Below are 56,230 nucleotides of genomic sequence, written 5' to 3'. Positions count from 1 at the left end.
CCCGCTCACCACCATCGCGCTCATCGACCTGCTCTCCGAGGCCGGGCTCCCCACCGGCGTCGCGGGCATCGTCACCGGACCCGGCCACGCCGTCGGCGCCCGGCTCGCCGAGCACCCCGACGTCGACCTGGTCTCCTTCACCGGCGGCCTGGTCAGCGGCACCAAGGTCGCGCAGGCCGCCGCCCCGAGCGTCAAGAAGGTCGCCCTGGAACTCGGCGGCAAGAACCCCAACGTCGTCTTCGCCGACGCCTGCGCGACGGACGAAGGGTTCGACACCGCCGTCGACCAGGCTCTGAACGCGGCCTTCATCCACAGCGGCCAGGTCTGCTCGGCCGGCTCCCGCCTCATCGTCGAGGAGTCCGTACGGGAGCGCTTCGTCGCCGAGCTCGCCCGCCGGGCCGCCCGGATCCGCCTGGGCCGCGGCACCGAGGACGGCGTCGAGTGCGGCCCCCTCGTCTCCGCGCAGCAGCGCGCCAAGGTCGAGGCGTACGTCGCCTCCGCGCTCGCCGAGGGTGCGGTGCTGCGGACCGGCGGCAAGCGCCCCGAGCCGTCGCCGGAACGCCCCGCGGACGGCTACTTCTACGAGCCGACCGTCCTCGACCAGTGCCATCGCGAGATGCGCGTCGTGCGGGAAGAGGTCTTCGGGCCTGTCCTCACCGTGGAGACCTTCCGCACCGAGGACGAGGCCGTCGCCCTCGCGAACGACACCGAGTACGGCCTTGCGGGCGCCGTCTGGACCGCCGACGCGGGGCGTGCCCGGCGAGTGGCCGGCCGGCTGCGGCACGGCACCGTCTGGATCAACGACTTCCATCCCTACCTTCCGCAGGCGGAGTGGGGTGGGTTCGGCAAGAGCGGGGTGGGGCGTGAGCTCGGCCCTGCGGGGCTCGCCGAGTACCGCGAGACGAAGCACGTCTACCAGAACCTCGCGCCGAAGGCGGTTCGCTGGTTCGCCGGTTAGTACCTGGGTCAACTGTTCGACTACGGATGTGCCGTGACGGTTGTCGGTCGTCTGCAGCGTCGTTGTGGCTGTTCGCGCAGTTCCCCGCGCCCCTTTGGGGCGTGTTCGATTCCCTCTGGAGTTACACCCACCATGTCCGAGAACACCCAGATCTACGACTACGTCGTCATCGGAGGCGGCACCGCCGGCTCCGTCATAGCGTCCCGGCTCACCGAGAACCCGGACGTCACCGTTGCCGTCATCGAGGGCGGGCCCAGTGACGTCGGGCGTGAGGACGTGCTGACGTTGCGCCGCTGGATGGGCCTTCTTGGCGGCGAGCTGGACTACGACTACCCCACCACCGAGCAGCCCCGCGGCAACTCGCACATCCGGCACAGCCGGGCCCGTGTGCTCGGCGGCTGCTCCTCGCACAACACGCTGATCGCCTTCAAGCCGCTGCCGTCCGACTGGGACGAGTGGGAGGAGGCCGGCGCCAAGGGCTGGGGCGCGGTACCGATGGAGGCGTACTACGCCCGGCTGAAGAACAACATCGTCCCGGTCGAGGAGAAGGACCGGAACGACATCGCACACGACTTCGTCGACGCAGCGCAGCACGCGGTCGGTGTCCCCCGGATCGAGGGCTTCAACCGCTCGCCGTTCACCGAGGGAGTCGGTTTCTTCGACCTCGCCTACCACCCCGAGAACAACAAGCGGTCCTCGGCTTCGGTGGCGTATCTGCACCCGGTGATGGACGAGCGCGAGAACCTGACGATCCTCCTGGAGACCTGGGCGTACCGGCTGGAGCTGAACGGCACCCGGGCGGAGGGCGTGCACGTCCGTACGAAGGACGGCGAGGAGATTCTCGTACGGGCGCGGAACGAGGTGCTGCTCTGTGCCGGTGCCGTCGACTCCCCGCGGCTGCTGCTGCACTCGGGCATCGGTCCTCGGCAGGACCTGGAGGCGCTCGGCATACCCGTGGCGCTCGACCTGCCGGGCGTCGGCGAGAACCTGCTCGACCACCCCGAGTCGGTGATCGTCTGGGAGACCCACGGCCCCCTCCCGGAGAACTCCGCGATGGACAGCGACGCCGGCCTGTTCGTGCGCCGCGACCCCGAACACCAGGGCCCGGACCTGATGTTCCACTTCTACCAGGTGCCGTTCACGGACAACCCGGAGCGGATCGGCTACGAACGGCCGAGGTACGGCGTGTCGATGACGCCCAACATCCCGAAGCCGAAGAGCCGCGGCCGGCTGTACCTCACCAGCGCCGACCCGTCGGACAAGCCCGCCCTCGACTTCCGCTATTTCACGGACGAGGACGACTACGACGGCCGCACCCTGGTCGACGGCATCCGCATCGCCCGTGAGATCGCCGCGACCGAGCCGCTGGCCGGCTGGCTCAAGCGCGAGGTGGCCCCCGGCCCGCACATCACGGGCGACGAGGAGCTGAGCGTGTACGCCCGCAGCGTCGCGCACACCGTGTACCACCCGGCGGGCACCTGCCGTATGGGTTCGAGCGACGACGAACTGGCCGTCGTCGACCCGCAGTTGAGGATCCGCGGTCTGGACGGCATCCGCATCGCGGACGCCTCCGTGTTCCCGACCATGACCGCCGTGAACCCGATGATCGGAGTGCTGATGGTCGGGGAGAAAGCCGTAGACCTGATCGGAAGTGGTGCGTGATGAGCGTGATGAATTCGCCGGTCTTTTCCGTCGAGGGACTGTGGAAGGTGTTCGGCCCGAAGGCCGACCGCGTCCCCGCCGATCCCGGACTGACCTCGCTGGAACCCGCCGAGCTCCGCGCCCGCACGGGCTGCACCGCCGCCGTGCGTGACGTCTCCTTCGACGTGCGCAAGGGCGAGGTGTTCGTGGTGATGGGCCTGTCCGGCTCCGGCAAGTCCACGCTGGTGCGCTGTCTGACCCGGCTGATCGAGCCGACGGCCGGCACGATCGCCATCGACGGCGAGGACGTCCGCGCCATGGACAAGTCCCGGCTGCGCGAACTGCGCCGCCACCGTGCCGCCATGGTCTTCCAGCACTTCGGTCTCCTGCCGCACCGCACGGTCCTCGACAACGTGGCGTACGGCCTGGAGATCCAGGGCGTGAACAAGTCCGAGCGGCGGGCACGCGCCCAGGAGGTCGTCGCCAAGGTCGGCCTGGACGGCATGGAGCAGCGCCGCCCGAGCCAGCTCTCCGGCGGTCAGCGGCAGCGCGTGGGTCTCGCCCGCGCCCTGGCCGTCGACCCCGAGGTCCTGCTCTTCGACGAGCCGTTCAGCGCCCTCGACCCGCTGATCCGGCGGGACATGCAGGAGGAGGTGGTCCGCCTGCACCGCGAGGAGGGCCGCACGATGGTCTTCATCACCCATGACCTGAGCGAGGCGCTGAAGCTCGGCGACCGCATCGCGCTGATGCGCGACGGCCGGGTCGTCCAGCTGGGAACCCCCGAGGAGATCGTGGGCAGCCCGGCCGACGACTACGTCCGCGAGTTCGTCCGGGACGTCTCCCGTGAGCAGGTCATGACCGTACGCACGGCCATGCGGCCCGGGGACTGCGGCGGCACGGAGCATCCCGGTGCACTCGCCCCCGACGAGCTCGTCGCCGACGCGATCAAGGTCGTGGCCGCAAGCGGCAAGCCGGCGTGTGTCGTCGACGACGGCCGCTGCCTGGGTGTCGTCGACCACGAAAGGCTCCTCGGCGTCGTCGCCGGAACGGAGCCGCAGAAGGAGGCGGCGTGATGGCAACCGTCACCGCATCCGCCCCGCGCGCACTGCCCGGTGGACTGCTGAAACACCGTGCGGTGCAGAAGCTGCTGCTTCTCGCGCTCGCCGCCGCGATCCTCGTCCCGCTCGCCAACGCACAGTGGGCCAGCGGCAGTTGGCCGGCCTCCCTCACCGTCGACCTCACCAAGCCGCTGACCAGCGCCAGCAACTGGATCATCGACAACCGGGACAGCAACCCCCTGTTCCTCTACTTCTTCGGCTACATCAGCAACGCGGTAGTGATCTCCGTACGCGCCGTGTACCTGGTGCTCCTCGCCGCGGGCTGGGCCGGCGTCACGGCGATAGGAGCCCTCGTCGCCTGGCGGGTCGCCGGCATCAGGCTCGCCCTGGGCACAGCGGCAGCGTTCCTCGCCTGCGGTCTTCTCGGCATGTGGGTGCCGACCATGCAGACGCTGGCGCTCATGGTGGTCGCCGTGCTCGTGTCGGTCGTCGTCGGAGTGGTCCTCGGGCTCGCCGCCGGGCTCTCCGACCGTCTCGACCGCGGCCTGCGTCCGGTCCTCGACACCATGCAGGTGCTGCCCGCCTACGCGTATCTGCTGCCCGTCGTCCTGGTCTTCGGCATGGGCGTGCCCGCCGCCGTCCTCGCCACCGTCGTCTACGCCGCCCCGCCGATGGCCCGCCTCACCGCCCTCGGTCTGCAGGGCGCCGACAAGGAGGTCCTGGAGGCCGTCGACTCGCTCGGTGCCACCGCGCCCCAGCGCCTGCTGACCGCCCGGATCCCGCTGGCCCGCAAGGAGCTCCTCCTCGGCCTCAACCAGACGATCATGATGGCGCTGTCGATGGCCGTCATCGCCTCCGTCATCGGCGCGGGCGGCCTCGGTGACCGCGTCTATCAGGCGCTGGCCTCCGTCGACGTGGGCGCGGCGCTCGCGGCCGGCATCCCGATCGTGCTGCTCGCCGTCGTACTGGACCGCGTGACCGGCGCCGCGGGCGAGCAGGCCGGCGAGGAGCCCGGAAGCCTGAGGCCGTGGCTCTACGCCGCTGCCGCCGCCGTGGCCGTCGCGCTCGCCGGACGGCTGGCGGGCCGCCTCGACTGGCCCGACTCCTGGACGTTCAACATCGCCGAGCCGGTCAACCGTGCCGTCGACTGGATGACCGCGCACCTGTACTCGGGCGTGCCCGTCGTGGGCGGCACCGCCGACTGGGCGGGCCACTTCACGACCTGGGTGCTGAACCCGGTCCGCAGTGGTCTGCAGAGCCTGCCCTGGTGGTCGGTCCTGCTCGTGGTCGCCGCTCTGGCCTGGCTGATCGGCACCTGGCGCACCGCGCTCACCGCGGTCCTGGCCATGGCCGCGATCGGCGTGCTCGGCGTGTGGCAGCCCTCCCTCGACACGCTCTCCCAGGTGCTGGCGGCCGTCGCCGTCACCCTGGTCCTGGGCTTCGCCATCGGTATCGCGGCGGCCCGCAGCGACCGTTTCGAACGGGCCCTGCGCCCCGTCCTGGACGTCTTCCAGACGATGCCGCAGTTCGTGTACCTGATCCCGGTGGTCGCGCTGTTCGGCGTGGGCCGCGCGCCCGCCGCGGCGGCCGCCGTCGTCTACGCGCTGCCCGCCGTCGTCCGCATCACCACACAGGGCCTGCGCCAGGTCGACCCGGCCGCCCTGGAGTCGGCCCGCTCGCTCGGCGCGACCCCCGCCCAGCAGCTGCGCCAGGTGCAACTCCCCCTCGCCCGCCCGGCGTTGCTGCTCGCCGTCAACCAGGGCGTGGTCCTCGTCCTCGCCGTCGTCGTCATCGGCGGCCTGGTCGGCGGCGGCGCACTCGGCTACGACACCGTCTTCGGCCTGGCACAGGGCGACCTGGCGACCGGCCTGGTGGCGGGTGCTGCGATCGTCTGCCTCGGCCTGATGCTCGACCGGGTGACCCAGCCGACCGAACGCCGCGCGAAGAAGGGAGCGTGACATGCGACGTCGTATGTGGATGAGTACGAGTGCGGGTACGACCGCCGTGGTGGGCTCTCTGGTGCTGCTCACCGGCTGCGGTGCCGCCGACATGACCAAGCAGGCGTCCCCGTTCGCCAACGCGCAGGGCGCCAAGAGCGTGACCCTGTCCGTCCAGTCGTGGGTGGGCGCGCAGTCCAACGTGGCCGTCGCCCAGTACCTCCTGGAGCACAAGCTGGGCTACCGGGTCGACACCGTCCAGGTGGACGAGGTCCCCGCCTGGGACGCGCTCAGCCAGGGCCGCGTCGACGCCATCCTGGAGGACTGGGGCCACCCCGACCAGGAGAAGCGCTACGTCGACGACAAGAAGACCATCGCGCGCGGCGGCGGCCTCGGGGTGACCGGCCACATCGGCTGGTACGTGCCGACGTACCTGGTCAAGCAGCACCCCGACATCACGAACTGGAAGAACCTCAACAAGTACTCGTCGCTGTTCCGCACCGCGGAGAGCGGCGGCAAGGGCCAGCTGATGGACGGCTCACCGTCCTACGTCACCAACGACAAGGCGCTGGTGAAGAACCTGAAGCTGGACTACCAGGTGGTGTTCGCCGGCTCGGAGGCCGCGCAGATCACGCAGATGAAACAGTTCGCCAAGGAGAAGAAGCCCTTCCTGACGTACTGGTACGCCCCGCAGTGGCTGTTCAAGAAGGTCCCCATGACCGAGGTGAAGCTGCCGCCGTACAAGGAGGGTTGCGACGCGGACCCGGCGAAGATCACCTGCGCCTACCCGCACACCCCGCTGCAGAAGTACCTCAACGCCGGCTTCGCGAAGAACGGCGGCAAGGCGGCGGCCTTCCTGAAGAAGTTCAAGTGGACGACCGAGGACCAGAACGAGGTGTCCCTGATGATCGCCGACCAGAAGCTGACCCCGGAGCAGGCGGCGAAGAAGTGGGTGGACAGCCACGCGTCGACGTGGAAGGCGTGGCTGTCCTGATCACTTCTGCTTCCTCAGCTGCCCGGCCATCCCCTGCAGCGCCAGCGCCGCCCAGCGCTGGAGTCCCGGCCCGAACGTGATGCGAGTGGCCCCGAGTTCACCGAGTTCGGTGGGCGAGGGGCCCTTGCCGTCCAGCAAGCCGTGCACATTGATCGGCCCCTGGATCCCGGACCGCAGCAGCGGCAGTACGTCCGTCGGGGCGCCGATCGGATAGATGCAGTCGGCGCCCGCGGCGACGTACAACGCGGCCCGCTCGATGGCCCGTTCGGGGTAGCCGTCCCCGTGGGAGAAGGTGTCGACGCGGGCGTTGACGAAGAGCCGGCCGCCCGCCGCGTACCGCACCTCGGCGAGCCACTCGGCATGCTCGTGCGGGTCCTTGAGGACACCCCCGTTCGAGTCCTCGAGGTTGCAGCCCACGACGCCCGCCTCCAGGAGCCGCTCCACCAGCTCCTTCGGCGCGAGCCCGTACCCGCCCTCGACATCGGCCGACACCGGCACGTCCACGGCCCGTGCGATGCGCGCCACCGCAGCGAACATCTCGTCGGCCGGAGTCGAGCCGTCCTCGTGTCCGAGGGAGGCGGCGATCCCCGCGCTGGGCGTCGCGAGCGCGGGGAAACCGGCCTCCACGAACACCCGGGCGCTCGCCGCGTCCCACGGTCCGGGGAGGACGAGGGGGTCGTCCGGGGTGCGGCCCCTGTGCAGTGCGCGGAAGGCATCCACCTTGCTCATGACGTGCGACCCCCAGGCAGGATCCGGCTCACCGGTGCTGTCCCGCCTCGTAGTGGCCCGGGACCATGCGGCACGTCACACCGAACCGGTTCCACGCGTTGATCACCGTGATCGCGGCGATCAGCTGCGCCAGCTCGGGCTCCTCGAAGTGCTTGGCGGCGTGCTCGTAGACCTCGTCCGTGACGAAGCCGTCGGTCAGCACGGTGACCGCCTCGGTCAGCGCCAGAGCGGCGAGCTCCTTCTCCGTGTAGAAGTGCTTCGACTCCTCCCACGCGCCGAGCTGGATGATCCGCTCGACGCTCTCACCGGCCGCGAGCGCGTCCTTGGTGTGCATGTCCAGGCAGAACGCGCAGTGGTTGAGCTGCGAGGCACGGATCTTCACCAGCTCAAGCAGCTTCGGGTCGAGGCCCTGCCGGGCGGCCGCGTCGAGGCGGACCATCGCCTTGTAGACCTCGGGGGCGTGCTGGGCCCAGAGCAGCCGGGCGGGCTGCTCGGGCGCGTATGCGGTGGCTTCCTCTGTCGTCATGCCCTCGACCCTAGAAGCGAGGCAGCCCAGAGGTATGGTCCATTCCCATGGCGAAACCTTGGGCCAGTTTGGGCGTCGACCTGCACCTGGAACCGACGGGACCCGGGGTCCGCAGGGGCCTGACGAACGCCCTGCGCGAGGCCGTCCGCACCGGCCGGCTGGCCCCCGGCACCCGGCTGCCCTCCTCCCGCACCCTCGCCGCCGACCTGGGCATCGCCCGCAACACGGTCGCCGACGCATACGCCGACCTGGTCGCGGAGGGCTGGCTGACGGCACGGCAGGGCTCGGGCACCCGGGTGGCCGACCGGGCGGTGAACCGGCCGGCCGCACCCGCACCACGCCCCCGCGCCATCGGCAGCCCCGCCCACAACCTGATCCCCGGCACACCCGACCTGGCCTTCTTCCCCCGCGCCCAGTGGCTCAAGGCCGCCCGCCGCGCCCTCACCGCGGCCCCCTACCAGGCCCTCGACTACGGCGACCCGCGCGGCCGCATCGAACTGCGCACCGCCCTCGCCGACTACCTCGCCCGCGCCCGGGGCGTGCGCACCGACCCCGAACGCATCCTGGTGTGCGCCGGCATCTCCCAGGGCCTGCGCATTCTCGGCGCGGTACTGCGGGCGCGCGGCGCGAGCACGGTCGCCGTGGAGTCCTACGGCCTGTACGTGCACTGGGACCTGCTGGCGGAGGCCGGTCTGCGGACGGTCCCGCTGCCCTTCGACGAACGGGGCACGAACCCGGGGGAGTTGACGGACGAGGACGCCGTCCTGCTCACCCCCGCCCACCAGTTCCCGATGGGCGGCACCCTGCACCGCGACCGTCGGGCCGCCGCCGTCGGCTGGGCACGCCGCACCGGCGGCCTGCTCGTCGAGGACGACTACGACGGCGAGTTCCGCTACGACCGCCAGCCCGTCGGCGCCCTCCAGGGCCTGGACCCGGACCACGTCGTCTACGCGGGCACGGCCAGCAAGTCCCTCGCCCCCGGCCTCAGACTGGCCTGGCTGGTCCTGCCGCCGGACGTCGCCCAGGAGGCGGCGAAGGCCAAGGGGCACATCGACTCCTGCGGGGTCCTGGACCAGCTGACGCTCGCCGAGTTCCTCACCTCCGGCGCGTACGACCGCCATGTACGCGCCGCCCGGCTGCGCTACCGCCGCCGCCGGGACGCGCTCGTCGCGGAACTCGCGCGAAGGGCCCCACAGGTCGGTGCCACGGGTATCGCGGCGGGCCTGCACGTGGTGCTGCGGCTGCCGCCGGGCACCGAGCAGGCGACGCTGCGGGCGGCGGCCTGGCAGGGCCTCGCCGTGCACGGGCTGCACCGCTACCGGCACCCGGAAGCGACCGTCGAGCCGCACGACGCACTGGTGGTGGGCTACGGGACGCCGCCGGACAGCGCATGGGCGGGGACGCTCGACGCGCTGTGCGCGGCCCTGCCGGAGTCGGCAGGGCCGTAATCGCCTGGTGAGCTGACGGTCATGGCGGTCCTGCATGCCGAGGTGGGTGAGGATGCGGCCGCGTGTACGCGCCTCGATCCGCCCGGGCGTCCCGGGTGCCGTCGTCCGTCCGGGCCGGTGACGCGGACCCGGGTCAAGCCCGGTATCCCGATCCCGACCCGCCGCCCGTCCGCGCGCGCCGCACTGCCGTTCTGGCGCCTTGAATCCGTGCGGAAAGAAATGGCCGCGCGGTCGATTTACCAGCGGACAAGCAGCCGGAGGAACATTCGCTCACGCTGCTTCAGCGGCCGAGGCCTCCGTCGTCGGCGCCTCCCCGAAACGGGCCAGCGCCAGCGCCCCCGCGACGGCGACCAGGAACCCCAGCACCGCAAGCCAGGCGAGCCCCTCCCGCGTACGGTCCCCGAGCCACACCACACCCACCACCGCCGGCCCGATCGTCTCGCCGATCACCAGCCCGGCGGTGGCGGTGGTCACCGAGCCACGCTGCAACGCCGAGGTCAGCAACAGGAAGGCAGCGCCCCCGCCGATCACGAGGGCGTATGTCGCCGGGTTGGTGAGAAGCTCCGACGGTGCGAGCGAGTCGATCAGCCGCACCGACACCTCCACCACCCCGAACCCGAACCCGGCCCCCAGCCCGAGCATCAGCGCCCGCCCCCGCCCGGACCACCGCCCCCCGAACAGCCCGAGCAGCAACACCACGAGGGCGATCGCGAGCATCGCGTACTTCAGCGCCGTCGAACCGTCGCGATCCCCCTCGGCCCCGGACGCCAGCCCCAGCATGGCGAGCCCGGCGCACACCACTCCGACGGCACCCCACTCCGTCCCGCTCAGCCGCACCTGCAGCAGCCGCGCCGCGACCACCCCGGTCACCGCCAGGCTGGACGCGAGCGCCGCGGCGACCGCGTAGATCGGGATCGACCGCAGGGCGGCGATCTGGAACAGGAACCCCAGCCCGTCCAGCGCCAGCCCGGCCAGATACCGCCACTGCCGCAGGGCCCGCAGCAGCAGCGCCGCCTCCCCGCCCCCACCCGTACCGGCCGACCGCGCGGCGACCGCCTGCAAGACCGTCGCGGTACCGAAGCAGACCGCCGCGCCCAGCGCGCACACCATCCCAAAGATCACAAAGTGACTGTAGGGGAGACGCACAGGAAGCGGCGATGCCCTGGCGTCCGCTCTCACCGATCTCTGGCTTTACACACCCGCGAAAGGTGCATGGGTACGGGGCGTTGCCCCTGCCTCTGCTGCCGCCCGGCTCGGCTCCCCCGAACCACCGTCCACGACCCGGGCGGCAGATTTCAACCATCGCCCCGACGCCCCTCGACCGGCTATCCGATTACGGCGGAAACGCCACCGTTTTGTGGATAGCGCCGGGCCCACGGACGGCCCGAGTCCCCCGCAACGTCTGTGACGGCGTCTCCCCGTACGTCTGCCGATAGTGCCCGGTGAACCGTCCCAGATGCACGAACCCCCAGCGCAGTGCCACCTCGGTGACCGTCCCCAGCGCCTGTCCGTCGGCGATGGCGAGCAGATCGCGCCGGGCCAGATCCAGCCGTACGCGCCGCAGATACGCCAGTGGAGTCGTGGCCAGATGGGCCCGGAATCCCTCCCGCAGGCTCCGCAGACTCACCCGAGCCGCCACCGCCATGTCGGCCACGGAGATGGGCTCGTGGGCATGCTCGGCGCAGAAGTCCGCGGCCCGCCGCACCGCATGGGGCAGCACCGCGGGCCCGCGCCCCGCCACCGCATCACTGAGCATGTGCGGCTGTGCGTCCAGCAGACCGTCCACCAGCAACTGCTCGAAGTGCCCCACCGCCAGCGGCGATCGCACCGCCAGCTCCGAGTCGGCGAACTCGGCGAACACCCGCACCACCCGCAACCACGCCCGGACCGCCCCCACCCGCGCATCCAGCACCGGCGCGAAGTGCAGTGGCACGGACGGCAGTTCACCCAGCCGCACGGCGAGCGCCCGGTCGACGGTCTGCCGGGGAATGATCAGCACCCGATTCAGTGTCTCCCCGCTCCACCGCATCGACAGCCGCTGCCCCGGATTGACGATGCTGAGCACCGACGCCAGGGCGGCCCCGTCCGCGGTGACGACGCCGTCCCCGGTAAGCGGCACATGGATGTTGTAGAACTCCGGCAACTCGCCCGGCGTGACGTCGACCTCCGCCCCGTACCCCAACTCGTACAGCGCCATGGCCCCTTCGTGCACACACCGGAACCGCCCGTCGACCGGATGGTCGTCCAGCACCGTCAGCCGGTGCGGCGCGAACCGCTCGCTCACCAGCGCATGCAACTCCTCGACGTCACGACCCCGAAAGAGCAGCCCCCGCCCCGCACCCGCCGGCACGGCATCCGACCCGCCTTCGCCCATGACGGACATGCCTCTCGCCACGTGTCCTGTGCGCCCGTACCGCGAGTCTCCCGACCTCCGCGGCCTGCGTCGAGGGCCGAAGGTCCCGGATGCCGAAATTGAAGCCGCACGGCAGCGCGCGGGACCCCCGCCGAGCGGCTCAGATCCCGAGCACGGCCCGCAACTGCGCGAGCCCCCAGTCCAGGTCCTCCTTCCCGATCACCAGCGGCGGTGCGATCCGCACCGTCGGCCCGTGCGTGTCCTTCACCAGCACCCCCCGTTCCATCAGCTTCTCGGACACCTCCCTGCCCGTGCCGTAGGGCGGCGCGATGTCGACGCCCGCCCACAGCCCCCGCCCGCGCACCGCCTTCACCCGCCCCGTGCCGGTCAACGCCCCCAGTTCCCGGTGCAGATGACCGCCCAGCTCCGCGGACCGCGCCTGGAACTCGCCCGTCCGCAGCATCGCGATCACCTCCAGCGCCACCGCACAGGCCAGCGGATTCCCACCGAACGTCGAACCGTGCTCACCGGGCCGGAACACTCCGAGCACATCGGCCGCCGACACCACCGCCGACACCGGCACGATCCCGCCGCCCAGCGCCTTGCCGAGCACATACACATCCGGCACCACGCCCTCGTGCTCGCACGCGAAGGTCTTTCCGGTCCGCCCCAGCCCGGACTGGATCTCGTCCGCCACGAACAGCACGTTCCGCTCACGCGTCAGCTCCCGCACCGCCGGCAGATATCCGGCCGGCGGCACCAGCACCCCCGCCTCGCCCTGGATCGGCTCCAGCAGCACGGCCACCGTGTTCTCCGTGACCGCCGACCGCATCGCCGTCAGGTCCCCGTACGGCACGATCTCGAAGCCCGGCGTGTACGGACCGAAGTCCGCCCGCGCCTCCGGGTCGGTGGAGAAGCTGACCAGGGTCGTCGTCCGGCCGTGGAAGTTGTTGCCCGCGACCACGATCTTGGCCATCTCCGCGGGCACGCCCTTGATCCGGTAGCCCCACTTGCGGGCCGTCTTCACCGCCGTCTCGACCGCTTCCGCGCCGGTGTTCATCGGCAGCACCAGCTCCATCCCGCACAGGTCGGCGAGCTCGGAGCAGAAGGCCGCGAACCGGTCGTGATGAAACGCCCTCGATGTCAGCGTCACCCGCTCCAGCTGCGCCTTCGCCGCCTCCACCAGCCGCCGGTTGCGATGGCCGAAGTTGAGTGCCGAGTAACCGGCCAGCAGGTCCAGATACCGCCTCCCCTCCACATCCGTCATCCACGCCCCGTCCGCGGAGGCGACGACCACGGGCAGCGGGTGGTAGTTGTGCGCGCTGTGCGCATCGGCGGCGGCGATGAGTGTCTCCGTAGCGGTCACGGGATCTCCCGAAGGTGCCAGGTGCGGTGAGGGTGCCCCTTTCTTATCCTCGCTCGCATGGTGGACGCGGGACCTCCGCGTTCCGGCGCGCCCGGTAGGCTGACATGCGGGCCGTGACTGGCGCGCTGGGATGGGACCGACCATCGGGGAGCGGCCTGGGAGTGACCGAGTGCCGTGCGCCTGGGCCGACCGTGAACCGTGAACGCTTCAAGCCACGCCACCCGGAGGCCGACGACATGTCAGAGCAGCAGCCCCTCTCCACCGAGTCCACCGCCTTCCGCGCCGCCCTCGACGTGATCCGCGCCGTCGAGCCGCGCGTCGCCGACGCCATCGGCCAGGAGGTTCACGACCAGCGCGAGATGCTCAAGCTGATCGCCTCGGAGAACTACGCCTCGCCGGCCACCCTCCTCGCGATGGGCAACTGGTTCAGCGACAAGTACGCCGAGGGCACCATCGGCCGCCGCTTCTACGCCGGCTGCCGCAACGTCGACACGGTCGAGTCCCTCGCCGCCGAGCACGCCAAGGAGCTCTTCGGCGCCCGCCACGCCTACGTCCAGCCGCACTCCGGCATCGACGCCAACCTCGTCGCCTTCTGGTCGGTCCTCGCCCAGCGCGTCGAGGCCCCCGCCCTGGAGAAGGCCGGTGTCCGCCAGGTCAACGACCTCACCGAGGCCGACTGGGCCGAACTCCGTCAGGCCTTCGGCAACCAGCGCATGCTCGGCATGTCCCTGGACGCCGGCGGTCACCTCACCCACGGCTTCCGCCCGAACATCTCCGGCAAGATGTTCGACCAGCGCTCCTACGGCACCGACCCCGCCACCGGCCTCATCGACTACGAAGCCCTGCGTGTCTCCGCCCGCGAGTTCAAGCCGCTGATCATCGTCGCCGGCTACTCCGCCTACCCCCGGCTCGTGAACTTCCGCATCATGCGTGAGATCGCCGACGAGGTCGGCGCGACCCTGATGGTGGACATGGCGCACTTCGCCGGTCTGGTCGCGGGCAAGGTGCTGACCGGCGACTTCGACCCGGTCCCGCACGCCCAGATCGTCACCACCACCACCCACAAGTCGCTGCGCGGCCCGCGCGGCGGCATGGTCCTGTGCGACGACTCCCTCAAGGACCAGGTCGACCGCGGCTGCCCGATGGTCCTCGGCGGCCCGCTCCCGCACGTCATGGCCGCCAAGGCCGTCGCCTTCGCCGAGGCGCGTCAGCCCTCCTTCCAGGACTACGCCCAGCGCATCGTCGACAACTCGCGGGCGCTGGCGGAGGGCCTGATGCGCCGGGGCGCCACCCTCGTCACCGGCGGCACCGACAACCACCTCAACCTCATCGACGTGGCCACGTCCTACGGACTCAGCGGCCGCCAGGCCGAGGCGGCCCTGCTCGACTCGGGCATCGTCACCAACCGCAACGCCATCCCCGCCGACCCCAACGGTGCCTGGTACACCTCCGGCATCCGCATCGGTACGCCCGCGCTGACCACGCGTGGCCTGGGCACCGCCGAGATGGACGAGGTCGCGGGCCTCATCGACCGCGTCCTCACCACCACCGAGCCGGGCACCACCAAGTCGGGCGCCCCCTCCAAGGCCCAGTACATCCTCGACCCGAAGATCGCGGACGAGATCTCCCGCCGCGCCACCGACCTCGTGGCCGGCTTCCCGCTGTACCCGGAGATCGACCTGGGCTGACGCCGATGACGCTGAGCCGTCGGCCTCACAGGTCGAGGGCGATCAACTCCTGACGTGGCCCCTCTCGCGGCGGTCCGGCTCCCTGCCGGGCCGCCGCGAGGCGTATCAGCAGCGCGCCGTCGACGCCCGCCGCGAACCCGACGGCTGGCCCCCACTTCCCAGTGCGTGTGCTCCCGGGCGCTGAGCGGCCATGTGGCCTGCCCAGCAGAGGCGAGTGATGCGTACGTGCGTGCCCATATTCGCTGAATGGGATGGTGCTGGCTGGGTGCGGGGGCAGATGTTCGGGTCTCATACGTATGGTCTGATCTTGGTAGTCAGGGATCCGCGCAGGCGAGCCAGCTGATCGTGAGGGCGGGGGGTGATGGCGATGCAGGAGTCCGATGAGGTGGGGCGGGTCCGGTACACGTACCGGTTGCGGGTCTCGTCCACCGCCACAGCAGCGCTGCTGGAAGAATGGGGGCGGTGCCGGTGGGTGTGGAACGAGTGTGTGGCCCGGTCGAAGAAGGCCCATGTGGAGGGGGAGGAGTGCGGTCCGGCACGCCTGGACCGGATGCTGACCCAGGCCCGCGCCGTCACGCCGTGGTTGGCGGAGGACGCCAGTGTGCCGCAGCAGCAGCTCATTCGTGACTTTGGCAAGTCCCGTGCGAAGGCACTGAAGGACATCAAGGACCGCCTGCCTGTCAAACTGCGAGCCGGGATGCCGAGCTACAAGAAGAAGCACGAGGCTGATCCGAGCCTGAACTACACCAAGCGTGGTTTCCGGCTGAAGGATGGGCGGCTGCATCTGGCGGGCAGGATCGTGCTGACGGTTGTTTGGTCGCGGGAGTTGCCCGCCGAGCCCTCGTCGGTACGGGTGTACCGGGAGAGTGTGGGCAACTGGTATGCCTCGTTCGTCGTCCCCGCCCGGGTCGAACCGATGCAGGAGACTGGCCGGGTGCTGGGGGTGGACTGGGGCGTGAAGGAGATCGCGACCACCACTTCGGACGCCCATGATCTGCCCCACGCCGAGCACGGGAGGAAGGCGCAGGGGAATCTGTCGCGGTACGACCGGATGATGGCCCGTCGCAAGCCGAAGAAGGGGCAGGCGGCGTCGCAGGGGTACCGGGAGGCGAAGAAGTGGCGGGCGAGGACCTACGAGAAGATCGCCCGGCAGCGGCAGGACGCGGCCCGAAAGTGGGCCAAGAAGGTCGTGCGGGACCATGATGCGATCGCGGTGGAAGACTTTCGGCCGAAGTTCTTGGCCAAGACCACCATGGCCCGCAAGGCCGCCGACGCCGCGATCGGCGCCACCAAGCAGGTCCTGATCGAGATGGGCCGCAAACATGGGCGGGACGTGCGGCTGGTGCATCCCGCGTACACCACGATGGACTGCGGACAGTGCGGAGCGAGAACCAAGCACGCACTCCCGCTGTCGGAACGCACCTACACCTGCACCGCGTGCGGAGCGGCGTCCCCGAGGGACAAGAATTCCGCGCGGGTGATGCTCGTCCGGGCTGGTCTGGCCCCGGCTGGTGACGAGGGCGTAAGACCTCCTGGAGCGCTGCTCCAGGAGGCCGCCTGAGCCAGGAATCCCCTCCTTTTCAGGGGAGGGGAGCAGTCAAACTCTTGTTACACCGCCGGCGGAAGACGGAAGATGGATCGGTTCCCACCTGTTTCCTACCGGTTCCGGATCGACCCCGGATACCTGAGACAATGGTGAACATGGCCTCTGACCGACCCCGCGTGCTCTCCGGAATCCAGCCCACCGCAGGCTCGTTCCACCTCGGCAACTACCTCGGCGCCGTCCGCCAGTGGGTGGCCCTGCAGGAGTCCCACGACGCGTTCTACATGGTCGTCGACCTGCACGCGATCACCGTTCCGCAGGACCCGGCCGAGCTGCGCGCCAACACCAGGCTCGCCGCCGCCCAGCTGCTCGCGGCCGGTCTCGACCCGGAGCGCTGCACGCTCTTCGTCCAGAGCCATGTGCCCGAGCACGCCCAGCTGGCCTGGGTCATGAACTGTCTCACCGGCTTCGGCGAGGCCTCCCGCATGACCCAGTTCAAGGACAAGTCCGCCAGGCAGGGCGCCGACCGCGCCTCCGTCGGCCTGTTCACGTACCCGATCCTCCAGGTCGCCGACATCCTGCTCTACCAGGCCAACGAGGTCCCGGTCGGCGAGGACCAGCGCCAGCACGTCGAGCTCACCCGCGACCTCGCCACGCGCTTCAACGGCCGCTTCGGCGAGACCTTCACCATCCCGAAGCCGTACATCCTCAAGGAGACGGCGAAGATCTACGACCTGCAGGACCCGTCGATCAAGATGAGCAAGTCGGCGTCCACGCCGAAGGGCCTCATCAACCTTCTCGACGACCCCAAGGCCACCGCCAAGAAGGTCAAGAGCGCAGTCACCGACACCGACACCGTCATCCGCTACGACGCCGAGAACAAGCCCGGCGTCAGCAACCTGCTCACCATCTACTCCACCCTCACCGGCAAATCGGTCACCGAGCTGGAACAGGAGTACGAGGGCAAGATGTACGGCGCGCTCAAGACGGACCTCGCCGAGGTCATGGTCGAGTTCGTGACGCCCTTCCGGGAGCGCACCCAGCAGTACCTGGACGACTCGGAGACGCTGGACTCGATCCTGGCCAAGGGCGCGGAGAAGGCCCGCGCCGTCGCCGCGGAGACCCTCTCCCAGGCGTACGAGAAGGTGGGCTTCCTGCCCGCCAAGCACTGACGCACTCCAGCGCACGCACGTACCACTCGGCAGAGCGCTGCACATCACTACGGTTGCGCCTGCCCGCGACACAGCCGTGGCCGTACAGTCGATAGCCGACGGCTGAGAACAAATCCGTCACGACGACAGGAGACGACGTGGGGACCGTAACGATCGGAGTGTCGATCGCGGTCCCGGAGCCTCACGGCAGCCTGCTCCAACAGCTGCGCGCGGGCTTCGGCGACGCCGCTGCTCACGGCATCCCCACGCACGTCACCCTGCTGCCGCCGACCGAGGTCGACAGCAGCGCCCTGCCGGCCGTAGAGGCGCACCTGACCGAGGTCGCCGCGAGCGGCCGGCCGTTCCCGATGCGGCTCTCCGGCACCGGCACCTTCCGGCCCCTGTCGCCCGTCGTCTACGTGCGGATCGCCGAGGGCGCCGAGGCCTGCACCCAGCTGCAGAAGCAGCTCCGCGACCCCTCCGGGCCCGTCCCGCGCGAACTTCAGTTCCCGTACCACCCGCATGTCACGGTGGCGCACGGCATCGACGACGAGGCGATGGACCGCGCCTTCGAGGAGCTCTCCGGCTACGAGGCCGGCTGGCCGTGCACCGGCTTCGCCCTGTACGAGCAGGGCGCGGACGGCGTGTGGCGCAAGCTGCGGGAGTACACCTTCGGCGGCCTGGTGGTGCCGCCGCAGGCCGGGCACGTGGAGCGGGGCTCGCTGCCGACCCGGTAGCCACCGGGCCGGTGACTACAGGGGCAGCCGGCGGAACAGACCTCGCGGCACGTGCCGCAGCGCCGACATCACCACGCGCAGCGTGCCGGGCACCCACACCGTCTCCGAGCGTCGCCGCAGCCCCAGTTCGACGGCCGTCGCGACCGCCTCCGGGGTCGTCGCAAGCGGTGTCTCCTCCAGGCCGGCGGTCATCTTCGACCGTACGAACCCGGGGCGTACGACCATGACGTGCACACCCGTGCCGTACAGCGCGTCGCCCAGGCCCTGCGTGAAGACGTCCAGGCCGGCCTTGCTGGAGCCGTAGATGAAGTTGCTGCGGCGGGCCCGCTCGCCGGCGACCGAGGAGAGCACCACCAGCGAGCCGTGGCCCTGTGTCTGCAGCGCGCGTGCGCTCACCAGGGCCGCCGACACCGCGCCCGTGTAGTTGGTCTGTGCGACGCGCACCGCCCAGGCCGGCTCGCGCTCGTCGCGCGCCTGGTCGCCGAGGATCCCGAAGGCGAGCAGCACCATGTCGACGTCGCTCTCCGCGAAGACCTTGCCCAGGGCGGTCTCGTGGGCGTCGGGGTCGAGTGCGTCGAAGGCGACGGTGTGCACGTCGGCACCGTGGCCGCGCAGTTGCTCCGCGGCCTGCTCCAGAGCGGGCGAGGGGCGTCCCGCGAGCCACACCGTGCGGGTGCGGCGCGCGATGAGGCGGCGGGCCGTGGCGAGCGCGATCTCGGACGTACCGCCGAGGACGAGCAGGGACTGGGGGAGGCCGAAGGCGTCCTTCACGACAGCAGCTCCTATGGGTGCCCAGAGGGCGGGACGGCGGGATGGATCGGACGTGCTGCGTCTCCCGGGGGCCAACCCCCGGGCCCCCGGCCGATGCAGCGCATGGTCAGAGGGCGAGACGGCGGGACAGGTCGGACGTGAACACCGCGCGCGGGTCGAGTTCCGTGCGCAGGGCCCGGAAGTCGTCGAGGCGCGGGTACATCGCGGCGAGGATTTCGGGTCGCAGGCGGGAGTCCTTGGCGAGGCAGACGCGGCCGCCGGCCGTGGCGACCTCCTCGTCGAGTTCGTCGAGGAAGGCGCCGAGCCCGGGCAGGCCCGCCGGGAGGTCCAGGGAGAGCATCCAGCCGGGCACGGGGAACGACAGCCACCCCGGGGCGGCCGCTCCGAAGCGCTTGAGGACGGCCAGGAAGGACGGGCAGCGCTGCTCGGAGATGCGCCGCACGATCCGGCGCAGGGCGTCCTCCTGGCCGTGTCCGACGACCAACTGGTACTGCACGAAGCCGCCGCGGCCGTAGATGCGGTTCCAGTGCGGCACGCCGTCCAGGGGGTGGAAGAAGCTGGAGATCCGCTGCAGTCGGCCGGTACGCGCGCGTGGCGCCGTCCGGTACCGGAGCTCGTTGAAGAGGCCGACGGTGGTGCGGCTGAGCAGGCCCTCCGGGAGGTGGGCGGGGGCAGGAGGGAACTGCCGGGTGCGGAACGCCAGTGGCGCTCCACGCGCGCGTGCAGGCAGCGCGTCGAGCGGGGCGTGGTCGGCGCGCGTGAGGACCGCGCGTCCCGTCGCCGCGCCGCGGGCCAGCAGGTCGATCCATGCGACCGAGTAGCGGTGGCGGTGGTCGGTGGCCGTCAGGCGCGCCATCAGGTCGTCGAGGTCCGCGGCGCGCTCCGTGTCCACCGACATCAGGGAGGTCTCGACCGGCAGGAGCCGGATGGTGGCCGTGAGGATCACGCCGGTCAGGCCCATGCCGCCGGTGGTGGCGTCGAAGAGGGGCGTGCCGCGGCTCACGGTGCGGATCCCGCCGTCGGCGGTGAGGAGTTCCAGCGACAGGACGTGCCGGGAGAAGGAGCCGGAGACGTGGTGGTTCCTGCCGTGGACGTCCGAGCCGATCGCGCCGCCGACCGTCACATGGCGCGTGCCGGGCATCACCGGCACGAACCAGCCCAGCGGCAGCAGCACCTCCGTCAGCCGGTGCAGGGAGACACCCGCGTCGCACAGCACGGTGCCGCCGTCGGCGTCGATCGCGTGGATGCGGTCCACGCCCGTCATGTCGAGCACCGCGCCGCCGGCGTTCTGCGCCGCGTCCCCGTAACCCCGTCCGAGGCCCCTGGGAATGCCTCCGCGGGCCCCGCAGTCCCGGACGGCGGCCGCGGCCTCCTCGTACGTCCGTGGGCGGGTCACACGGGCCGCCGTGGGAGCGGTGCGGCCCCAGCCGGTGACGGTGACAGGAGCGGTGTCGGCAGACATGTCGGTGACCGTATCGCCCCTATATAACCGGTCAGCATTGAAACGTGACGTTTCTACCCGAAATGGGTGATTAATGGGATGTCGCTCAATAGTGAAACGAGGCGCCCTCGGGAGTGCTCGTGCCGACCTCCGCGCGGCACTGTGCCGGGTTTTCGGGGTACTCGCACATTGGTCTTCCACACCTGGGGGAGAGTCTGATCATGGATTGGCTCAAGAAGCTCCCCGTCATCGGGCCGCTGCTGGCGCGCCTCATGCTCACGCACGCGTGGCGGTCGTTCGAACGTCTGGACAGGGTGAAGTGGACCCGGCTGGCCGCCGCGATGACGTTCACCAGCTTCGTCGCGCTGTTTCCGCTGCTCACCGTGGCCGCCGCGATCGCCGCGGCCACGCTCAGCGAGAAGCAGCAGAACGACCTGCAGCACAAGCTCGCCGAGCAGGTGCCCGGCATCTCCGACCAGCTCGACATCCAGAACCTGGTCCAGAACGCCGGCACCATCGGCCTCATCGCGGGCGCGGCCCTGCTGTTCACCGGCATCGGCTGGGCCGGCTCGATGCGCGAGTGCCTGCGCGCGGTGTGGGAGCTGCCCGACGAGGAGGAGAACCCCTTCCTGCGCAAGGCCAAGGACCTGGGCATCCTCGTCGGCCTCGGCGGCGCCGTCCTCGTCACGCTCGCCGCCTCCACCGTCGCCTCCGCGATGGTCGGCTGGATCATCCGGCAGCTCGGCATCGACAAGGGCGGCTGGGGCGGGGTCCTGCTGTACATCGCCGCGTTCGCCGTCGCCGTGTTCGCCGACTTCCTGCTGCTCCTGTACGTCCTCACACTGCTGCCCGGCGTCGAACCGCGGCGCCGCCGCCTGATCGTCGCGGCGCTGACCGGCGCCGTCGGCTTCGAACTGCTGAAGACGCTGCTGAGCGGCTATATGCAGGGCGTGGCCGCGAAAAGCATGTACGGCGCCTTCGGTGTGCCCGTGGCCCTGCTGCTGTGGATCAACTTCACGGCGAAGCTGGTCCTGTTCTGCGCCGCGTGGACGGCGACGCAGAGCGAGCAGGACGAGCCGCACGAGCCGGACGAGCCCGATCAGGGAGACGCGCAGGACGGCGGGGAAGGCCTCACGGACGGGACGACCGGCGACGTACCAGATCGGGCAGCGGCCAGCGGCGGTTGACCAGGAACGCGGCCGCCGCGAGCAGCACCAGCACCCCACCGCTTATGGCGAAGGCGACCCCCATGCCGCCGGAGCGGCCCGCGGCCGAGGCGCTCGCCACCGGCGAACCCGACGCCTTGCCGGCGGCCCCGCCCGCCTGGCCCGCCGACGCGTTCCCACCGGACTGGCCGCCCGACTGCGCGGCGCTCTTCGGCGCCACCAGCTCGCCCACGGGCCGCGCCTTCCCGGCCGCCGCGAAGCCCCAGTCGAAGAGCTTGGCGGTCTCCTTGTAGACCTCGTTGTGCTCGTGCTTCTCCGGGTTCATGGCGGTGACCAGCAGCACCCTGCCGTTCCGCTCGGCGACACCGGTGAAAGTCGCGCCCGCGTTCGTCGTGTTGCCGTTCTTGACGCCCGCGATGCCCTGGTAGACGGAGACGTCGGAGTCGCCGGTCAGCAGCCGGTTGGTGTTCTGGATCTCGAAGGACTCACGGACCGACTTGCCCTTCTTCTCCTTCGTGTCGCCCGGGAAGTTCGCGCGCACCGTCGAGCAGTACTCGCGGAAGTCCTTCTTCTGCAGCCCGGAGCGGGCGAACAGCGTCAGGTCGTACGCGGACGAGACCTGCCCCGGGGCGTCGTACCCGTCGGGCGTGACCACGTGTGTGTCGAGGGCCTGGAGCTCCTCGGCGTGCTCGTTCATCTCCTCGACGGTGGTGTCGACGCCGCCGTTCATTGCCGACAGCACGTGCACCGCGTCGTTGCCCGAGCGCAGGAAGACACCGAGCCACAGGTCGCGCACGGTGTACGTCTCGCCCTCCTTTATCCCGACCATGCTGGAACCGGCGCCCATGCCCGCCAGGTCGGAGGGCGCCACCTCGTGCTTCTGGGTGCTCGGGAACTTCGGCAGCACCGTGTCCGCGAACAGCATCTTCATCGTGCTGGCCGGGGGCAGCCGCCAGTGCGCGTTGTGCGCGGCGAGCACCTCGCCCGACTCGGCGTCGGCGACGATCCACGAGCGCGCGGTGATGTCCTTGGGGAGTACGGGTGCGCCGCTGCCCAGATCGACCTGTGTGCCCGGCTGCCCCAGACGGGCGCCGCCCACGGACGACATGTCCGCCGGGGGAGTGGCCGTCGGACTCGGCGACGGACTCGGGGCCGCGAAGGTGACGGGCGCGGTCAGCGCGATCGAGGACAGGACGGCGGAGGTGACCAGCAGGGATCGCCTGACGGTCTTCTGGGGAGCGGACACGGACGAGAAAGTACATGCCACGGGCCGTGAAGTCCCGCCTCCCACCCCACCCCGGACACGGAACGAAAGAGGCGGCGGCGATACTGAACGCATGAAGCTCAGCCGCCCGGTCTCCTGGTTCCTGCTCGCCTTCGGGGTGTGGTCCTGGGTCATCTGGGTCACTTTCGTTAAAAATCTCATCAAGGACGGCAGCGGGCTCGCGTTCGACGACGGTCACCCGACGGCGTACTTCTGGGTGCATCTGACGCTCGCCGTCGTCTCCTTCGTATTGGGGACGGTCATCGGGAGCATCGGGTTGCGCGGACTGCGCGCTTTGCGCCAGACCTCATAACAGCGGCAAATACACACAAACGGCAGAACCGGCAACGGGGGTCACGGCACGATGGTCATCGTCTTCGCCCTGTTGGCGCTCGGCGTTCTCGTCGCGGGCAACTGGTACCTGTGGCGCCGTCTGTTCCGCGACACGACCCGGAGCCCGGGCCTCGCGCGCCGCGCCGGTGCTGCGGCGATCGCGGGTGGCTGGGTGCTGGCGGTCGGGGCCGTCGCGGGCGAGCGTGCCGGCGCGCCCTTCTGGCTCCAGCAGGTCCTGGCCTGGCCGGGCTTCCTGTGGCTCGCGCTGTCGATCTATCTGCTGCTGGCCGTGGTGGCGGGCGAGCTCGTACGGCCCCTGCTGCGCCGCCTGCCGGCGCGGCGGGTGCGCGCCACGGCGGCCGTACCGCAGGAGCAGCCGGTGCCGGCGGGATCCGTACCTCCGAAGGCGCCGGAGGCCGAGCCCGGGCCCGCACCGCTCCCGGAGCCGTCGCGCCGCCTCTTCGTGTCACGCGTGGTCGCAGGAGCCGCGGCCGCCGCCGCCGTGGGAACGGTCGGCTACGGCACCTACGGCGTCCTGCGCGGCCCCGGTGTGAAGCGCGTCACCGTGCCGCTGGCCAAACTCCCGCGTGCGGCGCACGGTTACCGCATCGCCGTGGTCAGCGACATCCATCTGGGCCCGATCCTCGGCCGGGGCTTCGCGCAGAAGGTCGTCGACACGATCAACGCGACCCAGCCGGACATCGTGGCGGTCGTCGGCGACCTGGTGGACGGCAGCGTGAAGAACCTCGGCCCGGCGGCGGCACCGCTGTCGCAGCTGAAGGCGCCCTCGTACTTCGTCACCGGCAACCACGAGTACTTCTCCGGCGCCGAGCAGTGGGTCGAGGAGGTCCGGCGGCTGGGGCTGCACCCGCTGGAGAACGCCCGCACCGAACTGCCATGGTTCGACCTCGCCGGCGTCAACGACATCGCGGGCGAGAGCGAGGGCCAGGGCCCCGACTTCGGCAAGGCGCTCGGCGACCGGGACACGGCACGCGCGTGCGTGCTCCTCGCCCACCAGCCTGTCCAGATCCACGACGCGGTCAAGCACGGCGTCGACCTCCAGCTCTCCGGCCACACCCACGGCGGCCAGCTCTGGCCCGGCAACTTCGTCGCGGCCGCCGCGAACCCGACCGTCGCGGGCCTGGAGCGCTACGGCGACACACAGCTCTACGTCAGCCGGGGCGCGGGTGCCTGGGGGCCACCGACGCGCGTGGGCGCGCCGTCGGACATCACGGTGATCGAACTGGCGTCGACGCGGGCCTGACTGAAACCGCTCGTCGCACGCCCTGTGAGAGCGCTGTGAAATCTCCCCGAAACCGCTTGCGGTAACGGCTTTCTCAACTCGCAAAATCCCTCTTCCCCCAGCTGAAACACCTGTGATTAGGTGAGCCGCGCCACTAGGGGAGTGGCATATGGGTGGGGGCCCGTCAGGGCCGGGGAGGGCAACCGATGCGCTCGGTTCGCATGCGGATTCTCGCGACACTGCTGGTACTGGCGGGCGTGGGAGTCGGCGGCTGGCAGCTGCTGCCGTCGCAGGAGAACACCGACAGGACGATCGAGGTCGGCACGACGGACGAGGTCACCTCGCTCGACCCGGCCGGCGCCTACGACGCGGGGTCCTGGGCTTTGTTCAGCAACGTTTTCCAGTCGCTGCTGACCTTCGAGCCGGGCGGCGCCTCGCCGGTGCCCGACGCGGCCCGGAGCTGCGCCTTCGCGGGCAGTGATCTGACCACCTACCGCTGTACGCTGCGGACGGGGCTGGCCTTTCCCAGCGGGCGCACGATGACCGCCGAGGACGTCAAGTACTCCTTCGACCGGGTCAAGGCGATCAAGTCCGACGTCGGCCCGTCCTCGCTGCTGAGCACGCTCGGCTCGGTCGACGCCGACGGACTGACGGTCACCTTCCATCTGTCCTCGCCCGACGCCACCTTCCCGTTCAAGGTGGCCACCGGGGCAGGCTCGATCGTCGACAGCCACAAGTACCCCAAGAACAGCCTGCGCACCGACCCCGGCGCCGACGGCACCGGGCCGTACGAGCTGACGGCGTACACAAAGGGCAAGAAGGCGGCTCTCGCGCCGAACACGCACTACAAGGGCGCCGTCCAGAAGACGGGCCGGCCCGTCGACCTGCTCTACTACGTCGACTCCGACGCCCTCGACAAGGCCTGGAACGCGAAGAAGATCGACGTCGCCACCCGTCAGCTGCCGCCCAAGGTGCTGTCCGGGCTCTCGGCGAGCGACCCGAACCAGCGCCTGTCCGAGTCCGACAGCTCCGAGACCCGCAACCTCTACCTCAACACCCGCGCGAACGCGCCTCTGCGCGACCCCAGGATCCGGCAGGCCATGGCGTGGCTGATCGACCGCGAGGAGCTGGCCGCAACGGTGTACGAGGGGACCGTCGACCCGCTGTACTCGCTGATCCCGACGGGCATCACCGGCCACACCACCTCGTTCTTCGACGCCTACCCGAAGCAGGACTCGAAGAAGGCGAAGGCCCTGCTCACCGAGGCCGGCGTGACGACGCCGGTCCGCTTCACCTACGGCTACGCCAAGAACCGCGGCTCCTCCGAGGCGGAGGCCCAGGCCATCAAGAAGCAGCTCGAGGCGAGCGGCCTGTTCAAGGTGACCCTCAAGGGCTACGGGTGGACGTCCTTCCAGGAGGCCTGGGCCACCGGCAAGCTGGACGCGTACGCCGTCGGCTGGGTCGCCGACTACCCGGACCCGGACACCTTCGGCGCCCCGCTCGTCGGCACCAGGGGAACCATGAACACCGGCTACAGCAACAAGGCCGTCGACCAGCTCATCCAGGCCAGCCAGCGGTACGCCGACCGTGGCGACGCCGCCTCCGACTTCAGCACGCTGCAGCAGGACGTCGCCCACGACGTGCCGGTCATCCCGCTGTGGCAGGGCAAGGAGTACGTCCTCAGCACCGAGGACGTCGGCGGCAGCCAGTATCTCGACGACGGCACCGGTGTGTTCCGGCTCTGGAGCCTCAACTGGATCTGACGCGACTCGCGGCGTTGACATTCGCCCCCGTGACGTCGGACGCTCACCTGACGCGGGACCTTGTGACGGAGGTGTGCGCGGGGTGAGGAGCAAACGTGTTGAGACGCAACTCCTTCCGGCTGCCCCGGCATCCGGCATCCGTCGGTCTGGCCCGGCGCCGGGTGCGGGACCATCTGGCCGACTGGGGGCACGGGCCGGACGATCCGGCGCTGGCGGACGCGGTGCTGCTGGTGTCCGAGCTGGCGACCAACGTCGTACGCCACGGACCGCTCCTGGAGCGCGAGTTCGAGGTGGCCGTGACCGCGCTCGCGGACGGCTCCTGTCTCATAGAGGTCTCCGACGAGGGCCGGCTGGAGCCCCGGTTACGGCTGGTCGGCGAGGGGGAGGAGAGCGGCCGCGGCCTGCATCTGGTGGAGACCGTCGCGGCGGCCTGGGGGGTGTGGAGCAGAGGGCACCACGGCAAGACGGTGTGGGCCCTCGTCATCGTCAACCCCTGAGCACCGCCCGGTAGTCATGGCCGTACGGCCGTCCGGGACGGCAGTGTGACCGTCACGGCCAGACCCTCGCCCGGCGATGTGCACACAGCGACCTCCCCGCCGTGCGCCTGCACCACCCCTTGGACGATCGCCAGGCCCAGCCCGCTGCCCGCGCCGCCGCCGGCCCGGAAGAAGCGGTCGAAGACCCGCGCCGCGTCCTGTTCGCACAGCCCCGGACCCTCGTCCGCGACACACAGCCGGACCACCCCGTCCTCCCGCTCCACACCCAGCCGCACCGCCACGTCCTCGGGCGTGTGCGTGCGTACGTTGCCCACCAGGTTGCCCAGCACCTGTCTGAGCCCCGACTCGTCGGCGTGCACCAGCACGGCGCCGTCGGCCGCGACCTTGATGGGCCGCTCCGGCTGCTGCACCCGCAGGTCCTCGGCCGCGTCCCGCACCAGACGGCTCACGTCGACGTTCCTGAAGCGCAGCTCGGGCTGCTGGTCGAGCCGGGCGAGGGTGAGCAGTTCGTCGACGAGCCGCCCCATGCGGTCCGTCTCCGCCAGCACCCGCTCCCAGGCCCGCTTGCGCTCGTCCGGGTCGCTGAGCATGCCCCTGTCGTACAGCTGGAGATAGCCGCGTATCGCCGACAGCGGGGTGCGCAGCTCGTGCGAGGCGTCGGCGACGAAGCGGCGCAGCTGGGCCGCGCTGTGCTCGCGCGTGCGGTACGCCGACTCCACCTGGTGGAGCATGGAGTTCAGGGCGAGCCGCAGCTGTTCGACCTCCTGCGTCGGATGCGTGCTGGACGGGATGCGCCGGGTCAGGTCGCCCTCGGCTATCGCCGTCGACGTCTCCACCATGTCCTCCAGCGGCCGCATCCGGCGGCTGACGCTCATCATCGTGAGACAGGCCAGCAGCGCCAGCAGCAGCGTGCCGATGGCGAGGTCGAGCCTGAGGGCCTTGAGCATGCCCTGGTGGAGGGCGTCGGTGGAGGTGGCGAACAGGATGTACGTGCCGTCGGCGAGGCGGGTCGCGGTGGCGCGGTAGCGGGCGCCGTGCACCCTGATGTCGTGCGGGTCGGCGGCCTTGGCGAGGGCGCGGGGATCGTCCACGGCGCTCGCCAGGGCGCGCTGGGTGTCCGTCGGGGCGAAACGGGCCAGGGAGACCGGCTTCCCGTGCGCATCCACGGCGGTGAGGATCGAGTCCGGCCGGGCCTGTTCGTCGTGCTGCGGCATGAACCGGTCGCGGACGATCGCCAGCGCGCCCAGCGCGTCGATCTGGTCCATCGTGAGCGAACCGCCCAGCGACTGCCGGGTCTTGTTCAGTTCGGCGTCCACCTGGTTCAGCAGGTAGTACCGCATGCCCATCAGGCTGACCGCGGTCGCCGCGACGATGCCCAGGGCCAGCAGTGCGACGTTCGCCAGCGTCAGCTTGGCGCGCAGCGAATGCATGCCGCGCTCGCAGTGCGGCCACCGGATCCTCATGCCAGCCCGTATCCCACACCACGCCGCGTGGTGATCATCGGCGGGCCGAGCGCGTCCAGCTTGCGCCGCAGATAGCTGATGTAGGTCTCCACCACGGTCGACTCGGGCGGTGTGTGCTCGTACTGCCAGACATGGCGCAGGAGTTGCTCCTTGGGCACGATCCGGCCGCCGTTGCGCACCAGGAAGCGCAGCAGCGCGTACTCGGTGGGGGTGAGCTCGACGGTGCGGCCGGCGCGGTGGACGCTGTACGTCGTCTCGTCCAGCTCCAGGTCGCCGTAGCGCAGCGGGGGGCGCTGCGGCAGGACGTCCGCCGTGCGGGTGCGCCGCAGGACCGCGGTGATGCGGGCGACGACCTCGTCGATGTTGAACGGCTTGGTGATGTAGTCGTCGCCGAAGCCGAGGGCGCCGACTATCTCGGCGGGCGAGTCCCGCGCGGTGAGGAAGACCAGCGCCAGGTCGGGCCGCTTCGCGCGCAGTTCGCGCCCCAGCGCCCGCCCGTCCCCGTCCGGGAGCATGACGTCGAGCAGCGCCGCGTCGGGCCGGGTGCGCTCGGCGAGCGCGAGGGCCTCGCGGACGGTGCCCGCGATCATCACCTCGAACCGGTGGTAGCGCAGGGCGATGGCGAGGACGTCCGCGATGCTCGGCTCGTCCTCCACCACCAGCACGGTGCCTGGAGCCGTCGTCATGCACCCAGTATCGGGCGGGCCACTGACAGCGGGGCCCGATCCGTCTTTGGAGTTCCTTGAGAGTCATGGCGTAGCCCACCCTCGCGCGAGCCGCGCCCCCAATCCTGTTGCCCAGGACCTGGGGGACCGACCGACGACCGACAAGGAGCGTTGAATCGTGGCGGCATTGGCACGGTGGTGCTATCGGCACCGGCTGGTGGTCCTGTTGCTGTGGGTGGGGGCGTTGTTCGGCCTGGGCTTCTCGGCCTCGACGGCGGGCACGAACTACGCGAACGTCTTCTCCCTCCCGGACACGGACTCCAAGAGCGCGTACGACCTGATGGAGAAGGCCTTCCCGAACACCTCGGGCGACACCGACACGGTGGTGTGGAAGGTCGACCAGGGCTCGGTGAAGGACCCGGCGGTCCAGGACCGCGTCCAACCGGCCCTGGACACGATTGCGAAGCTGCCCGGCGTCGGCGGGGTCACCAGCCCCTATGCCGGCACCCAGGGGGCCACCCAGATCAGCAAGGACGGCACGATCGCGTACGCCCAGCTCACCTTCGTCAAGCGGGCGAACGAAATCCCCAAGGAACAGGTGCAGAAGGTCCTCGACACCGCGCAGGCAGCTGAACGAAGCGGCCTGCACGTCGAGTTGGGCGGCCAGGCCATCCAGCGTGTCCAGGAGCCGCCGCAGGGCCTGTCGGAGATGGTCGGCATCGTCGCGGCGGCCGTCGTGCTGTTCCTGGCCTTCGGCTCGTTCTTCGCGATGATGCTGCCGATCGCCATCGCGGTCTTCGGTGTCGGCATGGGCCTGTTCTCCACCCAGCTGCTCAGCCACACCACCGACATCCCCGACATCGCCCCGCTGCTCGCCTCCCTGATCGGCCTCGGCGTCGGCATCGACTACGCGCTGTTCATCGTCACCCGGCACCGAAAGGGCATCCTGCGCGGCCTGGACCCCGAGGAGTCGGCGGTCACGGCCCTCAACACCTCCGGCCGGGCGGTGCTGTTCGCGGGCGGCACGGTCTGCATCGCGCTCGCCGGCATGCTCGTGACGCAACTGCGCTTCCTGGACGGCGTGGTCATCGGCACCTCGCTGACGGTGGTGCTCAGCGTCATGGCCGCCACCACCCTGCTCCCGGCCCTGCTCGGCTTCCTGGGCCCGCGGGTGCTCAGCCGCCGTCAGCGCCGCAAGCTCGCCGCCGACGGTCCCGAGCCGGAGCGGGCGAGCGGCCTCGCGGCCCGTTGGTCGACCAACGTCGAGAAGCGCCCCCGCCGGATCGCCGCACTCGCGCTGGTCGTCATGGCCGTCCTCGCCATCCCCGTGCTGTCGCTCCGGCTCGGCGCCACCGACCAGGGCAACGACGACGCGTCGACGACGACCAGGAAGGCGTACGACCTGCTCGCCGAGGGCTTCGGCCCCGGCTTCAACGGCCCGCTCCAGGTGGTCACCCAGACCGGCGACACAACCGCGCTGGTCAAGGGCATCGAGTCGACCCCCGGCGTGGCCCGCGTCGCCGCCCTGCCGCCCGCGCAGGGCGTGACGGTCATTCAGGTCGTACCGAAGACGTCACCCCAGTCCAAGGAGACGGACGACCTGATCGACACACTGCGGGACCAGGTGATCCCGAAGGCCGGGGCCCAGGCCCACGTCGGCGGTGTGACCGCGGTGTCCAAGGACTTCGCATCCGTCACCGGCGACCGTCTGCCACTGTTCGTCGCGACGATCATCGGCCTCGGATTCCTGCTCCTGCTGATCGCCTTCCGCTCCGTGGTCGTGCCGCTGACGGCCGCCCTGATGAACCTGATCGCCGCGGCCGCCTCCTTCGGCGTCCTCGTCGCGGTCTTCCAGTGGGGCTGGGGCCTTGACCTGCTGGGCCTCGGCAAGGAGGGCCCGATCAACGCCTTCCTGCCCGTCATCATGCTGTCCCTCCTCTTCGGTCTCTCGATGGACTACCAGGTCTTCCTGGTGAGCCGGATGCACGAGGAGTGGGTGCACACGCGCGACAACGCCCGCGCGGTCCGCGTCGGTCTGGCGGAGACCAGCCGGGTCATCAACTCCGCGGCCCTGATCATGGTCTGCGTCTTCCTGGCCTTCGTGCTGAGCGGCGACTCGGGGGCGGCGATGGCGGGCGTCGGCCTGGCTGCCGCGGTCGCCCTGGACGCGTTCATCCTCCGTACGGCACTGGTGCCGGCCGCAATGCATCTGCTGGGCAACTCCAACTGGTGGCTGCCGGCCTGGCTGGAGAAGCGGCTTCCGCACCTGGCCGTGGAGCCGAAGGAGGAAGCCGTCGTGGAGCGGGCCGTGAACGGCCCGGCCTCGGCGGTGCACGGCTTCATCCGCACCGCCGACGGCGAACCGGTGGACGGCGCCGCGGTGACGCTGCTGTCCAAGGGCGGACGTCAGCTGGACCGGGTGACGTCACTGGCGGACGGCTCGTACATCGTGTCGGTACCGGCGCCGGGCACGTATCTGCTGGCGACCACGGCTTCCTCGTACAGCTCACGGGCGGCACAGGTCGTGGTGACGGACGGGCCGCTGGTGTACGACGTGGAGCTCGCCGAGGGGGAGGTGGACGCGGTGAACTGACCGCGTCCCGCGCCTCAGGACGACTTGCCGGGGGTCGGCAGCACCTTCGTCATCCCCGGCAGGAAGTCCGTGAACAGCTCGTGCACCTCCCGCACCAGCGGGCGCAGCACCCTGAACCGCGCCAGCGACACACCGCGCGCCGTCAGTCGGGCCCCCCGCTCGGCCAGCCGGTAGCTCCGCTCCCGCCCCTCCGTCCGGTCGAAGATCCAGTACAGGACCAGCCCCATCTGGGAGAGCCACATCAACTCGGGCAGGACATCGCGGAGTTCCTCCGGGACCTTGGTCTTCGTCGCGCCCGCCAGGACCTCCCGGTGGACCGAAATGGCCTCCACGCGCGCGTGCTCCGACTCCTCGGAGAACGGGCTGAGCGGGCTGTCCGGGTCGGCGGCGTTCTTGAAGAACTGCACCGCGAACTCGTGGTACGGCGTGGCGATGTCCAGCCACACCTTCAGGACGCCCGCGAGCCGCGCCTCCAGATCGGTCTCCCGGTCCAGGACCCCCCGGATCGCCACCCGGTGCTCGGCGGCGAGCCGGTCGTAGAAGCCCTGGATCAGGTGTTCCTTGCCGGCGAAGTAGTAGTACGCGTTGCCGACGGAGACGCCGGCCTCCTGGGCGATGGCCCGCATCGTCGTCTTCTCGTAGCCCCGCTCCTGGAACAGCCGCATCGCGGTCTCCAGGATCAGCGCACGGGTCTGCTCGGACTTGCTGGGGTTGCCGCCCTCGTCGGGGCCGTCGTTCTTCGCAGGCACGGAACGAGCCTACGGGGTGACGCAGGAGCCGCCGTCGCAGCCCGGTGCGCTGTACGTCCAGCCCTGGCCCGGGTGGTAGGCCCACCCGTCCGTGCGGCGGTACACCTGCCCGCCCCACTGCGCGCCCCGCCACTTCGCCGCCGCGAGGACCGCGCCTCTGGCGAGCCTCGCCCCCGCCGGCGTGCTGAGCCGGTGGGCCAGCGGGCGGTGCTCGCGCAGCGCCCACAGGGTGACGATCCAGGCGGCGGCGGACCGGTAGACCTGCCCGCCGTCGCCGACGACGGTGATCTCGTCGAGGGTGGCGCCGTGGTCGAGGCCGGGGAAGCGCCGCCGGGCCGCTTCGGATGCCGCGGGCACGAGCTCCAGCGGCACGAGCTGAGGCTGCCGTACGAGCCAGTCGCGAAGGAAGGCACAGAGCGCGCACTCGGCGTCGTACAGGACGGTGAGCCGGCGGACCGGGACCCGGTCCGCCTTCGTGGCACCCACCTCGCTCACGCCCCGACCCAGTCCTGCGGCGCGACCGGCGGCACCTGCTCCCGCTCCAGCATCCCGCGCCGCCGGATCCTGTTGAGGACGTACACGTTGCCCAGGTGCATCACACCGAGCACCAGCAGCACCACACCGATCTTGGTCGACAGGGCCTCGAAGATCCCCCTGGTGTCCTCGATGGTCTCGTCACCGCTCAGGTACAGGGCCACGAAGCCGAGGTTGACGAGGTAGAAGCCGACCACCAGGAGGTGGTTGACCGCCTCGGCGAGCTTCTCGTTGCCCTTCAGCACGTCGGCGAGGAAGATCCGTCCGTTGCGGCTGAGCGTGCGGGCCACCCAGATGGTCAGCGCGATGCTGACCAGCAGGTAGATGACGTAGGCGATGACCGTGCGGTCCATGCCCCACCCCTTATTGAACGCGTTCAAAACGCTGACAGGGATGACTGTAGACCTATTTTTGAACGCGTTCAAGCGGGATCTCGCGGCGGTTGCGGCCTCAGGGGCGGCGGCCGAGCTCCGGGCGCTTGCTGTAGTCGGTGAATCCGATGATGTTGCCCCACGGATCGGCGATCTCCGCGGTCCAGCCCGTGGCGACGGAGAAGGGGTCGTCGAGGAGCGGGATGCCCGCCGCGGCGAGGGAGCCGGCCGCCGTCCGTGCGTCGGCCACCTCGATCCACACGCGGGGCGAGGGCCACGGCGGCGACCGGTGCCCCAGTTCCTCCTCCTGCCGCAGCAGGATCCCCGGTGTCTCGCCCCCGACCTTCAGCAGGGCGATCCCGGCCTCGTCGAACCGGAAGCCCACCGTGAACCCGGCGCGCTGATAGAAGTCGACCGCCACGGCGAGGTCCCCGACGGGCAGCAGCACGTTGTCGAATCCGAGCAGTTCGTACGACTGGTCATCTGACATACCGTCAGAATAGGAGCGGTGGAGCGCACCTGTGGGGACCGGCCGTGCTGGGTCACTCATTGGGGCGAGCGACGCCGTTCCCGACATGCTCCCCGTCCCTGGCAACGGATACGAGCAAGGGCCCCGCTCCCGGAACGGATTCCGGGAGCGGGGCCCTCAGCGACGTACGGAAGACGTACGGCAGACCTACAGAAAAGACAGGTCAGAAGCGGCGCGTGATCAGTGCCCGCTTCACTTCCTGGATCGCCTTCGTGACCTCGATACCGCGCGGGCAGGCGTCCGTGCAGTTGAAGGTCGTGCGGCAGCGCCACACGCCGTCACGGTCGTTGAGGATCTCCAGGCGCTGCTCGCCGGCCTCGTCGCGCGAGTCGAAGATGAAGCGGTGCGCGTTGACGATGGCGGCCGGACCGAAGTACTGGCCGTCGTTCCAGAAGACCGGGCAGGACGAGGTGCACGCGGCGCACAGGATGCACTTCGTGGTGTCGTCGAAGCGCTCGCGGTCCTCGGCCGTCTGCAGCCGCTCACGCGTGGGCTCGTTCGTGTCCTTCGTGATGAGGAAGGGCATGACGTCCCGGTACGCCTGGAAGAACGGCTCCATGTCGACCACGAGGTCCTTGAGGACCGTCAGGCCCTTGATGGGCTCGACCGTGATCGGCTTCTCGGGGTTGATGTCCTTGATGAGGGTCTTGCAGGCAAGACGGTTCTTGCCGTTGATCCTCATCGCGTCCGAGCCGCAGATGCCGTGGGCGCAGGAACGGCGGAAGGTCAGCGTGCCGTCGACGTCCCACTTGATCTTGTGGAGACCGTCGAGGACGCGCTCCTTGGGGTCGATCTCCAGCTGGAAGTCTTCCCAGGTCGCCTCGGCCGAGACCTCCGGGTTGAACCGGCGGACGCGGAAGGTGACGGTGATGTACGGGGAGTCGGCGAAGCCGGGCTCGGGGGCCGCGTCCGCCTTCTCCAGAGTCGGGGTTGCCATCAGTACTTACGCTCCATCGGCTGGTAGCGGGTCTGGACGACCGGCTTGTAGTCGAGACGGATGGACTCGGTGCCGTCGTCGCCCACCTCGCGGTACGCCATGGTGTGGCGCATGAAGTTGACGTCGTCGCGGTTCGGGTAGTCCTCGCGGTAGTGACCGCCGCGGGACTCCTTGCGGGCCAGCGCCGACACTGCCATGACCTCGGCCAGGTCGAGCAGGTTGCCCAGCTCGACGGCCTCGAGCAGGTCGGTGTTGAACCGCTTGCCCTTGTCCTGGATCGCGACGTTCTTGTAGCGCTCGCGCAGCTCGGCGATCTTCTCGACCGCGGTCTTGATCGTCTGCTCGGTGCGGAACACCATGACGTTCGCGTCCATGGTCTCCTGCAGCTCGCGGCGCAGGACCGACACGCGCTCGGTGCCGGTGGACGTACGCAGCTGCTCGATCTGCGAGACGACGAGCTCCGCCGGGTTCTCCGGGAGCTCGACGAACTCCGCCGTCTGGCTGTACTCCGCCGCCGCGATGCCGGCCCGGCGGCCGAACACGTTGATGTCCAGCAGCGAGTTGGTGCCGAGGCGGTTGGCGCCGTGCACCGACACACAGGCGACCTCGCCGGCCGCGTACAGGCCCGGGACGACCGTGGTGTTGTCGCTGAGGACCTCACCCTCGACGTTCGTCGGGATGCCGCCCATGGCGTAGTGCGCGGTGGGCTGGATCGGGATCGGGTCCGTGTAGGGCTCGATGCCGAGGTAGGTCCGCGCGAACTCGGTGATGTCCGGGAGCTTGGCGTCCAGCTGCTCCGGCGGGAGGTGCGTGAGGTCGAGGTAGACGTGGTCGCCCTCGGGGCCGCAGCCGCGGCCCTCACGGATCTCCGTGTAGATGGAGCGGGAGACGACGTCACGGGACGCGAGGTCCTTCATGACCGGCGCGTACTTCTCCATGAAGCGCTCGCCGTCCTTGTTGCGGAGGATGCCGCCCTCACCACGGGCGCCCTCCGTCAGCAGGATGCCCATGCGCCAGATGCCGGTCGGGTGGAACTGGAAGAACTCCATGTCCTCCAGCGGCAGCCCGCGCCGGTACACGGCCGCCTGGCCGTCACCGGTCAGGGTGTGCGCGTTCGACGTCACCTTGAAGAACTTGCCGCAGCCGCCGGACGCGTAGATCACGGCCTTCGCCTGGAAGACGTGGATCTCGCCGGTCGCCAGCTCGTACGCCACGACGCCGGCCGACTTCTTGACGCCGTCGACCTCGGTGATCAGCTGGTCGAGGACGTAGAACTCGTTGAAGAACTCCACGCCCTCCTTCACGCAGTTCTGGTACAGCGTCTGGAGGATCATGTGGCCGGTGCGGTCGGCCGCGTAGCAGGACCGGCGGACCGGGGCCTCGCCGTGGTTGCGGCTGTGACCGCCGAAGCGGCGCTGGTCGATCGTGCCGTTCGGGGTGCGGTTGAACGGCAGGCCCATCTTCTCCAGGTCGAGGACCGAGTCGATGGCCTCCTTCGCCAGGATCTCGGCGGCGTCCTGGTCGACCAGGTAGTCACCGCCCTTGATCGTGTCGAAGGTGTGCCACTCCCAGTTGTCCTCCTCCACGTTGGCCAGCGCGGCGGCCATGCCGCCCTGCGCGGCGCCCGTGTGGGAGCGGGTGGGGTAGAGCTTGGTCAGCACGGCGGTGCGGCTGCGCTTCGTCGACTCGATGGCGGCGCGCATACCGGCGCCGCCGGCGCCGACGATGACGGTGTCGTACTTGTGGATCTTCATGAGTGGTTGCCTCAGCCCCGTGCCTAGCGGATGTTCGGGTCGAAGGTGAAGATCACCAGCGTGCCCAGCAGGATGGTGAACACCGTGGCGGTGTAGAGCAGGCCCTTGAGCCACAGCCGGGTGTTCGCGCGCTCCGCGTAGTCGTTGATGACCGTGCGCAGGCCGTTGGCGCCGTGCAGCATCGCGAGCCACAGCATGAGCAGGTCCCAGACCTGCCAGAACGGGCTCGCCCAGCGGCCCGCCACGAAGGCGAAGCCGATCTTCGACACGCCGCCGTCCAGCACGAGCTGGATCAGCAGGTGGCCGAGGACCAGGACGACCAGCACGATGCCGGACAGGCGCATGAAGAGCCAGCCGTACATCTCGAAGTTGCCCCGGGTCGACTTCGGGGACTTCTTGGTGCGCTTGCGCGGGGCCTCGATGAGGGGCGCCGGGTTGTCGACGTTGTGGACGGAGCCGCCCTCGACGGGGCCGATCCCGGACGCGGGGGTTTCAGTGGTGGCCATCGGTGTCAGCTCCCGAACAGTTCACGAGCGGCGTGACCGAGGACGGGGTAGATCGCCCCGAGCATCAGCACGACCCACAGGCCTACGACGGACCAGAGCATCTGCTTCTGGTAGCGCGGGCCCTTCGACCAGAAGTCGACGGCGATGACGCGCAGGCCGTTCAGAGCGTGGAAGAGGATGGCGGCGACGAGGCCGTACTCCAGCACAGCGACGATCGGGGTCTTGTACGTGGCTACGACCTTGTCGTAGTCCTCGGGGGAGACACGGACGAGAGCGGTGTCCAGCACGTGAACGAACAGGAAGAAGAAGATGAGGACGCCGGTGACTCGGTGAGCCACCCAGGACCACATTCCTTCCCGGCCGCGGTACAGCGTTCCAGCCGGCACGGAAGTCCCTCCGGGAGCGGGGATTGGGGCCGCGCCGGCTTTGCCTGTCGGTCGGGCCCGGCCGGGTACGGTCCACCGGCCCCCAGCATCGTAGCGACGCGCTGCCGCAAGCTTTACGGGGGGCCTACCGGTGTGATCAAAGTGGCACGCGTATGGGTTAGCGTTTGCGGCTTCTGGGGTGGGGTGTCCTGTTATTTGCCGGGTGCGGCGTCGTGGGGCTGGTCGCGCCCACGCGGCGGCAGCCGCACATCGTCACAGCCCCGCGCCCCTCAGGAGCTGCACCAACCGTTGCCTTGCCAGGCGCCGGAGCTCCTCTGCCGCAACCACCCGTTCCTCCTCCGGGTCGTTCGTCAGACGTGACCGGATGCCTGCCAATGCGTGATCCAGGGCCTCGTTCGGGGGCAGGCCCTCCAGGCAGATCACGAAGGCGTGGCCGAACTTTGCCTCGTATGCCGCGTGGGCTGCACTCAGGGCTGTGTAGGCGATTGCGTACGTTTCGTCCGGCAGCGGCGGCAATGTCTCGCCTGCCAGGGCCTCCGACAGGTCCGCCGGGGACAGGTCGTACGCCGCCTCGTCCGATGCGGCGAGTAGGGAGTCGATGTCCGGGTAGGGGCGGTGGTCTGCCACCCGATGGGCCCAGCGGAGGCTGCGGAGGCAGTCCAGGAGGAGGTTGCGGGCCTCTTCCGTGGGCGCGATGTTGAAGGCGTCCAGGATGGTGGGCAGCGTCGGTATGGCGGCGACTCGGCCAGGAAGGTGTGTGGGCGTCACGTGTGTTTCGGCAGAGGATGCTGTGAGAACTGCGAGAGATGTGGTCTTACGTTATCGAGATTGGGCGTGACGTGTCCGACGGATGCCCGAATTTCACCCGCAAGAGAGAGTTTCGGAATGCGTGGTGGACGCGCCGTGTTGTCTGTGGGCTTTAGGTTGACGATGTGAGCCAGCACAGGCGCCGGTCCCCGGCGCAGAACGTGAAGCAGCAGCGGCGCATGATCATCGCGGGTGCGTTCGCCGGGACCGTCGCGCTCGGGATCGGCCTGGGGTTCTGGGCCTCCGGCGACGACAGCGGGCCGGCCGGGTCCGCGCAGAAGCAGTCGGCGTCCGCCGGCAGATCCGCAGCGGCGCCCAGCACCTCGGACGGCCGGAGTCCGGCGCCTCGCCCGACCCGTTCGTACCCCCTGTCGAAGGCTCCGCAGACCATCCCCGCCGTGCGCTCCCACACCGCGGCGCGTGGGCCCGGCTGGCGTCCGGTGCGGGGTGAGCGCGTCGTCGTGAACGATGCCGATCTGGCCGACGAGGGGCGTCTGATCGCCGGTGAGCTGGGGCTGACGTACGCGGGTGAGAAGGACGACGTGCAGGCCGGGGACGTACGGCTGGCGCTGAACGACGACGAGGGAGCGAACCCGGAGTCGTATGCGATGACCGTGCGCGGTGGCCGGGTGAACATCAGCGGGCCGACGGATGCCGGGGTGTTCTACGGCACGCGGACGCTCAAGCAGGAGGTGCACGGCGGGGGGACGGCGCCCGAGGGGGTCGTTGACGACCGGCCGGCCAAGGCGGTGCGCGGGTTCATGCTGGACATCGCGCGCAAGCACTTCACCGCGGGCTGGATCGAGGACCGGGTGCGGGAGCTCGGGGACCTGAAGTTCAACCAGCTGGGGCTGCACTTCTCCGACGACCAGGGGTTCCGGATCGAGTCCGACACGCATCCCGAGATCGTCTCGCAGCAGCATCTGACGAAGGCCGAGGTGAAGCGGATCATCGATCTTGCCGCCGCCCGGCACATCACCGTGGTGCCCGAGATCGACTCGCCCGGGCATCTGGGGGCCGTCCTCGCCGCTCATCCCGATCTGCAGCTGCGCAATGTGCGGGGCGTGGCGGCGAAGGGGGCCGTCGACATCTCGAAGCCGGCCGCCGCCAAGATCGTCGATGATCTCCTCAACGAGTACGCCGGCCTTTTCCCCGGCAGCCAGTGGCATCTCGGCGGTGACGAGTACCTGGCGCTGATGGTGTCCAACCCGGCCGCCTCCTATCCGCAGCTGGCCACCGCCGCGGTGAACAAGTACGGGGCCGCCGGCACCGTCTCCGATCTGACCACGGGGTGGCTCAACGACCGGGCCGACACGATCCGGGGCCACGACCGGACCATGCGGGTGTGGAACGACGGGTTCTTCCGGGGGACGTCCGTGCAGCCCGCGAAGGATCTGCAGGTCGCGTACTGGACGGGCAAGGAGATCGGCGCCCGGCAGCCGGTGGAGTATCTGAGCGCCGGGCGGAAGCTGATCAACTACAACGACGAGTTCCTGTACTACGTCCTCGGGCAGCCCAACAACTTCGTCTACCCGACCGGGCAGCGGATCTACGAGCAGTGGACGCCGCGCGTGGTGCGTGGCACGACGGCCGTCCCGTCGAGGTACGACGGGCAGATCCTCGGCGGGTCCTTCGCCGTCTGGTGCGACCTGGCGAACTCGCAGACGCAGAACCAGGTCGCGGCCGGGATCCGGATGCCGCTGCGGGCGACGGTGCAGAAGCTGTGGGATCCGGGGCGGCCGGGACTGTCGTGGACGCAGTTCAAGGCGCTGGCAGGTCGGCTGGGCTGAGCGCGCCCTGACGGCCGTGGCTTTCTTGGCCCATACAGCTGCGAACTGTCGTACGACTGTGGTGTATTCGGCGCGAGTCGAAGGTGACACAGCCGTGGGGGGCCGGGATGGGCTACTGGGGGTATTTCGTCGTGGGCCGCAGCGAGCGGCCGCTTGCGGAACTCGACGCCCTCGCCGGGGCGAAGGGCATGGTGCAGCGGTCGTCGGCGGACGGTGGCTGGCAGGTCTGGGAGTACCCGAGCGGGGACGGCGAGGTCGGGAACATGAACGTCCTCGCCGCCGAGACCGGGGCGCCCGCGCTCTTCGGGTACGTCATGGACAGCGACTGTGTGGTGGTCGAGGCGGCGGCGCCCGAGAGCGGGGCATGGACCACGTGTCTCGCGCGGGCCGCGATGGCCGGGTACCTCGGCGCCGCGAGCGAGGGGCTCACCATCGAGGACTACTTCCTGGAACCCCGGGACGCGGCCGGCCGGGCGGTCGCCTGGGCGGCCGAGGCGGGGCACGACGTGGACACCGGGCCGTTGCTGGACGTTCTGACCTCCGACGCCGATCCGTTGGCCGAAAACCTCTTTTTCCAGTTGCTCGATCGGCTCGGTGTGGTACCGCTGTGACACTCGCGAGCCGTCGCACGCAGTAAGGGGAAGTGCGGGCTCCGTAAGGGAAGAGCCCTGCTGGGCCCGGTACGGGACCCGCAGAAGGAGGCGTGGATGAGCCTGGTGGAACTGATCGCTCAGGCCGACGAACGCGGACTGGCCGCCAGCGGGTTGGCTTGTTTGGATCGGTGTGTGCCGCTGCTGGGCGGTGACGACGAGATCCTGCGGCCGCTCTGGGCCAGCCTCGCGGACTCCGGTGACGTCGGTGACTGGGGCGAGCGGCTGGAGCAGGCGCGCGGGAGGCTGGGCGGTCCCGAGAAGCCGGGCGAGGGCGAGGCCGCGCTGCTGGCCCGCCGGATGCTGGAGGCTGCGCCGGCCGAGCGGTCCGGGGCTCAGGTGCGATTGTGGGCCGATGCGTGTTCGGTCGCCGCGCTGCAGATACACCGGATGCTTGATCCGCTGGAGGACGAGGCGTCTTCGGTGGATTCCCGGCGGGAGGGGCGTACCGAGGGGATGTCGCCGCTCGTCGCCGCGGAGTTGCGGCGACAGGTCGCCGTGCTTGAGTTGCTTGCCGGGCATGGGGTGGGTGGGCTGCGGCAGGCGCTGGAGGTGTCCATCGAGGGGCGGCGGGTTTTGCAGGCGGTGGTCTCGCGAAGGGCGCGCCGCGGGTAGGGCGGTGAGGTTGTGCCGGGGGCGGTCGGTGGTTGGCTGCGGGTGCGTTGTGGCTGGTCGCGCCCGCGCGGCGGAGCCGCACATGTCACAGCCCCGCGCCCCCTAAAAGCCGCTGGCCGCCCCTCGAAAAAGCCGTTCCGGCGCCTCGAAACTACCGCTTCCCGCCCCTCGGAAAGCCGTTCCGGCGTCCCCTGAAGAGACCCGGACGTCTCAGCGCAGTAGGCACTTCACCACCGCGTCGCCGTATTCGGCCGTCTGGGTGTAGAACGCCGTCAGGTCGCGGTGGGTCGCGGTGAGGAGGGCGTGGGTCTCCTGTTCCGTCCGGGGGCCGCCGTAGCGGGGGAGCAGGTCGTCACGGACCCCGCGCCACAGGGCCTCGATGTCGGCCGATATGAGGAACACGGCCACCTGGGCCACCTGCGCCGCGGTCAGGAGCAGGAAGGGTGGTTCTTCGGGGTCGTGGTGGGGGACCGGGCGGCCGCCCAGGATCACGTGGGCCCGGGGGCCCTCCTTGGTGCGGTGCGGGGGCGCTCCCGCGTAGAGGGTGTCGTGGTCGACGTAGTGGTGGTCCAGCATCTCCTCCCGGTGGCGGTCGATCCGTCGGCGCACGGTGTCCCAGTCGTCCTCGAACAGCCGTTGCAGCCAGTTCGCGCTGTTGCGCAGGGCCGAGGGCGGCACCGCGCGGAGATGGAAGTACAGGCTCATCAGTGAGAGGAGCGCACGGAAGGGGCGAAGCGTCACTCCCGGGCAGAACTCCCACCTGAGGGAGTCCTGTGACAGTCCTGCGGTGGCAGTGGGGCGGTACTGCGCCGGTATCGGGAACTCCCCGGAAATCGCGTGACGGATGGCCCGCCGACCCCGCTCCTGTCTATGTGACTACCTTCCACGAGACCAGGCCGAGCGCGGCGACGAAGCCCGTGCGGTGGGCGGCGGACGCGGTCGCGGCGATGCGTGAGGGCGCACGGCTGCGCCTCGACTACTCGGCGCAGAGCCTGTGGCGCGTCGACCGGATGATCGAGGGGATACGGCAGGAAGGGGCGCCGTACGCCGCGGTGGAGAGCGTGTTGCGCGGTTTCGGGGCGTACGCCGGTGAAGTGATCGTCCGTCAGGCGGGCGCCGAGTGGTGGGCGACCGGCGGCGACCACTGGATACGCACCCCGGACGGTCGGATGTGGGACCCCTTCGACGAGGCCCGGCGCTGCTGGAACGGCGACGGTTCGCTGCGGCTGCTGTGCCGGGATGCGACCGACGGCGTCCGAAGGTGACCGCGGCGGCAAAATCGCCGTAATAAGAGACGCTTGCGTTCCCAAACGGTGGCGCCCGGAGGGAGCATGGAGGCGACCTCGGGACGGTACGACTCGGGAGGCCTCCATGGCCGAGAACCGCCGTTGGTGGGCGCTGGTCGTCATTGCGCTCGCCCAGTTGATGGTCGTCCTCGACATGACCATCGTGAACATCGCCCTGCCCTCCGCCCAGGCCGCACTGCACATGTCGGACGGGAACCGGCTGGGGGTCCCCCCACGCCTTTAGGGCAGTGGGGGAGGGTCATCACCGCGTACACCCTGGCCTTCGGCGGACTGCTGCTGCTCGGCGGCCGCGTCGCCGACCTGGCCGGCCGCAGGAACACCTTCGTGATCGGACTGCTCGGCTTCGCCGCCGCCTCCGCGCTCGGCGGGGCCGCCGTCAACTCCGGGATGCTGTTCGGGGCGCGGGCCCTGCAGGGCGTGTTCGCCGCGCTGCTCGCGCCGTCCGCGCTGTCGCTGCTCGCGACCACGTTCACCGATCCGAAGGACCGCGGGAAGGCCTTCGGCATCTTCGGCGCGATCATCGGGGCCGGTGCCGCGGTGGGTCTGCTCGCGGGCGGATTCCTGACGCAGTACCTGAACTGGCGCTGGTGCCTGTACGTCAATGTCCCCATCGCGCTGGTCGCCTTCTTCGGCGCGCTGGCCCTGCTCGCACCCGGCGAACGCCACCCCGACGCCCGCCTCGACGTGCCCGGCGCGCTGCTCGGCTCGGCCGGAATGCTCTCCCTCGTCTACGGCTCCTCCGAGGCGGAGTCGAGGAGTTGGCACGACGGGCTGGTGCTGACGCTGCTCGCCGGCGGGGTCGTGCTGCTCGCGGCGTTCGGGTTCTGGCAGACGCGGGCGCGGGTGCCGTTGCTGCCGATGTCGGTGGTGAAGGACCGTCAGCGGGTCGGCGCCTTCCTGACGACGCTGCTCGTGACCATCGGCATGTTCGGCGTGTTCCTGTTCCTGACGTACTACATGCAGGGCGTGCTCGGATACTCGCCGGTCAAGACGGGTGTCGCCTATCTGCCCATCACCGCCGGGATGATCGTCGGCTCGACCCAGATCGCGGCCCGCGGACTGGGCAAGGTGCCGCCGCGGATGCTGATGGTGCCGGGGCTGCTGGTGGCGGCCGGCGCGCTCGCGATCATCGCGCAGGTGGGCACCGAACCGGCCTACGCCTCGCACATCCTGCCCGGCATGCTGATGCTGGGCCTCGGCATGGGAACGGCGATGATGACGTCCGTCTCGCTGGCCACCGGAAGCGTCGCGCCGCGTGACTCGGGAGCGGCCTCCGCCACCTTCAACACCGCCCAGCAGGTGGGGGGTTCGATCGGTACGGCGCTGTTGAACACGATCGCCGCGACGGTGACGGCGCGATACCTGACGGCGCATGCGGGGCCCGGGGTCGACCCGCGCTCGCTGCAGGCGGAGGCGACCGTGCACGGGTTCAACGTAGCCACCTGGTGGGCGATGGGGTCGCTGCTGCTGGCGGCGACGATCGCGGGCCTGGTCGTGAACGCGGACCGGGCGCCCACCCCGCAAGCTGCGCAGGAGCGGACGCCCGAACTGGTGGATACGGCGATGTGAACTGCCGGGCTGGGGGAAGCGGACCGGCGAGCGCTTCCTTCCAGAACATGGTCACGAAGACCGCGAACATGTGCGACGGGGAGCCGATACCGATCAAGAGGGATCTTCGCGCTGCAGGCACCTGGTCCACGCGGGTAGCGTCCTTGCCGTGCAGCTCAGGTACGCCTTCCGTCTCTACCCCACCCGCGGTCAACAGGCCGCGCTGGGGCGGGCGTTCGGCTGTGCCCGGGTTGTCTACAACGACGCTGTCCGCGCCCGCCGTGAGGCCCGCGCCCAGGACCTTCCGTATCCGAGGCTGGGTCTGCTGTCCCGCCTGCTGATCACCGAGGCGAAGCGGCGGCCCGAGCGGGCCTGGCTGGGTGAAGTCTCCGCGGTCGTTTTGCAGCAAGCGCTGCGCGACCGCGAGCGCGCCTACACCAGCTTCTTCGCTTCCCTCAAGGGGGAGCGCACGGGGGCGCGAGTGGGTGAGCCGCGCATGAAGTCCCGCAAGGACGCACGGCAGTCGATCCGTTTCACCGCGAATGCCCGTTGGTCGCTCACCGCGTGCGCAAAGCTGAACCTGCCCAAGATCGGGGCAGTGAAGGTGAAGTGGTCCCGCGCGCTGCCCGCCGTGCCCTCCAGCGTCACCATCGTCAAGGACGCGGCCGGCAGGTATTTCGCCTCCTTCGTCGTCGACACCGACCCAGTCGTCGACGCCACCCGGATGCCCGACACAGACCAGACGGTCGGCATCGATCTGGGCCTGACGCTCCCCCAGAGGGGGTGCCCCCATCGCGGTCCTGTCCGACGGCACGAAGATCGACTCCCCGCGCTTTTTGCGGCGCGCGGAGAAGAAGCTGAAGAAGGCCCAGCAGGAGCTGTCCCGCAAGCAGAAGGGATCAAAGAACCGGGCCAAGGCCCGTCTCAAGATCGCCCGCGCCCACGCCGAAGTTGCTGACGCGCGCCGTGAGTTCCACCATCAGCTCTCCACGAAGCTGATCTCCGAGAACCAAGGGATCGCCGTGGAGGACCTGTCGGTGAAAGGACTCGCGCGCACGAAGCTGGCCAAGTCCGTGCACGACGCCGGATGGGCCTCGTTCCTCAGCATGCTGGCCTACAAAGCCCAGCGCTACGGCCGCACCCTGGTCAAGATCGGCCGCTACGAGCCGACCTCCCAGACCTGCTCCACCTGTGGCGTCGTGGACGGACCCAAACCCCTCAGCGTCCGGGAATGGACCTGCATCGCCTGCAGCACCGTCCACGACCGGGACACCAACGCCGCACTCAACGTGAAGACGGCCGCCGGACTGGCGGTATCGGCCTGCGGAGCGCAGGTAGGACCAGGAGCAATCCCGGCACAGCGCGAAGAAACAGGAAGCCACGGACTCCCGACCGGAACCGTGCCGCGTAGCGGCACAGGGTCCGGTCGGGAAGGCCAGAATCCTCGTCCTTCAGGACGGGAGCATGTCAATTGATGTGGACCAGGCCGTCCGTCGTGATCGTCGGGCGGCCGCTGGTGCCGGCCACCACGATCTTCACCGTGTGCTTGGCGCCGGCCGACCAGGTCTTCGTCCAGATCGCCTGGCGGTACAGGGTGGTCGACGATTTCAGATCGACGGTGCTGACCTTCACGCCGTCGACGTAGACGTAGGCCTGACCCGAGGTGGACGCACGGCTGACCACCCAGGAGGCGGAGCGGCCGGTGAAGGTCCAGGTCAGGCTCGCGCCCTTCGAACCGCTGGAGTACGACTTGCCGCCGAGGTAGCTGGTGGACGAACGGGCCGTCCAGCTGCCGGACTTGGTGGCCGAGGTCTCCTGAAGGATCACCGGCGTGAAGGACGCGGACGACGTACGGGTGTTGCCCGCGTAGTCGTACGCCTTCATCGACCAGGTGCTCGCGGTGCCGGAGGCGGCGGTGCGGCTGGAGCTGGTGGTGGTCGGGCCGAAGGCCGCCGTCGTCGGGGCCAGCAGGCTCACCGACTTCAGGGCGGCGTTGTCGGTCGCCTTCCAGCCGAGGGTGACCGGGACGGCGCCGGTGTTGACCGTGCCGGTGCGCAGGGAGAGCTTCGGGGCGGTGGTGAAGGCCGGCGCGGTCGTCTCCGCGACGACGTTCAGCGCGGCGGTCGTGGTGGTCCTGCCGGACTGGTGCACGGCTCGCACGGCGACGGTGTGGGTGCCCAGCGCGAGGGTCGCGCCCACCGAGGTCGACGTGCCGGAGGCGGTGGCGGCGAGCTTGCCGTCCACCAGCAGCTCGAACCTGGAGATCAGCGAACCCGGCGTGGTCGTCGACCACTTCGCCGTGACGGCGCCCTTGGTGTAGTACGTCGAGCCGGACAGGCCCGCGCCGGACAGCGAGGTGACCTTCAGCCCCTGTACCGGGCCGGACGCCCAGGCTCGGACGGTCGGCAGCTGGGCGTAGAGCGAGCTGCCCGGGCACTGGGTGTTGTAGCCGTCCCGGTGGCCGGAGATCCGGTTGAAGGTGTACGAGCTGCCCGCGGTGAAGCCGGTCCCGAAGTAGTTCGTCTGGGTCGCGCCCGCCTTGAGCTGCACAGTGGAGGAGGGGTCCGCGCCGTACTGGCCGAGCTTCCAGGCCGCGATACGGGCGATCGAGGTCAGGGCCGCGTTGGAGGCGCCTGTGGTGGTGTACTCACCGAGCACCGCGATGCCGGCCGACTCGCGGTTCCAGCCGTAGGTGTGCGCGCCGAGCACCGGGAGGTCGACGCCGCCCTTGCGGCCCTCGAAGATCGTGCCGCACTTGTCGACCAGGAAGTTGTAGCCGACGTCGTTCCAGCCGTTGGTCTGCGTGTGGTACGCGTAGATGCCCCGGACGATCGCCGCCGAGTCGGCGCACGAGTAGTCGTTCGTGCCGTCCGTGTGGTGCACGAAGACGGCCTTCACGTCCGCGTTGTACTCCGACGGGTCGGGGCTGAGCGACTCGTCCGCGCCCCAGTCGGCCCGCGAGACGATCGGCGGCTCGGGCACGGTCGACGGCGGAGCGGTGGGCGTGGTGGCCGTGGGGCTCGCCGAAGGGGACGTGCTCGTCGAGGGGGACGCGGAGTCGCTCGGGGAGGCGGAGTCCGTCGGCGATGCGGAATCGGTCGGAGACACGGAGTCGGTCGGAGACACGGAGTCGGTCGGTGAGGCGGAGTCCGTCGGTGACGCGGAGACCGTGGGCGTCGCATCCGCCGCGTACGCGGCCGGCTCGGCCTTCTGCTCGGCGGCGGTCGCCACCCCCGGGTCGACCAGGTTGACCTCCAGGCCCTTCGGCAGGCCGGAGCTGGTGGAGCCGTCCTTGTGGACGACCTGGACCTGCACACCGTCGGAGGGACCGACCCACAACGGCTCGGAGGCACCGCGCGCGCCGGCCCCCGCCTCCGGGTCCTCCAGCGGGTCGACGTTCGCCTCCAGATCCTTCCAGGCGGTCCACTCGCCGGTCTCGCTGCTGCGGGTGCGGACCTGCGCCGTGCCGTGCAGCCTCTTGCCGGCGTCCTTCCAGGAGACACCGAGCATCGAGAACTGCTCGGTCTGCGTGCGCGGCAGCTCCCGCTTGCCGCTCGCGGTGTCCTTCAGCGCCAGGTCGTAGACCTTCACCGGCCGCTTCGCCTGGCCGTGCCCGGAGGACGGCCCGGCGACGGCGTACGTCGCCACACCCCCGCCGCCCAGTACCACCGCGCCGAGCGTGATCCACGCCCGTCGCTTCATGCTCAGCGGTCTGTACGCACGCGTACCGCGAGGACTCACTTACCCCACCCCTAGAAAAAGACCATGACTGCCACACCTGTCACAGAGCAGGTGGCACTTACACACAGCGCTCGGCTCCGGCCAAACGTCACCCGGCGGCTGCGGGTCGTCGGAGCGGCTGAACCCAGGGCTTGCCGCTCGGGCGGACCTGGGCGATCTGCGGCTCCGCGGCGGGCAGCAGTGTCTCGGGGGCGCCGCCGGCCAGCGGAGTGGCCAGCAGCGGTCCGCCGGGGCCGGGCGTGGTGCCGTACGGCGGGCGGTAGGAGGTGAGCAGCCAGCCGCCGACGAGACCGACGAAGGCGGTACTCGTGCCGTACTGCGGGACCGTCACGGCGGTCTGCGCGCCGGCCGCGTCCTCGCGGCGCACGACCCGGGCCTGGCTCGCGCCCTCGTGGTACACCGCGATGTGCGTCGGGGACAGCGCCGCCTGGAGGTAGAGCGGGTCGTCGTCGCTCGCGTGGGTGCTGATCGTGGTGAAGGCGCCGGTGGCGAGATCGAGCAGGCCGACGGCGGTCGCGTGCCGGAACCGGATGAGGGCTGACGTGCCGTCACCCGCCAGCACGGTCTGCTCCTTGGTGAAGAACTGGCCCTCGGGCGGGTCCACCGGGATGTCGCTCGTGATCGCTCCGGCGTCCGACACGCGCAGGACGTGGAGGCGGACGGCCTGCCAGACGTCGTTGTACTCCTGGGTGATGAGCGTGGAGTCGAAGGCCGCGGCGACGTACTGCCCGTCCGGCACGGCGACGTCGGTGGTCGCGTCCGTCGCGAGGCTGTGCAGCCGGGCCTACCCGCCGGCGTACTGCTGGGAGACGAGCACGGTGTCTCCGCCGTTGCCGTAGTACCCGTGCTGTCCCGGCAGCGCGCCGCTGTAGCCGTCGAGCGTCCGCTCGCCCCCGTCGTAACCGCGCCAGGTGTAAGGCCCCGCCGAACCGTCGGCGTTCGCGCGGCGGTGCACATAGCCCGCGTTCCCGGCGGCGTACAGGGAGTCCTGGACGTACTGGACCGCATCGTCGGTCTGCGAGGAGGCGGAGATGCTCGCGGCGCGCGCCTCGGGGACGACGGTGACCACGGTTCCGGCGGCCAGGGTGAACGCCACCAGCGCGGTGGGCAGGAGCGGGTGCCTCTTCGGCATGCGGTCCTCCAAGTGGTGTGCGGGGAACGGCAGTTGAAGTGCCGTCCGACGAAGGCGCGCGAAGCTGACACGGCAGATAATCGTGCGTCTATTCGAATGACATTGCGGTCAATTGCCGCGGATCCATGGCCTGTTCGCGGGGTCAGTGATGTTCGCGGCGTGCCATCCGCTGGGTCATCCGGGGGAGCGGAACGCCCCCGCCAACCGAACGAAGGGGTGGGGGCCCATGGCCACTGTCGAGGAACGCGTTCCGTGCGCGAGCGGGATGCAGGCGAGCGCGGCGGCCTTCGTCGCCCGCGTGACCGCCCGCAACCGGCTGCCGCTGGACTACTCCGAACGCAGCCTGCGCCTCGTCGACTTCCTGATCGACGGCCTGCGCAAGGGCGGGGCCGACAGGGCGCGGGCGCGGGAGACCCTGACCGGCCTCGGCGCGTACGTCGGTGAGGTCCTCGTGCGCCGCGCGGGGGCGGCCTGGGTGGACCTCGATGCGGAGCAGCGCGTCTGCTTCGGCCAGCCGGTCGGCGTACGGATGCCGGACGGACGGGTCTGGAACCCGCTGGGCAAGGTCCTCAACCGCTTCGAGGCGGGTGGCCCCGAGGAGTCCCTGCAGACCTTCTACCTGACCCTGCACGGGCGGGCGCGGCGGGCGGCCGTCCGGCCTGCGCGGCCCGCGGGCCTGTGACACTTCCGTGACGGCTGGCGCAGTCTCTGTCGTACCACTTGCATCACTCGTACGAACAACGAGGACAGTGTTGGGCCAGGGACGCGAACCCCGCCGAGGACAGGCGTACGACGGGGAGCTGGGCGCGGCCGTCGCGCGGGCCCAGGAGGGCGACGAGGCCGCCTTCGCGGTCGCGTACCGGATCGTGCAGCCCGGTCTGCTCGGGTATCTCCGCGGGATCGTGGGCGACGATGCCGAGGACGTGGCGTCCGACGCCTGGCTGGAGATCGCCCGGGACTTGAAACGCTTCAAGGGTGACGGCGCGGGCTTCCGCGGCTGGACCGCGACCATCGCCCGGCACCGCGCCCTGGACCATCTGCGCCGGCAGAAGGTACGGCCCCGGTCGGCGGCGCTCGAACAGGACGTACTGGAGCTGCCCGGCCCGTACAGCACCCACGACCAGGCCCTTGAGGCGCTCTCCACCGAGCGCGCCCTGGAACTGGTCCGCAGCCTGCCCCGCGACCAGGCCGAGGCCGTGCTGCTGCGCATCGTCGTCGGCCTCGACGGCCCCGGCGCGGCCCGCGTGCTCGGCAAGCGCCCCGGCGCGGTGCGCACGGCCGCGCACCGCGGGCTGAAGCGCCTCGCGACCCGGCTGGGCACCCCAGGTGTGACGAATGAGGATCCCCGGACGCTGGGGGAGTCGAAATGAACGTCGACGGCGAGACGAACGTCAACGGCGGAATGAACATCAACGACGCAATGAACGTCAACGACGGCAGGGACGGCCGCGAGGGCCGGCCGTCGGACACGGATGGATACGGACATGGGTGAACGGCAGAGCGACGGCAGTGCCCCCGGCGGCCGTCGGCGCGTGCACCCCGGCGGCACCGTGTCGGGTACCGAGGACTGGCCGGCCGGACCGGTGCTGGAGAGCCTGCTCGCCGACGCGATGTGCTCGGGCGCGCTCGACGCCGAGGCCGAGCAGCGGGCGGTGGCCGCCTTCCGGGCGGCCCGCGACGCCGGGACGCTACGCGCGCGGACCCGGCGCCGGGACGACTGGCGCCCGCGTGAGCACGGCCGGGCCCGCCGCTCGCTCAGGGCCACCCTGACGCTGGCCCTGGCCGGCCTCACCATGGGCGGTGTCGCTTTCGCGGCGATCGGCTCGGTGGACGGCTCCTCGCACGACGACGGCCGAGCGGCCAGGCAGCGGCAGCACACGCCGGTCGGGTCCTCCGCCACGGCGTCCCGCACGCCCGGTGCCGCCGCCACCCCGGACCGCCCGGACACGGCGAAGGACACCGAGGCGCACTGCCTGGCGTACGAGAAGAAGGTCGACGGCAACGGCAAGGCGCTGGACGCGACGGCCTGGCGGCGGCTGGTCGCGGCCGCGGGCGGTGAGGCGAACGTCACCGCCTACTGCGCCGAGCAGCTGGGGCAGTCGACGGCCACCGCCAAGCCGGGCAAGGACGACAAGACCGCGAAGGTCGAAAACACCCCGAAGGCCGGCAACACCGGCAAGGCCGATGACTCCGGCAAGTCCGGCAAGTCCGGGAAGCCGGAGAAGAGCGCCGAAAAGGCGGGCGGCAAGACCGGCAACTGACCCTCGGCCGAATGTGCGAGCGGCGGGAACAGCCGACTTCGCATGCCCCGGCACGGCCCTCGCGCCCCGTACGTCTGCCGTAGGAACAGGAACCGAAGCAACGGCCGGGGCCGCCACCCCTGGCCTGACTGAGTCATAAAGGGCCTCTGAACAGGCATTTTGTCATCCGGGTGGAGGTTCTCGCTTACCGCCTGGGCTAGCCCCTGTCCGGGTGTTTCCGCCTGTTCCTGACCGCTGTTGGTCATGCATTGGCCATGCGGCCGATCGTCGAGGAAAGGGCTCACCTTCGAAGGTGAGCCCTTCGCCTTTCGAGAAGAGTGCAGGTCGCGGCGGCTACGGCTACACGCGCGACTACCCCGTCGAGCGGTACATGCGCGAGGCCGAGATCATGCAGATATTCGAGGGCACGAACCAGATCCAGCGGCTGGTCATCAGTCGCCGGCTCTCCCGCTGACACCGGCCAAGCGGCTGGGGGTCCCCCCACGCCCTTGAGGCAGTGGGGGAGTGCGTGCCAGGCGCCGGGCGCCCGACCGAGCTCGCGCGGGGGCACCCCCATCGCCGCCGCGCGCTGATCCGACCGGAGATACGACACAGGCTCTCAGCCCCGGACGCGTCGCCCGTCCTTGTAGACCTCGCGGATCCGCTCGGACAGGGACGTCAGGTCGTAGGGGTCCCCGTCCACGACGACGATGTCGGCGAGGAGTCCGGGGCGCAGCCGGCCCGTCAGTTCGCCCATGCCCAGCAGGTCGGCGGCTGAGGACGTGGTGGCGGCCAGGACCTGGGCGGGGCTCATGCCGCCCTTCTCCATCAGGGGCAGTTCGCCGAGGTTTTCACCGTGCGGGCCGACTCCGCTGTCGGTACCCATGGCGACCTTCACCCCGGCCGCGACCGCTCGGGCGAAGGAGTCGCCGTGCGCCGCGGCGGCCTCCCGCGCCTTGGCGAGCACCTCGCCGGAGATCCGGCCCCCGCTCTCCGCCAGTCGGATCACGGCGAGTGGCGCCGACAGCGTGGGCACCAACCAGGTGCCGTGCCGGAGCATCAACTCGATGCCCTCTTCGTCGAGATAGACGCCGTGCTCGATGGAGCGCACCCCGGCCCGTACGGCGTTCTTGATGCCTTCCGGGCCCTGGGCGTGTGCCATCGCGTGGACTCCCGCGGCCCGGACCTCGGCCATCATCGCGGCGAGCTCGTCGTCCCGGAAGTGCGCGTGCCGGGGGTCGTCGCCGGGCGAGGCGACGCCCCCGGTGGTGCACACCTTGATGGCGTCGGCGCCCGCCCGCAGGATCTCCCGGACCCGTAGCCGCATCGCCTCCGGTCCGTCGACGACGCCGTACGGTCGGCCCGGTGTCACCGACGCGAACGGTGTCGAGATCCCCGACGGATGCCAGGCGTCGCAGTGCCCGCCGGTCTGGCTCAGCGCCGTGACCGAGATCCGCATCCGTGGTCCGTCAATCAGCCCGTCCCGCACCGCCTGGCGCACTCCGGCGTCGGCGCCGGCCGCGTCCCGCACGGTGGTGATGCCGACGTCCAGCGTGCGGCCCAGATTCCGCATCGCCTCGTAGTACTGGTACGAGTACGGCGTCCCGATGTGCCGCATCAGATCCAGCCCCGACAGCGTCACATGGACGTGGCAGTCGAAGAACCCGGGCAGCAGGGTCGTCCCGGTGACGTCGACCGCCTCGTCCGCGTCGAGGCCGGTGCCGATGTCCAGGATGCGGTCGCCCTCGATCAGCAGGTCGGCGTAGGAGGGTTCGGCGCCGGTGCCGTCGAAGACGCGGCCTCCGGTGAGGACAGTGCGGCGGAGGGGCATGGCGTACGGCTCCTTGTGGTGGTTTTTTTTGGGGGGGGAGCTGGTTCAGATTGCCTGTGCGGACACGGTCTGCTCGGCCGGCGACGCGAGCCGGTCGGCGGTCGGCGCTTGCCGTCGCGCCGCTACGGCCATGAAGACCACGCCGACCAGCAGCACCCCGGCGAGCACCGCCCACAGCGTCAGATAGCCCGACAGCGACGGCACCCCCGTGTCCGGCAGCAGGAAGGCGCTCAGCAGCACCGCGAACGCCGCGCCCGCGATCGAACCGCCCAGCGAGCGAAGGGTGTTGTACAGACCGGTCGCGATGCCCGCGTCGGCGGCCGGGCTGAGTTCGGTCACCAGTGCCGGGTACGTGCCGGAGGCCAGGCCCATGCCGGCGCCGACCAGGGCGTGGGCGAGCACGAAGTGCCAGACCTGGGTGTGCAGGACGACCAGGGTCATGTAGGCGACGGCGATGAGCGCGAGTCCTGCCGTGATGGTGACGTACGGGCCGATCCGCCGCGCCACTCGGGCGCACAGCGCGGCGAAGACGGTGGCGCCCAGCGTCATCGCCAGGGTGACGAAACCGATCTTGGCCGGTGTGAGGCCGAGCCCGTATCCCGCGGTGGCGGGGGAGGAAGCGAGGAAGGTGGTGTTGGCGACCTGAGCGCCGTAGATGCCGACGCCGAAGCAGAGCGCGGCGGCGAAGGGCAGGCCGAGCCCGGCGCGTCGCACCATCCGCAGGTTCACCGCGGGTGCGGCGGCCCGCAACTCCCAGGCCACCCAGCATGCGCCGACCACGACCGCCACGCCCAGACAGAGGAGCACGGCGGGCGCGGTCCAGCCGGCCTTCGGCGCCATCGCGAGACCGAACAGCAGCGCGGCGATGGCGACGGACAGCCCCGCGAACCCGGCGACGTCGATCCTCCGGGGGCCGTCCTTCGGTGCCGGATCGCCGGCCGGTACGAGGGTGAAGACGATGACCGCGCAGACCGCGAGCAGCAGTGCCGGAACGGCGAGGGTCCAGCCGACCGACGGCAGCGCGGCGTCCGCGAGACCTGCCGTGGCCGAGCCGATGATCGCGCCGAACGCCAGCGCGCTCACCAGGTAGCCGATGCCGCGCCGGGCGGCTTCCCCGCTCAGGCGGCCCCGTACCAGGGCGACTTCGAGCGGAATGAAGGCGGCGAACGGGCCCTGCAGCGCCCGGCCGGTCAGGAACAGTCCGTAGTTCGGGGCCACGGCCACCAGCACCGACCCGACGAGGACGAGGATCACGGCGATCCTGAGCAGTCGGCGGTGCCCGAACAGGTCGCCACACTTGGCGAGGACCGGGACGCTGACGGCGGCGGACAGCAGCAGGACGGCGTTCAGCCAGTTCAGGCCGGCAGCCGAAACACCGTACTTGGCGCCGATGTCTCCGGCCAGGACGGGCACGTAACCCTGCAGCAGCCCGCTGCACAACTCGACGAAGGCGAGGAAACCGACGGCGGCGCCGACGCGGGATTCGACTCTGGGGACGCTCATGGAGGTACTCATGGGGACGCTCCGGAGGTGAAGGGGACGGGAAAGCGGTGAGGGGTGGCGGAACCGTAGGAAAAGTCCCTCACCGACGTGTTCCGTTGCCGGAATCCACCATGGAGAGCCGTATCCCGCGAGAATCGGGCACCTGACCCCAGGGGCTCGACCGAATCCGGCAGGCGTCAGGCTGTCGGCGTCCCCGGACGCAGCACGACCGGTACCGTCCCCCGAGACGTGCCGTCCTCCCGCAGCAGATGCCCGACCTGCTTCACCGGCCGGATCACGACACACCGCTCGACGACCTCGATGCCGGTGAACCTCCGCTCCACCAGCGTCTCCATCTGCGGCACCTGCTGCAGGGACCGCAGCCACATCCCCACCAGCAGGTTCACCGGCCCGGCCGCGGTGATGACGGCCCGCACCTCGGGCACGGCGGCGAGCGCGGCGGCGCCCGGGGCCAGCGCCCCGGCCCGGGCCTTCGCCAGGTACCAGGCGCACACCGGCCACCCGGAGAACGACCGCGCGATCTCGCACCGCATCAACAGCGCCTCGGAACCGAGCGCCTCGTCCATCCACCGCCGTGCACTGGTCGCACTGACGCCCATGGCCCGCCCCACCCGCTCGTAGGAGGCCCGCCCGTCCGGCGTCAGCGCGGCCACGAGATCCCAGAACCACGGCCGCCGGTACACCTCACCGGCAGCCTCGGCCGACCGCGCGCCGTACGCGGATCGCACGACCCCCGCTTCGCTCCGGTCCAGCGCCCGCAGCCGCCACATCCCGCCCTCCGCCGTACTGCCCACCGCCAGATGCACCCGCGACGACAGCACCCCGGGCAACTCGCCGACCCGGTCCAGGGCATAGCTGGTCAGGCTCCGCTCGTCGATGGCCCGCACGGACAGCATCAGGTTCCGCTCGCCGGAAGTGATGTCGAGCGACACACACTCCGGATCATCGGCCAGCACTCGTACGACATCGTCGAGCCGGCCGGGTTCGCATACCAGGTCCACGAACGCCCCGGGCGCCCCCGAGGCCAGCCCCGGATATACCGCGGTCCACGCGAGCCCGCGCTCCCGCAGCCGCTCCCACCTCCGGGCGACGGTCCCCGGATCGGCCCCAACCCCCCTGGCCAGCGCACTCCACGGCGCCCGCGGTGCGACCTGCAACGCGTTGATCACCCGCAGATCGAACTCGTCCAGCCGCTCGGCCGCCCCGGCGGACCCACCGGCATCCGGCTCGATACGCACCATGACCTCATCCTGCACCACGCCCGCGAGCCCGGACATCAGCTGCTCGACGGTGCAGCGGGCCACGCCGACGCCCTTGCGGAGCCGAGTTCTCGCTTTTGACCCGCACGGCTTTGACCTGCACGGCGAAGGCATTCCAGTGGTGGCGGCGCTCGCCCCTCGGTGCCGTCGCCGCAGGAGCGGAGGAGGGGCGTGCCCACTGATCACGGACTTTCGCGCAGGGGAGCAGGTCATCGGCGCGCTGCACGCCCGTGGCACCGGGCCCGAAGCTGCGGGGCACGGCCGTAGTCGGCGTCGGCTCGGCCCCGACGGCCCCTCTGGGCCGGCTGCCGCCCACGCGAGGGTGAATGCCACTACGACGCATTTCGTCGAAGTAGACTTCGACGAAATGCGTAGTAGTCGAGATGTGGGAGAGTGAGTGGAGAAGAGCCTGCCGGCCAAGCCGGACGATGTGGTCGACCGGGACCGGGAGTGGGGTCTGCTCGCGGAGTTCCTCACCGACGCGGATCCGGCGATGCGGCTCGGCATTGTGTCGGGGCGGCGGCGGCACGGGAAGTCGTACCTTCTGCAGGCCCTGTCCGAGCAGGTCGGCGGTCTGTACGTCACGGCGGTCCGGGAAGAGGGGCGGCTGCCCGCGATCCAACGGTTCAGTGACGCGGTTGCCACGCATGCCGGCCTGAGGTCGGGCAGTCTGCGCCTGACCGACTGGCGTGACGTGTTGTCCAATGCCCTTG

At 70.4% G+C, this 56,230-nt stretch carries 51 protein-coding genes, 4 pseudogenes and 1 riboswitch (2 of these 56 only partly in view); of the genes and pseudogenes, 28 read left to right on the top strand and 27 right to left on the bottom strand.

What is annotated here, in order from left to right; translation table 11 throughout:
• The 5 genes from IH68_RS0107260 to IH68_RS0107240 form a co-directional block, all read left to right on the top strand.
• On the top strand, positions 1–958 hold the 3' portion of the coding sequence (locus IH68_RS0107260; RefSeq protein WP_030930155.1) for an aldehyde dehydrogenase family protein. The gene continues 572 nt to the left of window position 1, outside the view; the window shows 958 of its 1,530 coding nt (coding positions 573–1,530); the start codon falls outside the window, past its left edge; the stop codon is at positions 956–958.
• Positions 959–1,090: 132 nt separating this feature from the next.
• The gene (locus tag IH68_RS0107255) at positions 1,091–2,620 is read left to right on the top strand and encodes a GMC family oxidoreductase (RefSeq protein ID WP_030930152.1); all 1,530 of its coding nucleotides are present in this window, start codon (positions 1,091–1,093) and stop codon (positions 2,618–2,620) included.
• 8 nt (positions 2,621–2,628) lie between these two features.
• Positions 2,629–3,672: a quaternary amine ABC transporter ATP-binding protein gene (locus IH68_RS0107250; RefSeq protein WP_030930149.1), complete on the top strand. Its 1,044-nt coding sequence runs from the start codon at positions 2,629–2,631 to the stop codon at positions 3,670–3,672.
• Positions 3,672–5,615 (top strand): ABC transporter permease, encoded by a 1,944-nt coding sequence (locus tag IH68_RS0107245; RefSeq protein WP_030930146.1) that lies wholly within the window; start codon positions 3,672–3,674, stop codon positions 5,613–5,615. Before IH68_RS0107250 ends, IH68_RS0107245 begins: the two co-directional genes overlap by 1 nt.
• A gap of 1 nt (position 5,616) precedes the next feature.
• Entirely contained in the window at positions 5,617–6,588 is a 972-nt protein-coding gene (locus tag IH68_RS0107240; RefSeq protein ID WP_037884596.1) for an ABC transporter substrate-binding protein, read from the top strand.
• Here IH68_RS0107240 and IH68_RS0107235 read toward each other — a convergent pair whose 3' ends face one another.
• Both IH68_RS0107235 and IH68_RS0107230 read right to left on the bottom strand, forming a co-directional pair.
• A complete protein-coding gene (locus IH68_RS0107235; RefSeq protein WP_030930142.1) occupies positions 6,589–7,317 on the bottom strand; it encodes an isocitrate lyase/PEP mutase family protein in 729 nt (242 codons plus the stop codon). It abuts the gene before it with no gap.
• Between the two features lie 28 nt (positions 7,318–7,345).
• Entirely contained in the window at positions 7,346–7,843 is a 498-nt protein-coding gene (locus tag IH68_RS0107230; RefSeq protein WP_030930139.1) for a carboxymuconolactone decarboxylase family protein, read from the bottom strand.
• A gap of 47 nt (positions 7,844–7,890) precedes the next feature.
• On the opposite strand from IH68_RS0107230, the gene IH68_RS0107225 reads away from it, so the two are divergent.
• Entirely contained in the window at positions 7,891–9,291 is a 1,401-nt protein-coding gene (locus IH68_RS0107225; protein WP_030930137.1) for a PLP-dependent aminotransferase family protein, read from the top strand.
• Between the two features lie 9 nt (positions 9,292–9,300).
• On the opposite strand, the pseudogene IH68_RS57875 reads toward IH68_RS0107225, so the two are convergent.
• From IH68_RS57875 to rocD, 4 genes and pseudogenes are all read right to left on the bottom strand, one after another.
• Positions 9,301–9,512, bottom strand: a pseudogene (locus IH68_RS57875) (long-chain acyl-CoA synthetase); the annotation flags it as partial.
• 49 nt (positions 9,513–9,561) lie between these two features.
• The gene (locus IH68_RS0107220; RefSeq protein WP_030930135.1) at positions 9,562–10,401 is read right to left on the bottom strand and encodes a hypothetical protein; all 840 of its coding nucleotides are present in this window, start codon (positions 10,399–10,401) and stop codon (positions 9,562–9,564) included.
• 223 nt (positions 10,402–10,624) lie between these two features.
• Complete coding sequence (locus IH68_RS0107215) at positions 10,625–11,674, bottom strand: AraC family transcriptional regulator (RefSeq protein WP_051833254.1); 1,050 nt, start codon at positions 11,672–11,674, stop codon at positions 10,625–10,627.
• A gap of 130 nt (positions 11,675–11,804) precedes the next feature.
• The gene (rocD, locus tag IH68_RS0107210) at positions 11,805–13,010 is read right to left on the bottom strand and encodes an ornithine--oxo-acid transaminase (protein WP_030930131.1); all 1,206 of its coding nucleotides are present in this window, start codon (positions 13,008–13,010) and stop codon (positions 11,805–11,807) included.
• A 103-nt stretch (positions 13,011–13,113) separates the two neighbouring features.
• Positions 13,114–13,203: riboswitch (ZMP/ZTP riboswitch) on the top strand.
• Between the two features lie 43 nt (positions 13,204–13,246).
• On the opposite strand from rocD, the gene IH68_RS0107205 reads away from it, so the two are divergent.
• The 4 genes from IH68_RS0107205 (at position 13,247) to IH68_RS0107190 (ending at position 18,129) form a co-directional block, all read left to right on the top strand.
• Positions 13,247–14,698 (top strand): glycine hydroxymethyltransferase, encoded by a 1,452-nt coding sequence (locus IH68_RS0107205; RefSeq protein WP_030930130.1) that lies wholly within the window; start codon positions 13,247–13,249, stop codon positions 14,696–14,698.
• 361 nt (positions 14,699–15,059) lie between these two features.
• Positions 15,060–16,259, top strand: coding sequence for an RNA-guided endonuclease InsQ/TnpB family protein (locus IH68_RS0107200; protein WP_030930128.1), 1,200 nt, complete (start codon positions 15,060–15,062; stop codon positions 16,257–16,259).
• 140 nt (positions 16,260–16,399) lie between these two features.
• Positions 16,400–17,413: a tryptophan--tRNA ligase gene (gene trpS / locus IH68_RS0107195; protein ID WP_030930126.1), complete on the top strand. Its 1,014-nt coding sequence runs from the start codon at positions 16,400–16,402 to the stop codon at positions 17,411–17,413.
• A 137-nt stretch (positions 17,414–17,550) separates the two neighbouring features.
• Positions 17,551–18,129, top strand: a complete 579-nt coding sequence (locus IH68_RS0107190; RefSeq protein WP_030930124.1) for a 2'-5' RNA ligase family protein — start codon at positions 17,551–17,553, stop codon at positions 18,127–18,129.
• A gap of 15 nt (positions 18,130–18,144) precedes the next feature.
• On the opposite strand, the gene IH68_RS0107185 is transcribed toward IH68_RS0107190, so the two are convergent.
• Complete coding sequence (locus tag IH68_RS0107185; protein WP_030930123.1) at positions 18,145–18,900, bottom strand: decaprenylphospho-beta-D-erythro-pentofuranosid-2-ulose 2-reductase; 756 nt, start codon at positions 18,898–18,900, stop codon at positions 18,145–18,147.
• A 106-nt stretch (positions 18,901–19,006) separates the two neighbouring features.
• A complete protein-coding gene (locus IH68_RS0107180; protein WP_030930121.1) occupies positions 19,007–20,362 on the bottom strand; it encodes an FAD-binding oxidoreductase in 1,356 nt (451 codons plus the stop codon).
• Positions 20,363–20,562: 200 nt separating this feature from the next.
• Between IH68_RS0107180 and IH68_RS0107175 the strand changes: the two genes are divergently transcribed.
• Complete coding sequence (locus IH68_RS0107175; RefSeq protein ID WP_030930119.1) at positions 20,563–21,528, top strand: YihY/virulence factor BrkB family protein; 966 nt, start codon at positions 20,563–20,565, stop codon at positions 21,526–21,528.
• On the opposite strand, the gene IH68_RS0107170 is transcribed toward IH68_RS0107175, so the two are convergent.
• Entirely contained in the window at positions 21,473–22,753 is a 1,281-nt protein-coding gene (locus tag IH68_RS0107170) for a D-alanyl-D-alanine carboxypeptidase family protein (RefSeq protein WP_030930117.1), read from the bottom strand. The two genes, IH68_RS0107175 and IH68_RS0107170, sit on opposite strands and share 56 nt — an antisense overlap.
• 91 nt (positions 22,754–22,844) lie before the next feature.
• Here IH68_RS0107170 and IH68_RS0107165 point away from each other — a divergent pair, with 91 nt between their 5' ends.
• From IH68_RS0107165 to IH68_RS0107150, 4 genes are all read left to right on the top strand, one after another.
• On the top strand, positions 22,845–23,084 hold the full coding sequence (locus IH68_RS0107165) for an SCO4848 family membrane protein (protein ID WP_030930115.1): 240 nt from the start codon (positions 22,845–22,847) through the stop codon (positions 23,082–23,084).
• Between the two features lie 51 nt (positions 23,085–23,135).
• The gene (locus IH68_RS0107160; RefSeq protein WP_030930114.1) at positions 23,136–24,368 is read left to right on the top strand and encodes a metallophosphoesterase; all 1,233 of its coding nucleotides are present in this window, start codon (positions 23,136–23,138) and stop codon (positions 24,366–24,368) included.
• A 185-nt stretch (positions 24,369–24,553) separates the two neighbouring features.
• Positions 24,554–26,110, top strand: coding sequence for an ABC transporter substrate-binding protein (locus IH68_RS0107155; protein WP_030930113.1), 1,557 nt, complete (start codon positions 24,554–24,556; stop codon positions 26,108–26,110).
• Between the two features lie 95 nt (positions 26,111–26,205).
• A complete protein-coding gene (locus IH68_RS0107150) occupies positions 26,206–26,607 on the top strand; it encodes an ATP-binding protein (RefSeq protein WP_030930112.1) in 402 nt (133 codons plus the stop codon).
• A 14-nt stretch (positions 26,608–26,621) separates the two neighbouring features.
• Here the strand turns inward: IH68_RS0107150 and IH68_RS0107145 are convergent, their stop codons facing one another.
• Complete coding sequence (locus IH68_RS0107145; protein ID WP_030930111.1) at positions 26,622–28,070, bottom strand: sensor histidine kinase; 1,449 nt, start codon at positions 28,068–28,070, stop codon at positions 26,622–26,624.
• Positions 28,067–28,756 (bottom strand): response regulator transcription factor, encoded by a 690-nt coding sequence (locus tag IH68_RS0107140; protein ID WP_030930110.1) that lies wholly within the window; start codon positions 28,754–28,756, stop codon positions 28,067–28,069. The genes IH68_RS0107145 and IH68_RS0107140 overlap by 4 nt, the downstream gene beginning before the upstream one ends.
• Positions 28,757–28,922: 166 nt before the next feature.
• On the opposite strand from IH68_RS0107140, the gene IH68_RS0107135 reads away from it, so the two are divergent.
• Positions 28,923–31,328, top strand: coding sequence for an MMPL family transporter (locus IH68_RS0107135; RefSeq protein ID WP_030930109.1), 2,406 nt, complete (start codon positions 28,923–28,925; stop codon positions 31,326–31,328).
• Positions 31,329–31,342: 14 nt separating this feature from the next.
• Here IH68_RS0107135 and IH68_RS0107130 read toward each other — a convergent pair whose 3' ends face one another.
• The 9 genes from IH68_RS0107130 to IH68_RS0107090 form a co-directional block, all read right to left on the bottom strand.
• Positions 31,343–32,077, bottom strand: coding sequence for a TetR/AcrR family transcriptional regulator (locus tag IH68_RS0107130; RefSeq protein ID WP_030930108.1), 735 nt, complete (start codon positions 32,075–32,077; stop codon positions 31,343–31,345).
• Positions 32,078–32,086: 9 nt separating this feature from the next.
• Positions 32,087–32,572, bottom strand: coding sequence for a thiol-disulfide oxidoreductase DCC family protein (locus IH68_RS0107125; RefSeq protein WP_051833252.1), 486 nt, complete (start codon positions 32,570–32,572; stop codon positions 32,087–32,089).
• Positions 32,569–32,964 carry a hypothetical protein gene (locus IH68_RS0107120; RefSeq protein WP_030930104.1) on the bottom strand — a complete coding sequence of 132 codons (396 nt, stop codon included), beginning with the start codon at positions 32,962–32,964 and terminating at the stop codon, positions 32,569–32,571. Before IH68_RS0107120 ends, IH68_RS0107125 begins: the two co-directional genes overlap by 4 nt.
• A gap of 97 nt (positions 32,965–33,061) precedes the next feature.
• On the bottom strand, positions 33,062–33,472 hold the full coding sequence (locus IH68_RS0107115; protein ID WP_030930102.1) for a VOC family protein: 411 nt from the start codon (positions 33,470–33,472) through the stop codon (positions 33,062–33,064).
• A gap of 202 nt (positions 33,473–33,674) precedes the next feature.
• Entirely contained in the window at positions 33,675–34,448 is a 774-nt protein-coding gene (locus IH68_RS0107110) for a succinate dehydrogenase iron-sulfur subunit (RefSeq protein WP_030930100.1), read from the bottom strand.
• The gene (gene sdhA / locus IH68_RS0107105; protein ID WP_030930097.1) at positions 34,448–36,202 is read right to left on the bottom strand and encodes a succinate dehydrogenase flavoprotein subunit; all 1,755 of its coding nucleotides are present in this window, start codon (positions 36,200–36,202) and stop codon (positions 34,448–34,450) included. Before sdhA ends, IH68_RS0107110 begins: the two co-directional genes overlap by 1 nt.
• Positions 36,203–36,225: 23 nt before the next feature.
• Complete coding sequence (locus tag IH68_RS0107100) at positions 36,226–36,708, bottom strand: succinate dehydrogenase hydrophobic membrane anchor subunit (protein WP_030930095.1); 483 nt, start codon at positions 36,706–36,708, stop codon at positions 36,226–36,228.
• A 5-nt stretch (positions 36,709–36,713) separates the two neighbouring features.
• Complete coding sequence (gene sdhC / locus IH68_RS0107095; protein ID WP_037884595.1) at positions 36,714–37,094, bottom strand: succinate dehydrogenase, cytochrome b556 subunit; 381 nt, start codon at positions 37,092–37,094, stop codon at positions 36,714–36,716.
• A gap of 252 nt (positions 37,095–37,346) precedes the next feature.
• Positions 37,347–37,862 carry a 2-oxo-4-hydroxy-4-carboxy-5-ureidoimidazoline decarboxylase gene (locus IH68_RS0107090; RefSeq protein WP_030930089.1) on the bottom strand — a complete coding sequence of 172 codons (516 nt, stop codon included), beginning with the start codon at positions 37,860–37,862 and terminating at the stop codon, positions 37,347–37,349.
• Positions 37,863–38,080: 218 nt separating this feature from the next.
• On the opposite strand from IH68_RS0107090, the gene IH68_RS0107085 reads away from it, so the two are divergent.
• From IH68_RS0107085 to IH68_RS0107075, 3 genes are all read left to right on the top strand, one after another.
• Positions 38,081–39,691, top strand: a complete 1,611-nt coding sequence (locus IH68_RS0107085; RefSeq protein ID WP_030930086.1) for a beta-N-acetylhexosaminidase — start codon at positions 38,081–38,083, stop codon at positions 39,689–39,691.
• 107 nt (positions 39,692–39,798) lie between these two features.
• Positions 39,799–40,302 (top strand): hypothetical protein, encoded by a 504-nt coding sequence (locus tag IH68_RS0107080; protein ID WP_030930083.1) that lies wholly within the window; start codon positions 39,799–39,801, stop codon positions 40,300–40,302.
• A 96-nt stretch (positions 40,303–40,398) separates the two neighbouring features.
• The gene (locus IH68_RS0107075; RefSeq protein WP_030930080.1) at positions 40,399–40,956 is read left to right on the top strand and encodes a hypothetical protein; all 558 of its coding nucleotides are present in this window, start codon (positions 40,399–40,401) and stop codon (positions 40,954–40,956) included.
• A 210-nt stretch (positions 40,957–41,166) separates the two neighbouring features.
• On the opposite strand, the gene IH68_RS0107070 is transcribed toward IH68_RS0107075, so the two are convergent.
• Complete coding sequence (locus IH68_RS0107070) at positions 41,167–41,661, bottom strand: DUF1877 family protein (protein ID WP_030930077.1); 495 nt, start codon at positions 41,659–41,661, stop codon at positions 41,167–41,169.
• A 167-nt stretch (positions 41,662–41,828) separates the two neighbouring features.
• Between IH68_RS0107070 and IH68_RS0107065 the strand changes: the two genes are divergently transcribed.
• The 3 genes and pseudogenes from IH68_RS0107065 to IH68_RS49660 all read left to right on the top strand — a co-directional run bounded on the left by IH68_RS0107065 (position 41,829) and on the right by IH68_RS49660 (position 45,286).
• The gene (locus IH68_RS0107065; protein ID WP_078912352.1) at positions 41,829–42,221 is read left to right on the top strand and encodes a hypothetical protein; all 393 of its coding nucleotides are present in this window, start codon (positions 41,829–41,831) and stop codon (positions 42,219–42,221) included.
• Between the two features lie 106 nt (positions 42,222–42,327).
• Positions 42,328–43,832 (top strand): annotated as a pseudogene (locus IH68_RS49665) (MFS transporter).
• Positions 43,833–43,980: 148 nt separating this feature from the next.
• A pseudogene (locus IH68_RS49660) lies at positions 43,981–45,286 on the top strand (RNA-guided endonuclease InsQ/TnpB family protein).
• Here the strand turns inward: IH68_RS49660 and IH68_RS0107050 are convergent.
• From IH68_RS0107050 to IH68_RS0107040, 3 genes are all read right to left on the bottom strand, one after another.
• A complete protein-coding gene (locus IH68_RS0107050) occupies positions 45,279–47,513 on the bottom strand; it encodes a peptidoglycan recognition protein (protein WP_030930071.1) in 2,235 nt (744 codons plus the stop codon). The pseudogene IH68_RS49660 and the gene IH68_RS0107050 sit on opposite strands and share 8 nt — an antisense overlap.
• Before the next feature lie 127 nt (positions 47,514–47,640).
• The gene (locus IH68_RS0107045) at positions 47,641–48,291 is read right to left on the bottom strand and encodes a hypothetical protein (RefSeq protein WP_030930068.1); all 651 of its coding nucleotides are present in this window, start codon (positions 48,289–48,291) and stop codon (positions 47,641–47,643) included.
• 45 nt (positions 48,292–48,336) lie between these two features.
• Entirely contained in the window at positions 48,337–48,684 is a 348-nt protein-coding gene (locus IH68_RS0107040; protein ID WP_030930066.1) for a hypothetical protein, read from the bottom strand.
• A gap of 226 nt (positions 48,685–48,910) precedes the next feature.
• On the opposite strand from IH68_RS0107040, the gene IH68_RS0107035 reads away from it, so the two are divergent.
• The 5 genes and pseudogenes from IH68_RS0107035 to IH68_RS52830 form a co-directional block, all read left to right on the top strand.
• Positions 48,911–49,366: a hypothetical protein gene (locus tag IH68_RS0107035; protein ID WP_037884594.1), complete on the top strand. Its 456-nt coding sequence runs from the start codon at positions 48,911–48,913 to the stop codon at positions 49,364–49,366.
• A 70-nt stretch (positions 49,367–49,436) separates the two neighbouring features.
• Positions 49,437–50,054 (top strand): RNA polymerase sigma factor, encoded by a 618-nt coding sequence (locus IH68_RS0107030; protein ID WP_030930061.1) that lies wholly within the window; start codon positions 49,437–49,439, stop codon positions 50,052–50,054.
• Positions 50,051–50,176, top strand: a complete 126-nt coding sequence (locus IH68_RS59095) for a hypothetical protein (protein ID WP_267883716.1) — start codon at positions 50,051–50,053, stop codon at positions 50,174–50,176. The genes IH68_RS0107030 and IH68_RS59095 overlap by 4 nt, the downstream gene beginning before the upstream one ends.
• Complete coding sequence (locus IH68_RS0107020) at positions 50,169–50,945, top strand: hypothetical protein (RefSeq protein WP_037884592.1); 777 nt, start codon at positions 50,169–50,171, stop codon at positions 50,943–50,945. Before IH68_RS59095 ends, IH68_RS0107020 begins: the two co-directional genes overlap by 8 nt.
• A 328-nt stretch (positions 50,946–51,273) precedes the next feature.
• A pseudogene (locus IH68_RS52830) lies at positions 51,274–51,399 on the top strand (acyl-CoA dehydrogenase family protein); the annotation flags it as partial.
• A gap of 144 nt (positions 51,400–51,543) precedes the next feature.
• Here IH68_RS52830 and IH68_RS0107010 read toward each other — a convergent pair.
• The 3 genes from IH68_RS0107010 to IH68_RS56295 all read right to left on the bottom strand — a co-directional run bounded on the left by IH68_RS0107010 (position 51,544) and on the right by IH68_RS56295 (position 55,562).
• Complete coding sequence (locus tag IH68_RS0107010) at positions 51,544–52,755, bottom strand: metal-dependent hydrolase family protein (RefSeq protein ID WP_030930055.1); 1,212 nt, start codon at positions 52,753–52,755, stop codon at positions 51,544–51,546.
• 45 nt (positions 52,756–52,800) lie between these two features.
• Complete coding sequence (locus IH68_RS0107005) at positions 52,801–54,258, bottom strand: MFS transporter (RefSeq protein ID WP_051833250.1); 1,458 nt, start codon at positions 54,256–54,258, stop codon at positions 52,801–52,803.
• A 176-nt stretch (positions 54,259–54,434) separates the two neighbouring features.
• Positions 54,435–55,562 (bottom strand): Lrp/AsnC family transcriptional regulator, encoded by a 1,128-nt coding sequence (locus IH68_RS56295; protein ID WP_030930049.1) that lies wholly within the window; start codon positions 55,560–55,562, stop codon positions 54,435–54,437.
• Positions 55,563–55,914: 352 nt separating this feature from the next.
• On the opposite strand from IH68_RS56295, the gene IH68_RS0106995 reads away from it, so the two are divergent.
• Positions 55,915–56,230: the 5' portion of an ATP-binding protein gene (locus IH68_RS0106995; protein WP_030930046.1), read on the top strand. 1,190 nt of this gene lie beyond the right edge of the window; only the first 316 of its 1,506 coding nucleotides appear in the window; the start codon lies at positions 55,915–55,917; its stop codon lies off the right edge, out of view.

Source organism: Streptomyces sp. NRRL S-646, assembly GCF_000720765.1.
In the GTDB taxonomy this organism is placed as follows: Bacteria; Actinomycetota; Actinomycetes; order Streptomycetales; family Streptomycetaceae; genus Streptomyces.
Note: the sequence above shows the minus strand (reverse complement) of the source record. Positions and strands in the feature narration are given on the sequence as shown.

What these genes read in the sequence shown, in the direction of transcription:
- IH68_RS0107110 (WP_030930100.1), bottom strand. Translation starts at nt 34,448, where the DNA reads ATGGCAACCCCGACTCTGGAGAAGGCGGACGCGGCCCCCGAGCCCGGC.
- IH68_RS0107050 (WP_030930071.1), bottom strand. Translation starts at nt 47,513, where the DNA reads ATGAAGCGACGGGCGTGGATCACGCTCGGCGCGGTGGTACTGGGCGGC.
- IH68_RS0107085 (WP_030930086.1), top strand. Translation starts at nt 38,081, where the DNA reads ATGATCATCGCGGGTGCGTTCGCCGGGACCGTCGCGCTCGGGATCGGC.
- IH68_RS0107175 (WP_030930119.1), top strand. Translation starts at nt 20,563, where the DNA reads ATGGATTGGCTCAAGAAGCTCCCCGTCATCGGGCCGCTGCTGGCGCGC.
- IH68_RS0107230 (WP_030930139.1), bottom strand. Translation starts at nt 7,843, where the DNA reads ATGACGACAGAGGAAGCCACCGCATACGCGCCCGAGCAGCCCGCCCGG.
- IH68_RS0107020 (WP_037884592.1), top strand. Translation starts at nt 50,169, where the DNA reads ATGGGTGAACGGCAGAGCGACGGCAGTGCCCCCGGCGGCCGTCGGCGC.
- IH68_RS0107240 (WP_037884596.1), top strand. Translation starts at nt 5,617, where the DNA reads ATGCGACGTCGTATGTGGATGAGTACGAGTGCGGGTACGACCGCCGTG.
- IH68_RS0107205 (WP_030930130.1), top strand. Translation starts at nt 13,247, where the DNA reads ATGTCAGAGCAGCAGCCCCTCTCCACCGAGTCCACCGCCTTCCGCGCC.
- IH68_RS0107215 (WP_051833254.1), bottom strand. Translation starts at nt 11,674, where the DNA reads ATGTCCGTCATGGGCGAAGGCGGGTCGGATGCCGTGCCGGCGGGTGCG.
- IH68_RS59095 (WP_267883716.1), top strand. Translation starts at nt 50,051, where the DNA reads ATGAACGTCGACGGCGAGACGAACGTCAACGGCGGAATGAACATCAAC.
- IH68_RS0107080 (WP_030930083.1), top strand. Translation starts at nt 39,799, where the DNA reads ATGGGCTACTGGGGGTATTTCGTCGTGGGCCGCAGCGAGCGGCCGCTT.
- IH68_RS0107255 (WP_030930152.1), top strand. Translation starts at nt 1,091, where the DNA reads ATGTCCGAGAACACCCAGATCTACGACTACGTCGTCATCGGAGGCGGC.
- IH68_RS0107220 (WP_030930135.1), bottom strand. Translation starts at nt 10,401, where the DNA reads ATGGTGTGCGCGCTGGGCGCGGCGGTCTGCTTCGGTACCGCGACGGTC.
- IH68_RS0107140 (WP_030930110.1), bottom strand. Translation starts at nt 28,756, where the DNA reads ATGACGACGGCTCCAGGCACCGTGCTGGTGGTGGAGGACGAGCCGAGC.
- IH68_RS0107235 (WP_030930142.1), bottom strand. Translation starts at nt 7,317, where the DNA reads ATGAGCAAGGTGGATGCCTTCCGCGCACTGCACAGGGGCCGCACCCCG.
- IH68_RS0107035 (WP_037884594.1), top strand. Translation starts at nt 48,911, where the DNA reads ATGGCCACTGTCGAGGAACGCGTTCCGTGCGCGAGCGGGATGCAGGCG.
- IH68_RS0107100 (WP_030930095.1), bottom strand. Translation starts at nt 36,708, where the DNA reads ATGGCCACCACTGAAACCCCCGCGTCCGGGATCGGCCCCGTCGAGGGC.
- IH68_RS0107120 (WP_030930104.1), bottom strand. Translation starts at nt 32,964, where the DNA reads ATGGACCGCACGGTCATCGCCTACGTCATCTACCTGCTGGTCAGCATC.
- IH68_RS0107115 (WP_030930102.1), bottom strand. Translation starts at nt 33,472, where the DNA reads ATGTCAGATGACCAGTCGTACGAACTGCTCGGATTCGACAACGTGCTG.
- trpS (WP_030930126.1), top strand. Translation starts at nt 16,400, where the DNA reads ATGGCCTCTGACCGACCCCGCGTGCTCTCCGGAATCCAGCCCACCGCA.
- IH68_RS0107145 (WP_030930111.1), bottom strand. Translation starts at nt 28,070, where the DNA reads ATGAGGATCCGGTGGCCGCACTGCGAGCGCGGCATGCATTCGCTGCGC.
- IH68_RS0107160 (WP_030930114.1), top strand. Translation starts at nt 23,136, where the DNA reads ATGGTCATCGTCTTCGCCCTGTTGGCGCTCGGCGTTCTCGTCGCGGGC.
- IH68_RS0107200 (WP_030930128.1), top strand. Translation starts at nt 15,060, where the DNA reads ATGGCGATGCAGGAGTCCGATGAGGTGGGGCGGGTCCGGTACACGTAC.
- IH68_RS0107155 (WP_030930113.1), top strand. Translation starts at nt 24,554, where the DNA reads ATGCGCTCGGTTCGCATGCGGATTCTCGCGACACTGCTGGTACTGGCG.
- IH68_RS0107225 (WP_030930137.1), top strand. Translation starts at nt 7,891, where the DNA reads ATGGCGAAACCTTGGGCCAGTTTGGGCGTCGACCTGCACCTGGAACCG.
- IH68_RS0107040 (WP_030930066.1), bottom strand. Translation starts at nt 48,684, where the DNA reads ATGCCGAAGAGGCACCCGCTCCTGCCCACCGCGCTGGTGGCGTTCACC.
- sdhA (WP_030930097.1), bottom strand. Translation starts at nt 36,202, where the DNA reads ATGAAGATCCACAAGTACGACACCGTCATCGTCGGCGCCGGCGGCGCC.
- IH68_RS0107180 (WP_030930121.1), bottom strand. Translation starts at nt 20,362, where the DNA reads ATGTCTGCCGACACCGCTCCTGTCACCGTCACCGGCTGGGGCCGCACC.
- IH68_RS0107245 (WP_030930146.1), top strand. Translation starts at nt 3,672, where the DNA reads ATGGCAACCGTCACCGCATCCGCCCCGCGCGCACTGCCCGGTGGACTG.
- IH68_RS0107010 (WP_030930055.1), bottom strand. Translation starts at nt 52,755, where the DNA reads ATGCCCCTCCGCCGCACTGTCCTCACCGGAGGCCGCGTCTTCGACGGC.
- IH68_RS0107075 (WP_030930080.1), top strand. Translation starts at nt 40,399, where the DNA reads ATGAGCCTGGTGGAACTGATCGCTCAGGCCGACGAACGCGGACTGGCC.
- IH68_RS0107250 (WP_030930149.1), top strand. Translation starts at nt 2,629, where the DNA reads ATGAATTCGCCGGTCTTTTCCGTCGAGGGACTGTGGAAGGTGTTCGGC.
- IH68_RS0107005 (WP_051833250.1), bottom strand. Translation starts at nt 54,258, where the DNA reads ATGAGCGTCCCCAGAGTCGAATCCCGCGTCGGCGCCGCCGTCGGTTTC.
- IH68_RS0107165 (WP_030930115.1), top strand. Translation starts at nt 22,845, where the DNA reads ATGAAGCTCAGCCGCCCGGTCTCCTGGTTCCTGCTCGCCTTCGGGGTG.
- IH68_RS0107070 (WP_030930077.1), bottom strand. Translation starts at nt 41,661, where the DNA reads ATGAGCCTGTACTTCCATCTCCGCGCGGTGCCGCCCTCGGCCCTGCGC.